Raw genomic sequence first — 57,671 nt, forward strand, 5'->3', positions numbered from 1 at the left:
GCAATTGAAGCGGCTACAGGTATAACATCACTATCCACAGAAGCTTAGAAATTCAAAAACCTAATAATAAATAATCTGAAACAAATTAAAATGCAAGTCATTGACACCTTTTTATATCCGTGATATGATAACGTTTGTAATTAACTGCTGCTTAAATCTATTAAATTATTAATTGAATAGAGAATGATGTTTCGCTCTTATCAAGAGAGGTGGAGGGATGTGCCCTATGAAACCCGGCAACCGTCACTGGCATTTATGCAGTGAAATGGTGCCAATTCACACAAAGCATCAGCTTTGAAAGATGAGAGAAAGGATAGATAATAATAATGCCTTTCTGCTCATTTTGCAGAAAGGCTTTTCATTTAATCCGAGCAGGGTGATCAGCGGAAATGATGAATGAATTGCCGCTTTCTGCTGAAATATAAAGAAACGCCAATAAGCAGCCTGAGATTACAAATTGATAACTATCTATGTGTTAACGCAGATATAAAGAAGGTGAATCATTTGATTTCAATAAAAAACGTGAAAAAGATTTATCCTTCCAAACACGGCCAAGTGAAAGCGGTTCAAAATGTCAGCCTGGAGATAAAAGAAGGAGAGATCTTTGGAGTCATTGGCTATAGCGGCGCCGGGAAAAGTACATTAATCCGGATGCTGAACGGCCTTGAAATTCCGACAGAAGGTTCCATCACAGTTGCTGGCAGGGAAGTTTCAAAAATCAGAGGAAGAGATCTGCGAAAAGCCCGCCATGAAATCGGTATGATTTTCCAACATTTCAACTTGCTTTGGTCTCGCACCGTTCGTGAAAATATCGCATTTCCTCTTGAAATTGCCGGAGTAAATCGAACAGAACGGCTTAAACGTGTGGATGAGCTAATCAAGCTTGTTGGTTTGGAAGGACGTGAAGATGCATATCCTTCTCAGCTAAGCGGCGGGCAAAAGCAAAGAGTTGGCATTGCCAGGGCACTTGCTAACAATCCAAAAGTCCTTTTGTGTGATGAAGCAACATCAGCATTGGATCCGCAAACAACTGATTCCATTCTTGATTTGCTTGTGGATATAAATAAACGGCTTGGATTGACCATCGTCCTGATAACGCATGAAATGTATGTCATCAGAAAAATATGCCACCGCGTTGCGGTAATGGAAGGCGGCAAAGTAGTCGAACTGGGATCTGTCCTGGAAGTATTTAAAAACCCACAGCAGCCGATTACAAAGAGGTTTGTTCAACAGGTTACAGAACCGGAGGAAACAAAAGAAACTGTTCAGCACTTGCTCGAAAGCTATCCGCATGGACAAGTAGTCAAGCTGACGTTTGTCGGGGATGCTGCGCAACAGCCTCTTATGACAAACCTTTTACGTAATTACCAGGTTACGGCGAATATTCTGCAAGGCAAAATTTCGCAAACCCAAAACGGGTCTTACGGCACTTTGTTTATTCACTTAGATGGTGAAAATGAAGAGATTACAAAAGCAGTTGATTATATCCGCTCACAGCAAGTTGGAGTGGAGGTGATCAATCATGCTTGAAACATTTATGCCTAACGTTAACTGGGAGAAAATGTGGGAAGCAACATTCGAAACGCTCTACATGACCGCTATTTCCGTTTTGGCAACTTTCGTATTTGGAGTCACTCTTGGGTTATTGCTTTTTCTTACTTCAAAAGGAAATTTATGGGAGAACAAAGCTATTAATACGGTCATTAGTGCGTTTGTCAATATTTTCCGTTCTATTCCATTCATCATTTTGATTGTTTTATTGATTCCGTTTACAAAATTGATTGTCGGAACGATGATTGGAGAAAATGCGGCACTGCCGGCGCTAATTATTGGTGCAGCCCCATTTTATGCACGAATGGTGGAAATAGGCCTTCGGGAAATTGACAAAGGCGTGATCGAAGCGGCGAAATCGATGGGAGCAAAAACAAGTACTATCATATGGAAAGTTCTGCTTCCTGAATCGATGCCTGCTCTTGTTTCCGGGATTACAGTTACGGCCATTGCGTTAGTCAGCTATACAGCAATGGCAGGCGTAATCGGCGCCGGTGGACTTGGAAACCTTGCATATTTGGAAGGATTCCAGCGCAATCGATTTGATGTAACTTTTATGGCAACAGTTATCATTTTAATTATCGTATTTATTATCCAATTTATTGGAGATTACTTTACATCAAAAATAGACAAACGTTAAAGGGGGAAAAATTATGAAAAAATGGTTAAGTGTCATTTTAGCACTTGCAGTTGCACTAGTAGTAGCTGCATGCGGAACTTCTGAAAAGGAGTCCACAGGAAGCGAAGGAGGCAAAGAGGGTAAAGAAGAAGGCAAAAAAGAATTAGTTGTAGGTGCATCTAACGTGCCGCACGCTGAAATTTTAGAAAAAGCTAAACCGTTGCTTGCTGAAAAAGGAATCGACATAAAAATTGAAACATTCCAAGACTATGTTTTACCGAATCAGGCACTGGATGAAGGAGAACTTGATGCCAACTACTTCCAGCACATTCCTTATTTAGAAACGCAAAAGAAAGAACATGGCTATGATTTTGTAAATGCAGGCGGAATCCATATCGAACCAATCGGAGTTTATTCTAAGAAATATAAAAGCCTTGATGAGCTTCCTGAAGGAGCGCACATCATCATAAGCAACTCTGTTGCTGACCATGGCCGTATTTTATCAATGCTTGAAAAAGAAGGCCTTATTACTTTAAAAGAAGGCGTAAATAAAACAGAGGCGACTATTGACGATATAGTCGATAACCCTAAAAAGTTAAAATTTGATGCAGAATATGAACCTTCTTTGCTTCCGCAAATTTTTAACAATGGCGAAGGCGATGCAGTCCTTATTAACTCAAACTTTGCAATTGATGCCGGATTGAATCCAATTGAAGACTCGATTGCAATCGAAGGTAAAGATTCCCCGTATGTGAACATCATTGCGGTTCGCAAAGGTGACGAGAATAAGGAAGAAATTAAAACTCTTGTAGAAGTTCTTCATTCGAAAGAAATTCAAGATTTCATCCTTGAAAAATATAAAGGAGCCGTTGTACCGGTTTCTGAATAATAATTGGCGGGAGGCTGTCTCAAAAGCCTAAGGGTCAGACCCTTATGAGACAGCCCCTTTTTCATATATATTCAAGCGTACTTAAATGAAAGAGCCAAACTTAAATCTTCGGGGGTTCCATTTGGCAGGATTCTCAAAAAATTCTGTGAAAATGGAAGCACAGCTACATTCAATCCTTTGCCATTCCAAAATAACGGCGTATTTACCGTTTTTTCGCTTTTGAACCGGATATTGAAAGAATGTTAACATTAAATTGTTCAACAATCGCCAACAAGCGAAAAAAAACGAAGGGAAGGATTCGTTATCAGTCATTTACAGTTGAACTATACAAGCGGAATGGAAAAAGCTATGCAAGCAGCCCATGGTGTTGGATACGAAGTTTACTGCCGGAAGCGTGATGTACGAATGCGGATAGAAAAGAAGCGTGAAAAAGAATATATAAAAAGCCAACGGATGGTTGCGGATTTAGTGCGAAAATTTCATTTTTAGAGATGCAACCTATATTAATAAGGAAGAAAGAAGGAAACCAGTGCAATTTGTGCACTGGTTTTCAACTTATATGCATACAAGCAAAACAAAGGGGAAAAAATTTTGTGGACATGCATATTGGTGCGAAAAAAGAATGGCTGCTTCGTACAAGGTCCCCATCAACAGTTAATAACTGAAAAAGTTGCTAACACTTTTCATTTGTTATAAGATTGTAATGAGAATAAAATGAGAATAGAGAGTATGCGGTCTTAAAAAGCCGACAGATACAAATCTTTCTTTTCGTAACGGAGGTATTATAATGGCAGGATCGACATTAACAATTAAAGACCTACATGTAGAAATTGATGGTAAAGAGATCTTAAAAGGTGTAAACATTGAAGTTAAAGGCGGAGAAATCCATGCGATAATGGGGCCTAATGGTACTGGTAAATCAACGTTATCTTCAGCTATCATGGGGCATCCAAAATATGAAGTAACAAAAGGCAGCATTACTCTTGACAGCCAGAACGTTTTAGAAATGGAAGTGGATGAACGTGCACGTGCCGGCCTGTTTCTTGCTATGCAATATCCTAGTGAAATCAGCGGCGTAACAAATGCTGATTTTCTGCGATCAGCGATTAACAGCCGTCTTGGTGAAGGAAATGAAATTTCATTAATGAAATTTATCCGTAAAATGGACAGCAAAATGGAATTATTAGAAATGGACTTGGATATGGCACAGCGATATGTAAATGAAGGGTTCTCAGGCGGGGAGAAAAAACGGAATGAAATTCTCCAGTTAATGATGCTTGAGCCGAAAATTGCCATTCTTGATGAAATTGACTCCGGACTTGACATTGACGCCTTAAAAATTGTGTCAAGAGGCATTAACGAAATGAGGGGCAAAGATTTCGGCTGCTTGATCATTACTCACTATCAGCGTCTTTTAAACTACATTACTCCTGATTTTGTGCATGTTATGATGCAAGGCCGTATTGTTAAATCAGGCGGGCCTGAGCTCGCACTGCGCTTAGAAGCGGAAGGATACGACTGGATCAAGAAAGAACTTGGCATTGAAGACGAAACAGTTGGGCAAGAAGCGTAAGCGTTAGGGGGATAACAATGACTACAGAAACAAAATTACCATTCGACCAGGAGTATGTAAGTTCGTTTTCAAAAGAAATGGGCGAACCGGCTTGGCTCACAGAATTGCGTTTACAGGCTCTTTCAATGGTTGACCAATTGCCGCTGCCAAAGCCTGATAAAACGAAAATCGATAATTGGAACTTCACACAGTTCAGCAAGCATGTCGTAAAAAGTGAAGATTTCCCATCATTAAATGAACTTACGGAAGAAGCAAGGTCATTAATTGATCTCGAAGCAAGCAATAAAAATTTATATATCCAGCGAAATAACCGCCCTGCTTATTTGTCATTATCGAACGAATTGCAAGAAAAAGGCGTTGTTTTCACAGATATTTTTACAGCAGTTCGCGAATATGGCGATCTTCTGGAAAAGCATTTAATGAAAACGGCCGTTAAACCGGATGAGCACCGTTTAACTGCCCTCCATGCAGCCCTTATTAACGGGGGAGCATTCCTGTATGTTCCGAAAAACGTGGAAGTTTCTGAACCAATTCAAGCTGTCTATATCCATGATGATGAAGAAGCAAACATGTTTAACCACGTTCTCGTTGTTGCTGATGACAACAGTTCGGTAACTTATGTTGAAAACTATGTCTCAACAATGGAAAGAGCGAACAGTGTTTTCAATATCGTTACAGAAGTGATTGCTAAAGCAAATGCAAAAGTACAATACGGGGCTGTCGATACTCTTGCCGATGGTGCGACGACATACGTTAATCGCCGCGGGGTAGCGGAAAGAGACGCGCGGATTGAATGGGCGCTTGGGTTAATGAATGATGGAAACACGATATCCGAAAATATAACGAACCTTGTTGGTGACGGATCACTTGGCGACACAAAAACAGTAGTTGTCAGTCGCGGCGATCAAATTCAAAATTTTACGACAAAGGTTATCCATTTCGGCAAGCATACTGAAGGTTATATCTTAAAGCATGGCGTTGTGAAAGACAGTGCCACTTCGGTCTTTAATGGAATCGGAAAAATTGAACACGGTGCATCAAAATCAAATGCTGAGCAGGAATCACGGGTGTTAATGCTGAGTGAAAAAGCACGCGGTGATGCAAACCCGATCCTTTTGATCGATGAAGATGATGTAACGGCAGGCCACGCAGCATCTGTCGGCCGCGTTGATCCGATGCAGCTCTACTATTTAATGAGCCGCGGAATTCCAAAAACAGAAGCTGAACGATTAATTATTCATGGCTTCCTGGCACCTGTTGTAAACGAACTTCCAATAGAAGGCGTAAAAAAACAGCTCATGAATGTCATTGAAAGGAAAGTAAAATAATGAATGTCCAGGATATTCGCAAAATGTTTCCGATCCTTGATCAAGAAGTCAATGGGAATCGGCTTGTTTATTTGGATAACGCAGCCACTTCACAAAAGCCCATTTCGGTTATTGAATCATTAGATAAATATTACCGCGAGTACAATTCAAATGTACACCGCGGGGTTCATACTCTCGGAACGCGGGCAACTGATGCTTATGAGGGAGCTCGGGAAAAAGTAAGGAAATTTATCAATGCAAAATCAACAGAAGAAGTTATTTTTACGAGAGGAACAACAACCGCTTTAAATACGGTTGCTGCAAGCTACGCGCGTGCCAACTTGACAAAAGGCGATGAGATACTGATCTCTTACATGGAGCACCACAGCAATATTATTCCATGGCAGCAAGCGGCGAAATATACTGGAGCAACATTAAAATATTTACCTCTTCAAGAAGATGGAACAATCAGTCTTGACGATGTGCGCGAGACAATTACTCCAAATACAAAAATCGTGTCGATCATGCATGTGTCAAATGTTCTAGGGACTATTAACCCTATTAAAGAAATTGCAAAAATCGCGCATGAAAATGGCGCAATTATGGTGGTAGACGGAGCACAAAGTGCACCCCATATGAAGATTGATGTTCAGGACCTTGATTGCGATTTCTTTGCTTTTTCAAGCCATAAGATGTGTGGTCCAACCGGAATAGGGGTATTATACGGGAGAAAGCACCTTCTCGAAAATATGGAGCCGGTTGAATTTGGCGGAGAAATGATCGACTTCGTCGGACTTTATGAGTCTACATGGAAAGAGCTTCCATGGAAATTTGAAGGCGGCACACCAATTATTGCGGGTGCAATCGGCTTAGGTGCTGCAATTGATATTCTTCAGGATATCGGTCTTGAAAATATTCTGGAACATGAACATAAGCTCGTTTCTTACGCGCTTAAGAAACTTTCCGAAATAGAAGGAATAACCATTTACGGGCCGAAAGATCCGGATAAGCGAGCAGGTCTTGTTACTTTCAACATTAAAGATGTTCATCCACATGATGTAGCTACTGTATTGGATGCAGAAGGAATTGCCGTTCGTGCAGGCCACCATTGCGCACAGCCTCTTATGAAATGGCTCGATGTTTCCGCAACTGCCCGTGCAAGCTTCTATTTATACAATACAGAAGACGACATTGATAAGCTTGTGAAAGGGCTTGTCAAGACAAAGGAGTATTTCAGCGATGTCTTTTAACAATTTAGATACCCTTTATCGCCAGGTAATAATGGATCATTATAAAAACCCTCGAAACAAAGGGGTTTTAGAGGATGGCAGCTTAACAGTCAATTTGAACAACCCTACTTGTGGCGACAGGATTCATTTGACGATGAAAGTGGAGGACGGAAAAGTCATTGACGCCAAATTCGAAGGCGAAGGCTGTTCCATCTCGTTGTCATCCGCTTCGATGATGACCCAGGCCATTAAGGGGAAAAAGATTGAAGAAGCTATAAAGCTTTCTAAAATTTTTTCGAATATGATGCAGGGGAAAGAGTATGATGAAGATCTGGATTTAGGGGATATTGAAGCATTGCAAGGTGTTTCAAAGTTCCCTTCCAGGATTAAATGTGCAACTTTAGCATGGAAAGCAATGGAGAAAGGCTTGATGGAACAGGAACAAAATAAATAGCAGAAAGGGTTGCTTACCCTTTTTTGCACAAAGGGAGGAAAACGATAATGGCTAAAAAAATGCCTGAAATCGGTGATTATAAATATGGCTTTGCCGATAAAGACGTTTCCGTATTCCGATCAAAGCGCGGATTAACGCGTGAAATTGTAGAGGAAATTTCTAAAATGAAGGGCGAGCCCCAATGGATGCTTGATTTCCGTTTGAAATCATTGGAGCATTTCTATAGCATGCCGATGCCGCAATGGGGCGGAGACTTATCTTCATTAAACTTTGATGAAATCACATACTATGTAAAACCTACAGAGCGTTCTGGACGTTCCTGGGATGAGGTTCCAGAAGAAATTAAACGAACATTTGATAAACTGGGCATACCGGAAGCCGAGCAAAAGTATTTGGCAGGGGTTTCTGCCCAATACGAATCCGAAGTTGTTTATCACAATATGAAAGAAGATCTTGAAGCGCAGGGAATTATTTTTAAAGATACTGACTCAGCGCTGAAAGAAAACGAGGATATTTTCCGTGAGCATTGGGCAAAGGTGGTTCCGCCTACCGATAATAAATTTGCCGCACTTAACTCTGCTGTATGGTCCGGTGGTTCATTCATCTACGTTCCAAAAGGCGTGAAAGTGGAAACTCCGCTTCAAGCTTATTTCCGAATTAACTCTGAAAATATGGGACAGTTTGAGCGGACGCTGATTATCGTTGATGAAGGCGCACATGTTCATTATGTTGAAGGATGTACTGCGCCTGTTTACACAACAAACTCTCTTCACAGTGCTGTCGTTGAAATCATCGTTAAGAAAGATGCGTACTGCCGTTATACAACTATTCAAAACTGGGCAAACAATGTTTATAACCTTGTAACAAAGAGAGCTGTTTGTGAAGAAAACGCTACAATGGAATGGATTGACGGCAATATCGGCTCTAAGCTTACAATGAAGTACCCGGCTGTTATCTTGAAAGGGGAAGGCGCCCGCGGGATGACATTATCGATTGCGCTTGCCGGTAAGGGGCAGCATCAGGATGCAGGGGCAAAAATGATTCACCTTGCACCAAACACTTCATCCACAATCGTTTCCAAATCGATTTCAAAACAGGGTGGAAAAGTGACGTACCGCGGAATCGTCCACTTCGGACGAAAGGCGGATGGAGCTCGTGCAAATATTGAATGTGATACACTCATTATGGATAATCAATCTACTTCAGACACAATCCCATACAATGAAATTTTAAATGACAATATTTCATTGGAGCATGAAGCAAAAGTTTCAAAAGTGTCCGAAGAGCAGTTATTCTATTTAATGAGCCGCGGTATTTCTGAAGAAGAAGCAACAGAAATGATTGTAATGGGCTTTATCGAGCCATTTACAAAAGAGCTTCCAATGGAATACGCAGTTGAAATGAACCGTCTGATCAAATTTGAAATGGAAGGTTCAATTGGATAATGTTTGATGACCGTCTGCCGGCCGGCAGGCGGTTTTTTCATGTGAGCTTTCGCCGAGATTTGTTCATAAATTAAATTGCAGCTCATAAACGAGAATAAAGGGACATAAATCAAATGAAAGACTTTAAATTAAATAAAGCTTATTAGACGTGATTGAATACTCATAACTCCAGCGATATGCTATCATGTTGTATGAGAGGTGTTTCCATGATTTTAATTGGCGTAACCGGGTGGGGAGATCATGATAGCTTATACTTGTCTCACACACCTCCAAGGGAAAAATTAAAAGAATATGCAGGACATTTCCCTGTTGTGGAAGTTGATTCTGCTTTTTATGCGATTCAGCCTGTGCGAAACGCTGCAAGATGGGTCGAGGAAACCCCTGATTCGTTTCAATTCATCGTGAAAGCTTATCAGGGAATGACCGGCCACCAGCGGGGAGACATTCCTTTTCTAAATAAAACAGAAATGTTTCAAGCTTTTCGCGACTCCATAGAGCCGTATATCGCAGCCGGGAAGCTGGCGATGGTTCTTTTTCAGTTTCCGCCATGGTTTGACTGCAAAAGGGATAATGTCAACTATTTACGATGGGCGAAAGAGCAGATGGGGGATATACCATGTGCATTGGAATTTCGTCATCAATCCTGGTTTACACCGGAAATGAAGGATAAGACAATCTCCTTTATGAAACGTGAAAACTGGATACACAGCATTTGCGATGAACCGCAGGCAGGGCAAGGATCGATTCCGGCGGTTCTTGAGACGACACGTTCTGACAAAGTGCTAGTTCGTTTTCATGGCAGAAATGTCCACGGCTGGATCAAGAAAAAAATCAAAATTGGCGCGAAGTCAGATACCTTTACCGCTACAATCGAGAAGAGCTGGAAGAATGGGCACTCCATGTAAAGGAGCTGGAGAAGGAGTGCCAAAATGTTTACGTGCTGTTTAATAACAACTCCGGCGGAGATGCAGCGGACAACGCCAAACAGTTTATAAATAGGCTGGCGCCAAGACAGCTTGATTTGTTTTAAGAATGTGGGGATCGAACTTTTCTTAAAATCTCGAATAAGACACCCATTTATTAGGCGGGAAATATTTTGTTCAATGAATATCAAAGGGAAATAAAACATCACAGTAAAAATTTGTACAGATATCATCAGTTAGAATGAGAGTTGGTAACATGGAAAATATCCATATTTATCATACAAATGATTTACATAGCCATTTTGAGCACTGGCCGCGTATTCATTATCTCCTTTCAACAAGAAAAAAATGGCACGAAGAAAATGGGGATGAAGTCTTAATTTTCGATATTGGTGACCATATGGACCGGTGGCACCCTTTTTCCGAGGCGACGAGGGGAAAAGGAAATACAAGGCTATTAAACCAAGCAGGATATACGGCAGTCACCATCGGCAACAATGAGGGAATTACTCTTTCATATGAAGATTTGGATACAATGTATAATCAATCACAATTTCAAGTACTTGCAGCTAACCTTTTTCAATCGGATGGAACACGACCGGACTGGGCGCGTCCGTATATGCTCTACACAACAAAAAGAGGCACACGGATTGGTGTTATAGGGCTAACTGCTTATTTCTCGCATTTTTACCATTTGCTTGGCTGGAATTTGTCTGATCCAATTAAAGAATTATCAATCCAATTAAAGGAATTAACGTCTAAAGCAGATATCATCATTTTGCTCTCCCATTTAGGTATTAATGAAGATGAACAAATTGCTGAACTTTTTCCGCAAATTGATGTGATATTAGGTGCACATACTCATCATATTTTCCATGAAGGAAAAGAAATCAATGATTGTATCTTGGGAGCTGCAGGAAAACATGGCCAGTATGTCGGACATATCATGCTTGAAGTCAATACAGGTGAAATGAAGATCGTACGCAAAAAAGCATTGCTTTATGATACAAACGAAATGGAGCCTGCCCCTGATGAAGAAAAGTTTATTAATGATTTATATCAGGCAGGAAAAGACATGCTGTGCGAAAAAGCAGTTGATTTGCCTGGTCCATTGAAAACGGACAATTTTAGAGAATCGGAGCTTCCTATGATTCTTTGTAAAGCACTCCGGGAATGGACGCAGGCTGATTGTGCTTTCATAAATTCAGGGCTTATTTTGAACGGATTGAATGAAGGTACTGTCACTAAATATGATTTATTGAATATTTGCCCTCACCCTATTAATCCTTGTGTTGTTAAACTTTCTGGACGTGAGCTGAAAGAAGTGCTTATTGATACACTTGATTCCAAATGGCCGGAACTGCAAGTAAAAGGGCTCGGATTCAGAGGGACTTTAATGGGGAAATTTGTGTACGATAAAATATTATTTTCAAATGATGGAATGAATAATTCCATATTCATAAATTATAAAGAGATTAATTTAGATGCTGTCTATAAACTTGCGATTCCAGATATGTTTACCTTTGGAAGGTTCTTTCCGGCAATTTTCCGCGCAGAACATAAAAAATATTACTTGCCCGAGTTTTTAAGGGATTTATTGGAGTGGAAGTTAAAAAGAATTTTTCGCTAATTATGAAGTCAAGGATCCCAACGCGTCATTAGTCATTAACGTGTGTGACGCTGCATTTTAATATGATTTTTCTTATTTTTGCGCTACTTCCCTCTTTTGCAGCATACATATAGCTTGTAAAGGGGGGATTTATGTTGGCTAAATTTCGCGGCCGGCTGCCGCGGAAAGGCCCGCTGCCTTTTCAATATGTTTTTTTGCTTACTTTTGTGTTTTTCGCGTTTTCAACTGCAGCCGGGTTATGGATCATCAATGATGGTATTGAACCAAACTTAAGGAGTTATGCGGAAACCCAAACAAGAAGAATAGCGACTCTTGTTATTAATAATGCGGTTAATAAAAAAATAGCTGTTGGAATGGGTAGTAATCCTGTTATCGTTCCTGATGAAGGTTCTGAATCACGTATCATTTTAAATAACGAGATAATTAACCGGGTTGCCGGTGAAACAGTTAATATGATTGAAAAAAATTTAAAGCAAGCAGAAAAAGGATATTTAGAAGATTTACAGACACTGGCAGATGTTGATATTGAGACCGATAATACAAAACAAGAAGGAATTGTCTATTATGTCCCGCTTGGGCAGGCTACCAATAATGCTTTGCTCGGAAACCTCGGTCCGCAAATTCCAATTAGGTTTCATGCGATTGGTAATGTTGGTTATGATATTAAGACAGAATTTGAAGAAGTTGGAATCAATAATACAGCAATTAAAGTTGTTCTGCATCTTGTTGTCGATGTTCAAATTATCCTCCCTTTTTCGACGAATGTAACAACTATTATTCAGGATATACCATTAGTAACTGTGTATGAAGAAGGAGATGTTCCGCAATTTTATAATGGTGGAGGAGGAAAATCATCTCCATCAATTGAGCTGCCAGGAAGCGAATGAAAAGCTGTGATGAAACATATAAATCAATTAGCTGCTGCCAAATAATAAAAGGCCAGACCCCTCCAATACAACATATAGACAAACACTAATATAAACATTCTATATGTCATTGTTGGAGGGAGCAGCCCCTTATGAGTCAGCACTGCTTTAAGATTGTCAAATTACGAATGGAACGAAGCAGATAGGCCTGATTCTTCCTAATGACCTCCCAAGTATGCCATTCGGACTTGATCGCTTTCGTTCAATTCTTTTGCCGAACCAGATAATACGACCCGCCCCGTTTCGATTACATATGCCCGATTGGCTATTGACAGTGCCATATGAGCATTTTGTTCAACAAGCAGTATCGTCGTACCATTTGAATTGATTTCTTCGATAATGCGAAAGATCGTTTTTACGAGCAGCGGTGCAAGGCCCATAGACGGCTCGTCTAAAAGAAGGAGCTTTGGCCGTGCCATTAAGGCGCGCCCCATTGCAAGCATTTGCTGTTCTCCGCCTGATAAAGTACCGGCCTGCTGCTTGCGGCGTTCATGCAAGCGGGGGAACAATTCATACACTTTTTTAAAATCTTCTTGAATGCCTTGTTTATCTTTACGCAAAAACGCACCTAATTCAAGATTTTCCTCAACACTCATATTGGAGAAAACCCTTCGGCCTTCAGGTACATGGGAAATTCCCAGCTTTACGATCGTTTGGGCAGGCTTTCCGGAAATGGATTGGCCTGCAAATAAGATATCTCCCTGTTTTGGTTTCAGCAAACCTGAAATTGCCTTTAACAAAGTGCTTTTTCCCGCACCGTTTGCTCCTATAAGAGTTACGATTTCTCCTTGATGAATTTCAAGGGACACTCCTTTTAGCGCCTGAATATTTCCATAATAAACATTTATTCCCTCAACTTTTAGCATTATGATACCTCCTCGCCTAGATACGCCTCAATTACTTTCGGGTTATTCTTAATTTCCTCCGGCGTTCCCTGGGCGATCAATTGACCGTGATCAAGTACATAAATGTGTTCACAAACTCCCATAACTAGCTGCATGTCATGCTCAATCAGTAAAACAGTCAAATCAAATCGTTCACGGATAAAAGCAATTAAATTCATGAGATCTTTTGTTTCCTGAGGATTCATTCCCGCTGCAGGTTCATCCAGAAGGAGTAATTTTGGATGTGCCGCAAGTGCCCGGGCAATTTCCAGACGTCTCTGCTGCCCATAAGGAAGATTTTTCGCTTTTTCATATTTGTAGTTTTCCAAATTAAAAATTTTTAAGAATTCTATTGCTTTCTTTTCCATCTCTTTTTCCCCCGAAAAGTGGGAAGGCAAACGAAAAATGGAACTTAAAATGGAATGCTTCGCAAGAGAATGATAAGCAATTTTAACATTATCTAAAACAGTGAGTTCAGAGAACAGGCGAATATTTTGAAACGTCCGGCTGATCCCTTTGCGGGTAATTTTATAAGGAGGCAATCCGTTCAACTTTTCTCCATTTAAAAAAATACTGCCTTCTGTCGGTACGTATACACCTGTCAAAAGGTTAAAAAAGGTCGTTTTACCCGCTCCATTCGGTCCGATCAAGCCGACAAGTTTTCCTTTTTCTATTTCAATATTAACGTCGGAAACAGCCTTTAAACCACCAAACTGAATCCCCGCGTTTTGAACTTTAAGCAACGGTGTGTTTGCTGCCATTCCCTGTTCCCCCTTCAACAGCTTTCTGTTTTTTGAAGAACGATGTCAATTCCTTATTCCCCATCAAACCTTGCGGGCGGTAAAGCATCGTTACCACAAGCACAAGACTGTAAATGATCATTCTCGTTTCCGGATAATCTTGAAGAAATGTAGATACAATTGTCAGTAAAATGGCCGCAATGACAGATCCTGACAAACTGCCCAATCCGCCGAGAACGACAAAAATCAAAATGTCAAATGATTTTAAAAATCCGAAATTTGTCGGCTGGATAATATAGAAATTATGGGCGTATAGACCGCCTGCAATGCCGGCAAAAAAGGAACCGATTACAAATGCGGCTACCTTATAATAAGTTGTGTTAATTCCCATTGCATCTGCAGCAATCTCATTCTCACGAATGGATAGGCATGCTCGTCCGTGCGTTGAATTTGTAAAGTTGGCAATTGCTAAAATGGTAAAAAGCATTCCTCCGAACACCCATGGCCATGTAGCAAGATGGGATACCTGCATTCCGCTTGCTCCGCCGACATAATTAATATTCAAGAGAGAAATTCGGACAATTTCACCAAAACCAAGTGTTGCAATTGCTAAGTAGTCTCCTTTCAAGCGGAGAGTTGGAATTCCGATAATAAGTCCCGCCAAGCCGGCAACGATCCCGCCACCTAATAAAGCAAGTCCAAATGGCAGTTGGAATTTCATTGTCATAATGGCTGAAGCGTAAGCTCCTACCGCAAGAAAGCCTGCATGGCCAATGGAAAACTGTCCGGTAATTCCGATGATAAGATGAAGACTGACTGCAAGAATAATGTTGATTGCAATTAAGAATAAAGTATTTTCATAAAAAGGATTTAAATACTGACCTGTGATTAAGAGCTGTACAGCTAAAAATAATGCAAGGGACAGTATAATCGAGAGCCAAAATCCTTTTGATTGCTTGATGATTGCCATTGTAACGTTTCCCCCTAAACTTTTTCTCTTATATTTTTTCCGAATATACCGGACGGACGGAAAATTAGAATAAGGATTAGAACGACAAAGGCCACTCCATCACGCCAGAGGGAATATCCAGATGCACTTACGAAGGCTTCAACAATCCCAAGTACAAGACCTCCGACCATGGCTCCCGGAATAATTCCGATCCCGCCTAATACCGCAGCAACGAAGGCTTTTAAACCAGGAATAATCCCCATTAGAGGTTCAATTTTTACATAGTACGTACCAAAAATGACACCTGCGGCTCCGGCGAGTGCAGAACCGATTGCGAAAGTTGCAGAAATCGTCTTATCTACGTTGATGCCCATTAATTTGGCAGCATCAGAATCGTGAGACACTGCACGCATCGCTTTTCCGATTTTCGTTTTATGAACAATAAATTGAAGCAAAATCATTAAAAAGACAGAAACGCCTAAAATGAATAATGATTGACTGTTAATGGATATTCCAAAAAAGTCAAGTTTTTTTGCAGGAAGAACATCTCCCGGATATGCTTCGGGCTGTGCACCCCGCAAATAAATCGTACCGTATTCCAAGAATAAGGAAACACCGATTGCAGTAATAAGCGCTGCGATCCTCGTCGCGTTTCTCAACGGTTTATATGCAATCCGTTCAATTAATACTCCAAAAATAGAGCATACAACCATTGATAAAATTAATGAGGGAAAAAAGCCGAGTTCCAGTATCGTAATCGAATAGAACCCAACGAATGCACCGATCATAAATATGTCACCATGAGCAAAGTTGATCAGTTTAACGATTCCGTAAACCATCGTATAACCGAGTGCAATAAGTGCATAAATACTGCCGAGTGATATGCCGTTTACCAATTGTTGAATGAATTCCATTTTCTCACTCTCCTGACAGATCTAATTGACGTACATTTTCTGGTTTTCTCTTGAAAATCTAGAGGCTGTCTCATAAGGGTCTGGCCCCATGTGTATTATCAATATATAGCACAATTATCCAACATTATGTCCTATATATTGTGTTATGGGGTCTGACCCTTAGGCTTTTGAGACAGCCTCGTTTTGAAACTTTATTTATGGATTTACTTTTGTTTCAAATTTCTGCTCTCCATTTTCATATTTTAGAATCGAAGCAGATTTTACCGGATCGTGGTTTTCATTAAGGGTAATTTTTCCTGATATAAGCTCAAGATCTTTTGTTTCTGCAAGAGCATCTTTTATTTTTTCAGGATCAGCGCTTCCGGCACGTTTGATGGCATCTGCAAGCAAGTATGCCGTGTCGTAGCCAAGAGCAGCAAAACCATCCGGCGATTTGTTATTAAATTTAGTTTTAAACGCTTTTACAAAATCCTGAATCTTTTTGTCAGGGTCACCGGAAGAATAGTGGTTTGTAATATAAGTATTTTTGAGTGCGTCCGGACCGGCGATTTCAACAAGCTTCGGTGAATCCCAGCCGTCGCCGCCCATAAACGGAACATCAAGGCCGATTTCGCGGGCTTGTTTTAAAATAAGGCCAACTTCTTCATAATAGCCTGGCAAATAGACAAATTCTGGATTTTTTGATTTGATGCGCGTTAATGTTGCACGGAAGTCAGTATCTTTCGCTACATATGCTTCTTCTGCAATGATTTCTCCGCCGTTTTTCTTAAATGATTTTTTAAATGAAGCAGCGAGTCCTTTTGAATAATCACTTGCACTGTCGATAAGGACAGCTGCATTTTTAACACCCAGTTCTTTAGTTGCAAAGTTTGCTGCCACTGTTCCTTGGAATGGATCTATAAAGCATGTTCTGAAGACATACTCGTTTACCTTTCCGTCTTTGGTTGTAATAGTCGGATTTGTTCCAGTCGGAGTTATAAGCGGTATTTTGTTATCTTGGGCAACTTGTACTTGTGCAAGTGTATTTGTACTTGTAGCAGCTCCGACAATTGCCGCTACTTTTTCCTGGCTGACAAGCTTAATTGCGGCGCTTGTTGCTTCAGCTGCATCTGATTTGTTATCAATTTTGACAATTTCAAGTTTTTTGCCGTCAATACCTTCTTTGTTAATTTCATCAAGAGCAAGCTCCATACCTTCCGCAATCGATTGTCCGTAAGAGGCAACACCTCCTGATAATTCAAGATTGGCACCAATTTTGATCGTTTCTCCTTCTTTGCCTCCTGATGTTTTTTCGCTTTTTCCGCCGCATCCTGCCATTACACTTGCAGCTAACATAAGCGACATAAAAATTCCTGTTAATTTTCTTTTTCTCATACTTTACCCCCTAAATAATTTTTTGTTGCTTATGATACTCCGTAAGTTCTAACTAAGCAGAAGAAGCTGATTCTTAGGAAAAGAATCAATTTTCTGACAACATTGTACATTATTTTTTCCATATCGTCTACGATAAAATTTCAAAAATTTTTTGAAACGAAAAAATAACATTGTTAGCGCTGTAGAATGACTAATTTAATATTTCGGTATATTAAAAAATTATTTCCCAATAAAAAAGGACTGTCCAAATTCTGAACAGTCCCTTTTTTCGGTATGAAATTTTTTATTTTTTTTGCCGGGCTTTCTGTCGTTCTTGCCGTTCCCACAATTTTAAATGCGGGTAAGGATCAAATGACCACTCGGTATAACCGTTGTCTTTATACATCCCATAATGCAAATGAGGCGGAAATTTGCCGGATGTACCCGGAGGGCCGTAACCGGAACTGCCCACACCGCCTATTAACGTTCCAGGTTCTACAATTTGTCCAACTTTCAAATCCTTTGCAAATCCGCTTAAATGCGCATAATAATGGTAAGTATTGTTAATGTCGCGGATTCCGATGCGCCATCCGCCATACCGATTCCAACCTTTCATTTCAACAATGCCGTAGGAAGTAGCCCGAACAGGAACACCATAATCTGCAAAAATATCTGTGCCTTCGTGGATCCGGCGGCCGCCCCAGCCCCGGGCGCTTCCCCAAGTGTTTTTATAGCTGTAGTTGCTCCGCAATGGGACGGGAAATAAATGTTCATCAAGATCAATGCGGCCAAAATGATGATAAATTCTTGCTTTTCCGATTATGATCCCGACAGTTTTATCCCTTTTATAATAATCCCATAGTCCAATTTTTATATTGTCATGATCTGTTCCATATGAGAGGAGGAAATTGGCGAATGCATACAAAACATCCTCCTCATCCGAAAGTCTAGCCTTTCCGTCACCGTTTCCGTCAACTCCGATTCCATCAAAAAATTGAATCGAAACCGGATTTTCATCAGCCGGATCCGGATTTAATATTCCTGCCCATTCTTCAGGCCTGAAATAAATTCCGATTGCCCCTTCAGCTTTTGGAAGATCCTTGCGCGCCTGACGCAGATTTCTTTCATATTGGTCAATCGCCGCCAGATAATACCATGGAATATTTGTTGTCGCTTCAACCCTTTTATATAATTCCATTCTTTTTGCATATATATCAGGCATATCAGCTGCCCTTGCGTTTACTGTGGGAAAGAAGACAGTAAGCATTAAAGGTAAAATAAGAAGAAACCTCACATGAATCCACCCTTTGTAATTAGTCTGCAGGAATAGTTTGCGAAACAATGGAAAATTAATAAATATTAATTAATGGTAATCACAAATCGCCTCGCTTGTCCTGTTATTTTTATTATGATATTGTGGCTTTAGAAGCTCTTTAATATGAATGCATATATCTGGCTTTTTTCAGATGAATGGAGTGGAAAATATGAGCAAGAAAGAAGACCTATTGCGTAAACCGGAATGGTTAAAAATAAAATTAAATACAAATGAAAATTATACGGGCCTGAAAAAGATGATGCGTGAAAAAAATCTTCACACAGTATGTGAAGAAGCGAAATGCCCTAACATTCATGAATGCTGGGCGGTAAGAAGAACCGCTACGTTTATGATTTTAGGCGATGTTTGTACCCGGGCATGCCGATTCTGTGCCGTTAAAACAGGGCTCCCGACAGAGCTTGACTGGAAAGAGCCGGAACGGGTAGCAGATTCAGTAAGCTTAATGAATTTGAAGCACGTAGTTGTCACAGCGGTAGCCCGTGATGACCTCAAAGATGGAGGCGCGGCTGTATTTGCGGAAACCGTCAGGGCGATTCGCAGAAAAAACCCGTTTACAACAATTGAAGTTCTCCCTTCTGATATGGGAGGAGTTTATGAAAATTTAAAAACGCTTTTGGATGCACGTCCAGATATTTTGAACCATAACATAGAAACAGTTCGAAGGCTCACACCAAGGGTTCGGGCAAGAGCTACATATGAACGCTCTCTCGAATTTTTGCGGAGGGCTAAAGAGTTGCAGCCTAATATTCCAACAAAATCAAGTATGATGATTGGATTAGGCGAAACTCGCGAAGAAATTTTGCAAACAATGGATGATCTAAGGGCTAACCATGTTGACATTTTAACCATTGGACAATATTTGCAGCCGACCCGAAATCACCTGCGTGTTGTGAAATATTACCGCCCTGATGAATTCAGGGAATTAAGAGATATTGCCCTTTCAAAAGGTTTCAGCCATTGTGAGGCAGGACCGCTTGTACGATCTTCCTACCATGCTGATGAGCAAGTAAATGCAGCGTCAAAAAAGAAACAGCTACTCGGTGAGCAAGAAGCAAAACAAGCACAGTAAATTTATTAGAAAGCGAAAAGGTTTTGTAAGGCCCGGCAAACGCCGGAGCCGGACAATAGAAAAGGCAAGCGCCTTGAAAATCAGGATAAGTGAAAGAGGCTGTCTCAAAGCCTAAGGGTCAGACCCCATAACACAATATATAGGACATAATGTTGGATAAATGTGCTATATATTGATAAATCACATGGGGTCAGACCTTTATGAGACAGCCTCTTCTTTTAAGAAATCCGATTTAAAGCTTGTAAATTCACTTTCCAGTCTTTGTTCTTTCTCTTATGTCGTCCCGATCTAAATTATCGTTCGTTTCACCTCGGGACTCGCCGTTGGCATTTTCACCCTCGTTCATTTCTCGTCCTTGAGGGGATTTTAACATCCGCTTCACGATTCCATCTATCATCGAATCTACATTCCTGCTGTCTGAATCAAGAGTGGCAAAGTTTTCAACATTTTTTCTTAATCTTTCATCATCGGTAACATAAACATGGTACCAGCGCGGCACTACAGACATAGCCATTTTCTTAACTTGATCAGCAGTTTCAAAACGGTCTTTAGAGTCAGTATTATAAACAATTAATACTTCTTCATCTGTTACGAGAGTTGATACATCATCGACATTCGGAACATCTGTACAATATTTGCCGATAATATCTGCAAGCTGTTCCCTGTCAATTGCTGCATAATGATCGTTTGAACCGCGATCTTCAAGAATTCCGCTTCGTTGGTGGCGAACATAGCCAAAATCTTCGCTTACGTTTCTTAAGCCGCGATTATCATCCCTGTTGTAAAGTTCGGCACGCTGGTCATTGACATTTATCGTATTTCCAGTGTCGTTAAATAAATCCCTGTCTGCAGCAGTATCATTATTGTTGCAGGCGGTTAATGCGGCAAGACCGCACATCCCTGCTATTATCATAACTCTTCTCATTTTAAACACCTCCTCAATACTAGAATGACCAGAGGTTTGCTTTTTTCTCTTAGTAATTGATGGTGAATCAGTTATAATTTTAAATAAGGAATTCTCAGCAAAAGAGGTGAAAATATGATTTGTATTAACAATGTTTGCTATGAAGTAATAGAAGATAATCGAAATGGTTTTAATGAGGAAGCTTTCCGTGCAAGATACACTGATATATTGACCAGATACGATTATATTGTAGGGGACTGGGGCTATGGCCAGCTCCGGTTAAAAGGGTTTTTCGATGATCAAAACCAAAAAGCTACTTTCGATACAAAAATCAGTACACTAACTGAGTATTTATATGAGTTTTGCAACTTTGGTTGTGCATATTTTGTGGTGAAAAAAGTAAAAAGATAAAGTGAAAGGGGCTTGTACAGGAAGACGGTTCTGAGCCAAGCCCCTTTTTGAAATCTCCGCCATATTTTTTCCGCTTCTGCATTATTTTTTATCGGGCGAACCGTTATTGGAAGTGTATGGAAGTTCTTCGTTTTTATCCGGATCGTCGTGTGGCGGGTGTGACCCTGCCATTTGTCTGGGCAAGTTCTGGTGAAGAGATTTGAATTCATAGTTGTAGGCACTATAGTAACGCTGACCTTCTTTCCACGGGGTGCTTTTGTTCTCAACAGGCCTATCTTTTCCGCGTGGTGAACCGTAAGCTCCTTCTGGCAGCGACTCCGGCACAAGATAATTTTTTTGTGTTTCTACATTGGAAAAATCGGTATACGCTTCCTTTTCCTTATCCATTTATATCACCTCACCATTATTATTTCACTGCCAGCAAAAATAATGATGAGAAAAAGATTAGACAATTTCATTAAGGAAAGATCGCAACTCTTCTGCATCTTCTTCTGAAAGTTGAAAAGCGTATTCTAAATAACCTTCCTCATCGAGATCATCAGGGCCAATAATGGCAAATCGGTTGCCCTGCATATCAAGTACAAGGTGTTTGCCGTAATGCCTTCCTGTTTGAATAATCGCCAAGTCAAAACGCTGATTTTCCCCCATAAAACTTACAAAACGCGTCTTCGTATCTTCGGTATCATCATATAAGAAAAAACGATTTGTCATCATTAATTCCTCCGATTTTTAGAACAAATTTAGCAAAATCCAATCGCAAACAAGCGATGCATAAACAGCTCTACATTCCTTCTCTGCCATTTTAACACAATAAGTGCCAGTCCCCGTACCAAAAAAACAGCTTATTATGGTAGAATGAAATAGTATTTCACGCTTGCTTCTGAGAGGAATGAAACAAATGCTCCGTCAATTCATTTGTAAAAAAGCGCTGATGTGGGGAAAATCATTCTTCCCTTTTAAAGAAAGAAGTCCTTTTTTCATTGCAGAACACGTCTGAAAGGGTGGCATGGAAATGTATTTTGTGGACAGGGAAAAAATCGGCGAAACTCTTCTTTTTCTTGAACGGCAGCTCTCTTTATTGGCTGACAAAAAAGATTGGGCGAATGATTATGAAAAAGCAGCCTTGGAACGGATCGCGCATATCATTATCGAAGCGATTTTAGATGTGGGAAATGCTATGATTGACGGCTTTATTATGCGCGACCCGGGAAGTTATGAAGATATCGTCGACATTTTAACTGATGAGAAAGTCATTACGGAAAAAATGAGTAAAAGTTTTAAAAAGATTATTACGTTCCGTAAAATGCTTGTCCAGCAATATACCAATATACGTCATGAGGAGATACATAAAGTGTTTACAGCGCAATTGCCGGAGTTGAAGCTTTTTGCTCCAAAGGTAAGAGAGTATTTGGAAAATGAACTGGGACCGGTGTCCGCTTTTAAAAATTAGCGGTTAATTATGAACGAGCATCAGTCTCTATGTTTAGAAGTGTTTATAGTATTTGCGAAAACATTAATCATACAAAAGTTCAGGTAGGAGTGATAATTTTGAAATCTTATAAAGGATATTTAATTGATCTTGACGGAACAATGTACCGAGGCACAGAACTCATTAAGGAAGCCGCCGATTTTGTGAAAAAATTGCGCGATAAAAAGATTCCCTATTTATTTGTTACAAATAACTCAACAAGAACACCTGCGCAAGTTGCGGAAAAACTGCGTGATTTTGGAATTCCGGCTGAAGAAAATCTTGTTTTTACAACCAGCCAGGCGACAGCAAATTATATTTATGAATTGAAAAACGATGCTTCCGTATACGTGATCGGGGAAGAAGGGATCCGAACGGCGATTGAGGAAAAAGGGATGCATTTTGGCGGTGAATACGCTGATTTTGTCGTAGTAGGACTTGACCGTTCGATCAGTTACGAAAAATTAGCGGTGGCTTGTTTGGCGGTAAGAAATGGAGCAACTTTCATTTCTACAAATGGAGACATAGCACTTGTGACTGAAAGAGGCTTGCTGCCAGGGAATGGAGCAATCACATCCGTCATAGCTGTTTCGACGCAAACACAGCCGATTTTTATCGGAAAGCCGGAGTCGATTATTGTGGAGCAGGCTTTAAGAGTTCTTGGAATAAATAAAGAGGATACTTTAATGGTCGGGGATAATTATGATACAGACATACTGGCCGGAATGAATGCAGGGATGGACACACTGCTTGTTCATACAGGTGTTACAACAAAAGAGCATTTAAAACGCTATGAAAAACAACCAACATATGCCGTTGATTCTCTTGACCAATGGGAGATTTTGTAAAAAAGGATGGAGACGAACTCCATCCTTTTTTTATTCCGCATTCGCTGCCCGATGCGCTAACCGGCTTGAAGCAGCGGCTGCGATTGCGCCTACAATGTCATCCAAGAAGGTGTTGCACTTCCCTGATGATTTATCATTTAATTCTTTTAAAATTCCCGGTTTTTGTTTATCGATATATCCGTAGTTAGTAAAGCCGATCGAACCGTAGACATTTACTATTGCAAATGCCAAAATCTCGTCAATGCCGTATAAGCCTTCGTCAGTTGCAATAATTGTTTGCAAAGGTTCCTCCATCATTCCTTTTTCTGCCATTATGTCAAGCTGTATACCGGTTAAAATCGCATTTTGCACTTCACGTTTGGATAAAACCCGCTCCACGTTTTGTATGCATTCTTCCATTTTTAAATTCTGGTGATATTTTTCTTGAAGAAAATAAACAAGTTCAGCAATATCCTTTACTTCGACTCCGCGTTCATGGAGCCATTGCCGTGCTGTTTTCTCTGTCATATTAATTACTTTCTTTTCATCCTTCATATGTTTCACCTTCTTCTGTATATTTTTCCCTATATTTATATTGCAATATCTTATAATTTGCTCAAATAATCAATATAAAAGCTTATGGGAATAGTTCTCTTTTTATGATATTTCGAAAGGTGTTCCCTGTTCATTTTAACAGAAAGTTCAAATAATTGTGTAACAAAATGCTTGATAACCAGAACCTGAATACAAGTTTTGATTTTTCCGTTCATATATATGAACAGAAACGGAAGCAGTTTGAAGAGAGGAGGAACATCGTGAAGCAGCTGCTCGAACAGCAATATGGTATTGTGGCTGAAGAAGAGGTCAATATGGGAAGCTATAAAGCTTTTAAAAGAAACGATGAAGTTTATATGATCATTCCTACCGGAAATATCGAAAACGAAGAGTTGTCAGAGCTTGAACAAATTGCTTTGCATCTTATGAATAAAGGCGACAGGCATGTGGCAGCGTTTGTTCGTACAAAGGAAGGAGCGTTAACGTCCAAATGGAACGAGATAAACATTTGTGTGCTGCTTGTGAGACACGTTCATCCTTCTAAAAGAATTAAACTAGGCAGAAAACTCGCAAAATTGCATTACCGGGGCAGGTCTATTCCATTTCAAGTGAAAAAAATCAGCAGAATCGGGCAGTGGAAGCAGCTATGGGAAAAAAGGCTCGAGCAAATGGAAAGGGTTTGGAAGGATAAGCTATTCCAGCAGCCGGAAAACGAATTTGAAAAAATGTTTTTAGAATCGTTTCCTTATTACATGGGACTAACGGAAAATGCCATTCAATATTTGGTTGATACCGAGATAGACTATGAGCCCATGGCTTCAGACGGCGGAACAGTCTGCCATGAAAGATTTTCAGAGTCCCTGTGGACGAGCCATTATTGTAATAATCCATTTGAGTGGGTTTTTGACCATTCAAGCAGGGACATAGCGGAATGGATTAGGGGACGGTATTTTGCCAATATAAAAACGTATGAACCGGACGTCAAACAATTTTTAAATGATTATCAATCAGTAAGTCCGTTATCTTCTTTTTCCTGGAGGCTTTTATTTTCAAGAATATTGTTCCCTCTTCATTTTTATGAGTGCGTTGAGAGTTATTATATTACGAATTCCGAACAGCAAAGACACATGCTGGAAGATCATTTTTTGAAATTTCTATCTCAGTCAAGCGAATACGAACGGTTCCTTGGGAATTTTTATCAGCTTGCGGAAGTTCCTGTTCAAAAATATAGGCTTCCACAGCCTGAATGGTTAGCGGGATCCTGACATTTGACGGCATCTCCTATTCTTTTTAAATAAAGTCGGAGGACTTTTTTGAAAAAATTTTTATTTGAAAAAACTTCGGAATAAACACATAGTAAGCGTTTTCGAAGAGAAAAACCTTCTTAATTTACCTATTGAAAAAAGTGGCAACTACAAATATAATGTCTACTATATACAAACAAATGTACACAATAGGAGAACAAAATGGAGGGAAAAAGAGTGGAAGCAATCCAAGTTGGCTTGTTAGGATTAGGCACCGTTGGATCGGGTGTAGTAAAAATCATTGAAAATCATCAGGACAAATTAATGCATCAAGTAGGCTGTCCTGTTAAAGTGAAAAAAATTCTTGTTCAGGATTTAAATAAAAAAAGGGATGTAGAAGTTGATTCTGTGCAGTTAACGACAAATGCGGATGATATTCTGCAAGATCCTGAAATTGATGTTGTAATCGAAGTGATGGGCGGAGTAGAAGAGACAAGGAACTATCTGCTTAAAGCCTTATCAGAAAAGAAGCATGTTGTGACAGCCAATAAGGATTTGATGGCCGTTCATGGATCAGAGCTTTTGACCTCAGCTTCCGCAAACGGATGTGATCTGTTTTATGAGGCTAGTGTAGCGGGCGGAATACCAATTTTAAGAAGTCTAGTAGACGGTCTTGCTTCTGACAGAATTACAAAAATGATGGGAATTGTGAACGGGACGACGAACTACATTTTAACGAAAATGAGCAAACATGGAAGTGCTTATGAAGAAGTGCTGAAGGAAGCACAGGAATTAGGATATGCAGAAGCCGATCCTGCTTCCGATGTAGAAGGCCTTGATGCTGCGAGAAAAATGGCAATACTTGCAACACTCGGATTTTCCATGAAAATTGACCTTGACGATGTAAAAGTAGAGGGAATTACAAAAATTACCGAAGAAGATATTCAATATGGGAAGCAATTAGGCTATACGATGAAATTGATCGGAATCGCCCACCGCGAGGGTGAAAAAGTAGAAGTAAGTGTCCAGCCGACTTTGCTTTCGGATTCTCATCCGCTTTCTTCAGTAAACGATGAATATAATGCGGTTTATGTCTACGGGGAAGCTGTCGGTGAAACGATGTTCTACGGTCCGGGGGCGGGAAGCCTTCCAACAGCCACTGCCGTTGTTTCCGACCTTGTAGGAGTTATGAAAAATATGCGTCTTGGCGTAAATGGAGCGAACGCTGTCACTCCGCAATATCAAAAGAAATTAAAAGGCCCGGACGAAATTTATTCCAAATTCTTTTTAAGGCTTCAAGTAAAAGACGAGGTAGGAGTTTTTGCAAATATTACTTCCATATTTTCAGAGCATTCGGTTAGTTTTGAGAAAATTCTTCAGATGCCTTTAAAGGAAAAGGGACTGGCAGAGATTGTGCTTGTTACACACCAGGCATCTCTTCAAGACTATGAAGATATTTTAGTGAAATTAAGAGATTTAGATGCAGTTCATGAAATAAAAAGTTCGTATCGGGTTGAAGGGAGTGCAAAAATATGAGATGGCCTGGCCTACTTGCAGCTTATAAAGAATATTTGCCGATTACTGAGAAAACGCCAGCTTTAACATTGAATGAAGGAAATACCCCGTTAATCAGGCTTGAAAATCTCTCAAAGGAATGGGGGGTTGAGCTGTACGTAAAAGTAGAAGGAGCAAATCCTACCGGTTCATTTAAAGACCGCGGAATGGTGATGGCTGTCGCCAAAGCAAAAGAAGCTGGAAGCAATACAGTGATTTGCGCTTCAACAGGAAATACATCCGCCTCTGCCGCAGCTTATGCAGCAAGGGCAGGAATGCGCTGTATTGTTGTTATTCCTGAAGGGAAAATTGCAATGGGAAAAGTAGCGCAAGCGGTTATGTACGGTGCTGAAATTCTTTCGATTCAAGGGAACTTTGATGATGCGCTTAAAATGGTGAGAAACATTAGCGAGAAAGAACCGGTGACACTTGTCAATTCAGTTAATCCTTACCGGCTTGAGGGGCAAAAAACAGCCGCATTTGAAGTATGCGACCAGCTGGGAGATGCACCTGACATATTAGCCATTCCTGTTGGAAATGCAGGTAACATCAGTGCATACTGGAAAGGATTTAAAGAATATAATGCAAAAAAAGGGAATAAGCTCCCTAAAATGCATGGTTTTGAAGCGGAAGGCGCCGCCGCTATCGTTCATAACCGCGTTTTTGAAAATCCGGAAACAATTGCTACAGCAATTCGAATTGGTAATCCTGCGAGCTGGCATCTTGCCGTCGATGCTGCCAAAGAATCAAACGGAAAAATCGATGAAGTCAGCGATGAAGAAATCTTGATTGCATACCGAAAATTGGCCTCAGCAGAAGGAATTTTTGCAGAACCGGCATCATGTGCTTCCTTGGCAGGGATTTATAAACAGCTTCGAAATGGTGAAATTGAGCAGGGAACAAAAATTGTCGCTGTCCTGACAGGAAATGGTTTAAAGGATCCGAATACAGCTATTGATTGCAGCCCGGTTAAGCCTGTTCTCCTCCCGAATGATGAAGAAGCTCTTAGCGATCATATCAAGGGAGTTGTCCATCAATGACCGAGGATGAAATGGTTCTTATCCAGGTCCCTGCCAGTACGGCCAACCTGGGACCCGGGTTTGACTCGGTTGGATTAGCTTTAAATCTTTATTTAACTATTGAAGCGGAGATAAGCAGCCAATGGGAGATCATTTTCCTTACCGAAGAACTGCAATCCCTTCCAACGGATGAGACAAATTTCATTAGCCAGACGGCGATTTATACAGCTTCTCTTTTTCAGCGCCAGATGCCTCCATGCCGGTTAAAAGTAAAAAGCGGAATTCCGCTTGCAAGAGGACTTGGATCCAGTGCGGCAGCGATTGTAGCCGCGATCGAGTTAGCTGATGCGGTGTGCCAATTATCGTTATCGAAACAGGAAAAGTTTGAAATTGCATCAAAAATTGAAGGGCACCCTGATAATGTAGGCGCATCTTTATTTGGCGGACTTGTCATTGGCCAGCAAACAGCGGAAGAAATAAATTGTGCTGTATTTTCCAATATTTCATTTGATGTTGTTGCGGTGATTCCGAAAGAAGAGCTTTTAACGAAGGATTCCCGCGGCGTTTTGCCGGAACAGCTGTCATTTCAGGAAGCTGTCCGGGCAGGAGCAACCGCGAATCTGCTCGTTGCTTCTCTAATAAGCGGCAACTGGGAATTGGCCGGAAAAATGATGAGAAATGACTTGTATCATCAGCCGTACCGCCGGAACCTTGTACCTCATCTTGGCTTGATTGAGAAGCATGCATTTGATTTTGGAGCATTTGGAGTTGCCTTAAGCGGAGCAGGCCCTGCTGTGATTTGCTGCACAGAAACCGATAAAGGAGAAAGAACAGCTTCATTACTAAAGGGCTTGCTGCCGGATATGGAAGTGCTGAATCTGAAAATTGACCAGGTTGGAAGCAAAGTAACAACGGAAAAGTTGTCTTGTTTATAAGCAGAAAAAAATAGGCTGACTCACAAAGGTCTGACTCCCTCCGACAAAGACAATATATAGAATGGTTTTATTAGTGTTTATCTATATATTGTATTGGAGGGGTCTGTCCCACTAGCCTTGCATAAAAGTAAATAAATTCAATATTTTACTTTATTTAACATAATCTTTTTTAATCTAGATGCAAAAAAGGCTAACTCCATTTAAGTTAGCCTTTTTTGTCCCATTTATTTGAATTTATGTATATTAATTGTAATTTATACTTCGTTTATTATTTTTCCTTTTTTGGCTTTATCATTGCTACTTTTTCTGCAAAAACTAAGTCTTCTTCCTTTTTTTTAGGTACTTTTTGTCGCCCTTTTGATGTCCTTGTACACCTTCGATTCAGTTCTTTTTCAAATTCCTGCCAAGATAAATGTAAATAGGTTCGGATTAACCGCAGTACTCCCCATATTGTTTTTTTCGTTTGTGTCTTTAGTTTTATTTGTAGTACTAGCCCATAGGCAATCAGCGAAAGAAACATCTGATTCCAGATTCCTTGGGGTTTTGTACTCCAAATTTTGGTTGAACGAAGATGTTGTTTAATCCATCTAAAGAAGATCTCAATCGCCCACCGATGACGGTAGATTTCCATTATTTGTTCAGGCGGTAAGTCAAAGCGTGTGGTAATAATTCGGTATAGATGTCCTTCTTCATCAAAAAATTCGACGAGACGTACCGGGTGCAATTTCTCGTTCGAGGTTACACCAATCTTTACTGTCGCATCCATACGAATCAACGGATGGTTTAAAATTTTTCTATCGAGATAGATTACCTTGTGCTGCTCTTTAATTCTTACAATGAAAGAAATACCACGTTCCGCCCAGTTATTGATTTTTTTATGAGAAGCATATCCACGATCCATGACGTAAGTTGAATCAGATTCAACCACAAGGAAGTCGGAACCTTCAAAATCACTGACATTTCCAGTTGATGGAATAATTTGGTCTGGAAAAGCAATGTCTGGAGAAGCTACCACTAAACGGGTGTGCATTTTTACCTGAGTAGAATTTTTTGATACATAAGCCCAGTTAGCTAACTGTTCAGGCAGCTTAAAGGAAGAAGAGTCAATTATGGCTAATCTCCCAATTCCCTTTGGTAGACCAGATAAATTTCTAGTTTGAATTTCAATATCTTTGACCACTCGAAAAAAAAGATCTTGTACCCATTCAGTTGGTAATTCATTTATCCTACGGCTTAGTTGTGAACCACTTATGCTTTCTAAATTTAGGCTTTTCATGAGGTCTTTATCAGCCCGTAATTTCTCCTCTATATCAGTATATGAGCTCCAATTACCCAGCTGAGCAGCAACAAAAATTTTTACAAGGGCATCAGCTCTTAATTTTTTTTGATCATAGTTTAAAAGAGGACAGGAAAGCTTTTCCGTAGATAAAAGGGAAAAACATTGACGAACAACAGATGGTTGAGCTATATTTACATTGCTCATGATAAAAACTCCTTTGTAGAAAACTTGTTGATGGGACAACAAGCTAACAATTCTACAATAGGAGTTTTTTTCTTTTTAGTAAACCTTTTTTTATTTTCCTGAATTTGTAACCTTTGCAAGGCTAGTGGGTCTGTCCCTTTCTATGAGTCAGCCTTTTTAAACATGTTCTAAAAGAATATCAAATTAAAATACTTGTTCTACTTCAACTACTCCAGGAACTTCTTCAAGAAGTGCACGTTCGATTCCGGCTTTTAGAGTGATTGTTGAACTTGGGCAGCTTCCGCAAGCACCTAGTAATCGAAGCTTGACAATGCCATCTTCAACATCCACTAGTTCGCAGTCTCCACCGTCACGAAGAAGGAATGGACGCAATTTATCCAGTATCTCCTGAACTTGCTCTTTCATTTCCAGATCTGACATTTCAAATCGACTCCTTTCCTAATTTTATTATAATCACATTCAAAGAAAAAATCTATTCATTAGAAATGGAAATCAATCCATAATGAACAAAGTGGGATTGAAGCGCCGTACAGGAGTTTTTAATAAATTATTATGCGGTTCGGTGAATCCCGGCAACAATGTACATCACTCCGAGTGTTGCAAGCAATTAAAATAGTATAATAAAATAATAACTACATTGTAAGGGGAGTGGGATGTGTGGAAAATAAAGAAGTGGAAATCGTCGTATACGGGGCAGAACAGCTTTGTGCCAGCTGTGTGAATCTTCCTTCTTCAAAAGAAACGTTCGAGTGGCTGGAAGCTGCAGTGGCAAGAAAGTTTCCTGATCAGCCGTTTAAAATTTCATTTGTCGACATATTTAACCCTCCGAAAGATGAAAATAAGAAAAACTTTGCCCGAAAAGTAATTGACCAGGATATGTTTTATCCAGTTGTGTTGATTGGAGATAAAATAGTTGGCGAAGGAAACCCAAGATTGAAAACAATTTTTGCAGAAATGGAGAAATACGGATACCGGGCGGAATAAATTTGACGTAATATTGATTACTGGATGGAATCTTGGAAAAAGTTAAGATAATTTCAGGGAAATCAGAGTGAAATTTCCTGAAAACTTGGTAAAAAAGAGGCAGGGTCAGCCCCCTAATAATATTGTTGACACTAATGACTCAGCCTCTTTTGAATTACGCAGTGAATTCAAGCGTACATTTTAATATGTTTGTGGGTTGCAGTGTATTATCTAACTGCATCAAATGCATTTATTTGCCATTTATTTCTTACTTTAACGAATGTAACTTTTCTTTTTTCATACTTTACCGGATTTCCGTATGGAACAGTAAATTCATATAAGCGAATGTCTTTTCTTTGATAAATTAATTTTGCTTTTGCTTTATCCCATTCAAGTAAACTTCCGCTGTCTGCATTAGGCAATGCAAGTTTACCATTGTATTCAATAAATTTGTACTTTTTAATTGCTTTGTCAATTGCGTTTAGGGTAAAAACTTCATTCAAATATTTAACAAGCTCCTCTTTAGTATCAAGTTCACTGCAGAAGTATCGATACTCAGTTCCTTTATAGATGAATGTTTTTGAAGGGCACTTTGAATTTTTTGCTTTTTGAATGTGGCCGTTCATTGTGTCCCAATAGTGTTGACGAGCGCTCAAAGCAAGTTTTAATGCTTGACCGCTTGTTAGATCACCTGTTGTTTTAGCTGAAGCTCCAATATTAAAAGTCAACAAAACTACAGCAACCATTAGAAGTGAAAAAATTTTTTTCATTGTTTCTACCTCCCGATTTTTATTCACAAAAAAAGACGAAAGATCTTCATAAATGTTACAAATATTTTAAATTTTTTTTGCGAAAAATTTGTAATCATAACGAAATAGCAATTCATTTATTGAACAAAATAAAGAGGCTGACTCATAAAAATGGTCAAACCCCTCCAATACAATAAATAGATAGATACTAATAAAACCGGCCTTTATATTGTCATTATTGGAGGGAGTCAGACCTTTAGTGAGTCAGCCTCAGTGTTTTTAATTTGTCATCCATTATGATACTTATACATCCACAGCACCCCTGATTTAAGCAGGCGGGGTACACGGCCTGTAATGGGGCGCTCTGCGACTAGGCCAAAACCGTGTTTTCTGCCAAGGGACCCGAGAATACCTTTTAGTTTGATTGGCGGAAAACTTTCCGGCGGCTGTTCGCCGTTCCAACGTTTTAACAGAACTTGGACAATCTGTTCAGCCTGGGCTTCTGCAAGCTGGGCGCTCGGAGCATGAGGAAGGCTTGCACAATCGCCTACTACATAAACATTCTCGTCATTTGGCAGATTATGCTGAGGAGTTAGAACTACTCTGCCCTGTTTATCCTTTTCGACATCTAAATCCCTGACAACCTTATTCGGCTGAATGCCTGCAGTCCATACGATCGCATCACAATGAATAGGCTCGCCATGATTAAATAACACGTTTTCTTCAATTCTCGTAATGTTTGCGTTATTGACAATTTCTACATTGTGATTGTCAAACCAGTTTTCCACATAAGTACTTAACCGTTTCGGGAAGGCTGACAATATATGGCTTCCCCTGTCAAATAAAATAATGTGAAGATCTTCGCGGCTTTCGCTTAACTCGCTCGCCAACTCCACACCGCTTAATCCTGCCCCGACAATTGCGACAGTTGATCCTGGTTCAAGGTTATTAAGGGCCTGATATGTGCATCTCGATTTTTCAATGGATTGAATACTATAAGTATAAAGTTCGGCTCCAGGTACATTATGATATTTATCTTCACAGCCAAGTCCAATCACGAGGTCATCATATTGAACCGATTCTTGATCTTTCAAAAATACCTTTTTTTCCTTAAGGTCAATTCCTGTAATTTCACCGAACTTAACATTTAACCGCGGATGTTCCGGAAATGGGACCCGGATGTGATGATCTGAAATGGTTCCCGCAGCAAGAGCATAATACTCAGTTTTTAAACAATGGTATGGAACACGATCGATAAGTGTAATAGAAACATCCTCAGGCAAATGATTCGGCAACAGACGGTGAAGTATTCTCATTCCTCCGTAGCCGCCGCCTAGTAAAACTAAATTTTTCATGCAAATAACCCCTTTTTTCTGTGATGGAAGCATATAAGTATCTTCCAAATCCCCTTGTTCTTGAAATGCAAAACGTGTTTATAGCGGAAAGCAGATTAATAGAAAAATGGAAAAGAAAAATGTTAACGTTTACAGAGTCTCATTTGATAGAGAATCGCTTATTTTCTATAAACTTTGCATTAAAACTAATAAACTGAATTTTTTTGTAAAATTCAATTCCACCATGAGTATAACGAAATTGTCACAAAATCACAACATCTATAAATGAAAAACTTGACAAGAACAAACAATTAGTGGTATTTGTTTTCTTTCATTTTGTTCAAAGCTCTTTCAGTGTATTTCTTCCTGTCATAGATAGAAAAAATTACAACTTGATCTGCCTCTCAAGAATTCTTTGGCAACTCAAGCGAGGTGCTTGCGATTTTTCAGAAAAAATTGTAGCATTAACTTTTGTAGAGAGGTGAAGGAGATGATAAAACCGATCATTGAGTTTTGCATCAGCAATTTGGCAAACGGCTCTCAAGCTGCTCTTGAACAGTTGGAAAGAGACCCGAACCTGGACATTATTGAATATGGTTGTCTCGGTTATTGCGGGAAATGTGCAGAACATTTATTTGCGCTTGTAAATGGTGAAATTGTTACCGGAGAAACTCCCGATGAGTTGGTAGAAAATATCTATCAATTCTTGGAGGAAAACCCGATGTACTGATAGAAAAAAGGATGGCCAACTATGGAGCCATCCTTTTATGCATTTCTTTGAAGCTCTCTTATTTCATGCCATCTTTCTCTAGCCATTTCAACAATTTTTGTTTCAACAGTCCGGCTCTGCTTTTCGATGACTTTTGAAAAAAATTGAGTTGCTTGTTCGATATTATGAATTCTTCTTGAAAGCTCCCCGATTAAATAGAGAATCTTAATTTCCGATACTTGAGTTCCCTGAAAATCACCAGTAGAGTACGATTCCATGTATTCACTAATCGCAAGTTTCATAAAACGCTGTTCTTGAATATCATCATTTATAGAACGATACAGCCATGCAAGCCGTATATACATTCCGGCAATAAAAATGTGTTTTTCTTTTTTTAGAATAGCACAGTATGCAGCGAGCTTATACGTTTTAATCGAATCAATCACTGTTCTCTTTTGGCCAAAATTTTGCGGCATCCACTGTTTGCAAATTTTCTCTGAAATATCTTCTTTCGTACCAGGAGGAAAATACGGTGAAGAATCATCAGAAAACGAGAAGCCGCAATGAGGGCAAACATTAATAAAGTAAAGGATGGGATTGTTTTCATCTGATTCATAAACAGGACGGAAGTCAGAATCGTAGTCTTTTACTTTGACAAACCGGGAACGGACTTTTTTCGTGGAGAACGTGTTTTGGCACATTCCGCATTGGTAAGTTTTGTTGTAAAGAGGTGTAAGCTCGGCCATTATATCACCTACTTGAAATGTAAATAGTTCTAGATGCTTATGTTATTACTATGATTATACAGTATATTTATGAAAAAAGAACTAGAATTTCGAGAAAAGTGTGCCAGAATTGGTAATACATATGCAGTTTCTTCAAGTTAACATAGTTGAGTACTAAAACCTTTCTGTATATACTATAAATAATAGGAGTTACTTTTTAGAAAGGTGGGAAAACAGATGCAAGACGTTCTTGTGATTACGGAAGCAGCAGCGTTTCAAATAAAGGATATGATGAAGCAAAATGAAGAGGAAGGCGCTTTTTTAAGGGTTGCAGTTAAGGGCGGAGGCTGCAGCGGCCTCTCTTATGGAATGGGCTTTGAGCACGAGCCGGCAAATGAGGATATCCAATTTGAACAGCACGGCATTAAAATTGTTGTTGACAAAGAAAGCGCCATGATTTTAAATGGAACAAAAATTGATTACAAGCAGTCGTTAATGGGCGGCGGTTTTACCATTGATAATCCAAATGCAATTGCATCATGCGGATGCGGCTCATCATTCCGCACAGCAACAGTTGCCGGAACTCCGGAAGAGTGTTAAACGAGTATACAAAAAATGGGCTGACTCAAAAGAAAATAGTCAGACCCCCCAATATAATATATAGACAATCACTAATATAACCTTTCTATATATTGTTATTGCTGGTGGGAGTCAGACCTTTATGAGTCAGCCCCTTTTATGTCTGCCTTCAGATTCTGTTCTCCGGGGCTTCCGCTTTATTAGTTAAACATCGAAGTACTGTGCATTGGCTGTACTCTTGCTTTCGGATCGATATAGGCTTTTGCGTTATTTACTGCAGTTGGAGCTTCTCCAAATCCGCAAGCAATCAGCTTAACTTTTCCATCATAAGTGCAAATGTCCCCTGCTGCATAAATCCCGGGGATATTTGTTTCCATCTTGGAGTTAACTACTATTGAATTCTTCTCGATTGTTAATCCCCATTCCTTGATAGGGCCGAGGGATGATACGAAACCAAAATTAACGATTACGGCATCAACATCAATGACTTCTTTTTCTTCCCCGTTTGCTGCTTGGATAACGACTTGCTTAATTTGGTCCTTGTCACCGATTAACTCTGCAGGGACATACGGAGTCTTAATTTCAACTTTTGAATTTTTCAAGTTTTCAACACTGTGCTCATGAGCACGGAATTTATCTCGGCGGTGAACAATTGCAACCTTTTCCGCGATTGGTTCTAACATTAATGCCCAGTCAACGGCAGAGTCTCCCCCTCCAAATACAACCACCTTTTGACCGGCAAATTGATTTAAATCATCAATGAAGTAATGAAGATTTTTTCCTTCATATTGCGCAGCGTTGTCAAGTTCCAAGCGACGAGGCTGGAATGCTCCGTTTCCGGCAGTAATGATAATTGTTTTGGAATAATGGACCTCCTTGTTGGTCGTTAATTTAAAAATTCCATCAGGCTGTTTTTCCAGCTTGTCTACCGATTGTTCAAGAACGACAGTAGGATTAAACTTTGCCATTTGCTCTTTTAAGTTGTTTATGAGCTCTTGGGCACGGATTTTGGGAAAACCGGCAACATCGTATATGAATTTTTCAGGATACAGGGCAGATAATTGCCCGCCGAGCTGCGGTAAACTTTCAATAATTTTTACGGTTGCTTGCCGCATGCCGCCATAAAAAGCAGTAAATAAACCTGTGGGACCGCCGCCAATAATCGTAATATCATATACTTTTTGATCTTCTTGCACTCCATATCCCCCAATCTATGTAGTAAACATTTTGTTTTTTATTTATACCACAAATGAAAAAAATCCTCAATTGATAATTTAGTAAATATAAAGTAATAATAATGTAGAAAGAACTATGAAACCCAATTTATTTTCACAATATTCTTAATATTTAAAAAATATAAAAATTGCTTGAAAATCGTCGATAAAACTAATATTATGTTGTTATGGAATTATGTTAATATTTTTTGACAATTTTGTAACGTTTTTTTGAATTTCTTCGTGAAGCCATTCACAAACTTTTTCTTTGTTCTCAAAAATAAATAGATTTGAGGAAGATAAGAAAAAGTCTCGACCATCGAAAATTTTAAAAAAGGGGAAGTGATACACTTTGAGAAAGCCAAAAATCGTAATTTTAGGTGCCGGATATGGTGGATTAGTTACAACGACTCGACTTCAAAAACTTGTCGGGGTCAATGAAGCAGAAATCATCCTTGTCAACAAAAATGCTTACCATTATGAAACTACATGGCTGCATGAAGCATCTGCTGGTACTTTGCATCATGATCGTGTTCGCTACGATGTTAAGGATGTAATCGACCGTAATAAGGTTAATTTCATCAAAGGAACTGCTGTGGAAATTAAGACTGCTGAAAATAAAGTGCTTCTTGAGGACCGCGAACTAGATTACGATTATTTAGTCGTTGCTGTTGGCGGTGAATCTGAAACTTTCGGCATTAAAGGGATGAAAGAATTTGCGTTCTCAATTTCTAATGTGAATGCTGCGAGACGAATCCGCGAGCATATTGAATATCAGTTTGCAACTTATAACAACGAAGTGGAAAAGAAAGATGAACGTTTAACAATTGTTGTAGGTGGAGCAGGTTTTACAGGAATTGAGTTTTTAGGCGAATTAGTAAACCGTGTTCCTGAACTATGCCGTGAATACGATGTTGACATTAATAAAGTAAAAATAATCTGTGTTGAAGCAGCTCCATCAGCTCTTCCTGGCTTTGATCCTGAGCTGGTTAAGTACGCAATGTCAAGATTAGAAAGCAAAGGTGTCGAGTTCCGAATTGGTACCCCTATCAAAGAATGTACACCTGAAGGAATTCTTGTTGCAAAAGGTGAAGATGAACTAGAGGAAATTAAAGCAGGCACAGTTGTCTGGGCAGCTGGTGTAAGAGGAAGCGCTATTATTGAAAAATCCGGATTTGAAGCGATGCGCGCCCGTGTAAAAGTGGAGCCTGACCTAAGAGCCCCTGGACATGACAATGTGTTTATCATTGGTGACTGCGCTTTAATCATTAATGAAGAAATTAATCGACCATATCCTCCTACTGCTCAAATTGCGATGCAGCAAGGTGAAGTTTGTGCAAGAAATCTTGTTGCTCTGATTCGTAATAAAGAGCTTGAGGCATTTAAACCTGATATTAAAGGAACAGTATGTTCATTAGGCGATGATGATGCAATTGGTATTGTATTTGGCAAGAAAATGGTTGGCAGCAGAGCTGCATTTATGAAGAAAATGATCGATAATCGTGCGCTTTACAAGATTGGCGGTACATCACTCGTATTGAAAAAAGGAAAATTTAACGTATTTTAATTTATTCGGTTATGGCAGACTTAAAGGTTTAGGTCTGCTCTTTTTTTGTTAAAAAATATGACAATCACTTAAAGAGGTGTCCATATGGGTGAAAGTAAAAGGGGCAATGTTTGGCTTGGAGTATCCGGCTTGGTAAAGAACAAAACCGGAGAATGGCTCGTCGTTAAAAAAAAGTACGGCGGGCTTAAAGGGAAATGGTCCCTGCCTGCAGGTTTTGTAGATGCCAATGAAACGGCCGATGAAGCAGCCATTCGTGAAGTATTTGAAGAGACGGGGATAAAGTCTGAATTAATCGGGATGATTGGCTTGCGCACAGGGGTAATTAGAGGAGAAATAAGCGATACTATGATCCTTTTTTTACTGGAGAAGAAAGGTGAACAGACGATCAAAATACAGGAAAATGAACTGCTCGATGCAAAGTTTATGAATCCCGAGAAACTGCTTAACCAAACGGAAGAAACCTCTGTTCTCCTTCAATACCTTCTGAATTTAACAGAAACTTCCGCAAAACCTTTAATCGATGGGATTAATCCCGGAGATCAATTTGAGTATACATCTTATAAATTATTTTTATAATTTCTGAAAATTTAAGAATAATAAAGAATAAATTTGACTCCCTAAAGCTCCGTTTAGTACACTAAAAATTGATGGCTTGAGGGAGGAGTAACCGTTGGAACTGACAATTGTCACATTGATTATATCAATGCTTTTATTTTTTGTCTTATTTTTTGGAATCGGTTTTTTGTTAAATATGCTTCTGAGAATGTCCTGGATTATGGCGATAATTTATCCGATCGTTGCAATTTTTATTATTGATAATGTCCGTTTTATCGAGTATTTTACAAACTTCAAGGAGACGATCGCTGAATTAGGAAGGCGGGTTGTAAATCTTGCGGTCGCTGATATATTAATCTTAAGCAGCGGCTTTGCAGGTGCTATTATGGCTGGGATTACAATCAAACTGCTTAGAAAAAAAGGATATCGAATGTTCTAGAAAGAGGCTGTCTCATAAGGGTCTGACCCTTAGGCTTTGAGACAGCCTTTTTTTCATTTTGCTGCTATTTTGACTCAAAATTAATTATAAACAAGAAATAACTAAAATATGAGTCTGCCGACTCGTATTGTTTGTTTTTTCCTCCTGAGATGAATATTTGTTGAAATTATTGGAGATGAATAGTCTTGGGAGGAGTGAAAATATTTTTATGAATGGCATAAAAAAATGGACGAGACGTTTCATAATGACAATGTTATTTTCAGCAGCGTTATTAACGACATTCCAATCATTTTCCGGTGTGAAAGCAATGTCGATTGTTTCATTTATGTTTCCTGGCAAAGGACAACATGAGGAAGCTGAAAAAATTTTTCATGATCATGAAAGAAAACCTATTGGACTCGCGTTAAAATTTATTAATAGGATCGCCCAGCCTAAGCTGCAAATATCATCCAGTGAAGCGGTAGCGGGAACTCCGCCGAAACTGGAAGAAGCGTTTGACTGGTCGAAATATCCAAAGAAAACCGTTGTTGCTACAGGGTATACAGCCGGGTATGAATCCACCGGGAAAAACCCCGATCACCCTGGGTATGGGATTACTTATTCAGGTGTAAAGGTAAAACGGGATTTATTCTCGACAGTTGCTGCAGACCTAAATGTATTCCCAATTGGAACGATCCTTTTTGTCCCGGGATACGGTTACGGAGTAGTAGCAGATAAAGGCGGGGCCATTAAAGGGAACAGAGTCGATCTTTATTATGAAACCGTGGATGATGTTTATAACCAATGGGGAAAGCAAACTCTTGATGTTTATATCGTAAAGCTTGGCGATGGAACACTGACCGAGCAGGAATTATCAAAACTGAACGAAAATAAATCTATGCAAGTTTTTCGCCAGCAATATATTAAAACGGAAAGAAAGTAATATGGTATTCTTAAATATAAGTACATAGCAAAAAAATATCCAAAAGCAAACAGGCATTCCAATTGTGGCAGTGCCTGTTTGTTATTTAGCTTGTTTGTTTTTCAGTTAGAAGAGACAGCAGTTTTTCTGCTCCTTTCAAAAGACGTGGAGAAGGTCTGCAAAACAGTTCTTCCTCTAAAACGAATACATTACCTTCTTTTATCGCTTTTAAATCCTTCCATCCTGGACGCTTTAACAAAATTTCCGGCTTCACTTTTTCCTTCCGGACTCCTACCAAGGCAAGGCATATATAATCCGGGTTTCGTTCATAAACGTCTTGCCAATCCGTTTGTACGCTGGCTAATTTGATATCTTTAAATAGATTCTCTGCGCCGACTAATTCGCTGATTTCTGTCAGCCAGTTCAACTTACCTGGAGTGAAAACAGGCTTCGGCCACCATTCCCAGTAAAGGGTAGGGCGCTTTTTGTGAACGGTTCCTGCTTTCTTTTTTAAATCCTCGATGTTGGATTGAAATTTTTTTGCGGCCTCTAATCCTCTCTCATACTCATTTAAAGCTTTCCGGTTGCCACCAGATCATTTTGAATGTCAGTAAGGCTCTGAGGATTTAAAATAATATGAGGGATTTTCCGCTTTTTAAGCTCTTCCACGTTTTTTTCCATTCCGGGAACACTTAATGACGCAATGACAAGGTCTGGGTTCAGCTCCTCAACCATATCCATATTGATGGATAAATCAGGTCCGAGTCTCGGCAGATGATGAACCTGCTCAGGCCAGTCAGAATAATCATCAACTCCAATTAGCTGGCCAGCCAGACCCAAGTATCCAAGAACTTCAGTGTTGCTTGGACATAATGAAATAACTTTCATTCATATCACCTATTTTAATTAATAAGATAAAGTGCAAAGACAGTGTTAAAAGGATGCCTGTCAGCCCGCCAAAAAGACTTCGATAGGTATATTTGCCTTATCAAAGCAATTGAGGCCCAAAACGGAAAATTTAAATAATTTCCATTTAGAAACCACCTTTTGCTATTTCATTTTTTACTTGTTTGAGATACGAAAAAATGAAAGCTAGATACAAAGTTTGATAAGATGATATTAATACATTCGATGCTTCTTGTTAATATACCATAATAGAACATATTATTTAGGGGTGAAAAAGATGTTTCAAGTGAAAAAAGAAATTGATTTTGCAAACGAGCATGAGAGCCTCGTCATTGGTATATTTGATAAGCCAACAATATTTGATGGAAGATTGGCTGATTTAGACAAGATATTTGAAGGCCAATTAATCGGACTAGTAAAAAGCGGGGATATTTCAGCAAAGAAAAAAGTTATTTCAGTCATACATACTTTTGGAAAATCCGGAGCAAAAAGATTAATTTTTGTCGGGTTAGGAAATGAAATGAAATTCAGCTTTGAATTTCTTAAAGAAGCACTTGGAAGAACCTTTAAGAAAATTAAGGAAGCGAAGCTGTGTGAAACGGCGATTTTTCTTGATTCATTTACGGCAGGGTCAGTTGACGTACAAGATGCCGCACACGCTGTAAGTGAGTCATTTGCCCTTGCAACGTATCAATTTAAAGGTTATAAACAAAAATCCAATGAACCTGCAATCAAGCTTGAAACCATTAATGTATATGCCGGGGGAGCGGTTGAGAATGAAATCAGGGCTTCACTGACGGTTGGATTTGCGTACGGTAGAGGAACAAATTCAGCTCGCACGCTTGTGAATATGCCTGGCAACAAACTTACCGCAACAGAAATGGCAAACTATGCAAAAGAACTTGCTGAAAAATATGATTTTAAAGTGGAAATTTTAGAGAAAGAAGACATGATCAAACTTGGAATGGGCGCGCTTCTAGCTGTCAATCAAGGATCGGCTGAACCTCCGAAAATGATCGTTTTGAAATATCAGGGCAAGGATGAATGGAAAGATGTGATTGGACTCGTCGGCAAAGGAATTACCTTTGATACAGGAGGCTACTCGCTAAAACCGAAAGATGGAATTGTCGGCATGAAAACCGATATGGGCGGAGCAGCTGCTGTTCTTGGAGCAATGGAAATCATCGGAGAGTTGAAGCCGGAACAAAACGTGGTAGCGGTGATTCCATCGACTGACAACATGATAAGTGGTTCAGCGTTTAAACCTGATGATGTGATTACCTCTATGAGTGGAAAAACGATTGAAGTATTAAATACCGATGCTGAAGGGCGCCTTGCTTTGGCTGACGCAGTGACGTATGCGAAGCATCAAGGTGCAGATTATTTAGTGGATGTAGCCACCCTTACCGGCGGGGTCATTATTGCCCTTGGTACAGAAACTACGGGTGCGTTGACGAACAACGAAGCATTTTTTGAGCAAGTTCTGGAAGCATCTCACGAAGCAGGTGAACCTATTTGGCGGCTTCCACTCTTTGAGAGGGATAAAGAAAGAGTACGAAGCAGCAAGATTGCAGATTTAAATAACTCTCCAGGGAGAGAAGGCCATGCCATCATGGGAGGCGCCTTCGTCGGCGAATTTGCTGAAGACACCCCATGGGTGCATTTAGATATTGCTGGAACAGCAACGACAAATAAGGAACATGATCTTGGGCCTTCCGGCGCTACAGGTGTCATGACCCGTACATTGGCATTGCTTGTTGAGCGGTTTGAAACATTATAAGACCAATGAATCGGAAAAGCGGCGGAAATTGAAATTCTTGCTATTTCGCAGTTTGATACTTATAGGATGAAATGAAACCCCGGAGTTTAAATGATTCGGGGTTTTTCTATGCGTTATCAAGTTAACAAAGGAAATAGCGGTCAGTTGGAGTCTCAAGCTAGTTCATATTGTGATATACTGAGAACTCATACCTCCAGAACCTCAATCCTGTTGATTGTCGTGATATAACCTTGATTTTGTCGAACCGGAAGTACATAGATTCATGGAAGATAACAAATAATTAGCGGTATTTATGGAATGGAGATGGAGGAAGTCGCGAAACTGTTTGTTTGTAATGGAAGAATCGATAAGAAGGAAATAGTCTTGCAAAGCTTGTACATGAGCTGTTTTGGAACGTGTTTGGCAAAGCGGGCACTCCCATGTACCGTGTTTTCGAATCATTGGCATTGTAAAGCACGAAGGACATTGGACACCGGTGGAGATTTCTTTTTTTGATATTCCATATATTTGAGTAATATCATATGAAGGCTCTGAGTGATTTTTTAATAGAAACTGTGATATTCTTCGGATCTCTTTTTGAGTAATAATTATTGATTTGTAAATTTTTGAAATTTCATTTATCCTTCTTAATAGATCTCCAACAGGACAAATTTTTCGATAAATGTTCGAGTTCCCTGAAATTTTTATTATAGATGAAGAGTTACTTATGACAACGAGATATTCGATTGGCAATTCTGGAATTTTTCTTTTCTCCATCCAATTTTTAAATTGATAATGCTGATTGTACACTTGTGATAAAGGATCAGGAAAACTTTCCTCCTTATCGCCGGTGATGCGGATCAATTGGTTAAAGGTTCGATCAAAAATTAATGTTCCTGAAATGTTTTTGACCTCGAGAATGAGCGCAAATGTAGAGGAGAGGAGAAGGGTATCAATTTGAAAGTGGGAATTTCCATAGGGAAGACGAAGATCATGGAAGATAGTATAGTCTTTTTCAGGAAGTAAGTTCAAATAGAAGTCCAGCGCCTGTTCTCCCTTATATCCAGCCTGTCTTTTTAGAGCATCCTCTTCTATTTCAGGCCGTTTTGGATGATTTTTTGGAAGGCGCCTGAGCAGTGCCTCGTAAATTTGGATCCGGATAGGAATTTTTCGCTGTTTGGCAATCAATTGAATCACTCCTTATTCATTTTATATATTAATTCTATTGATGTTGAAAAAATCCTGCCAGCTGGAAGAAGCTAATTTTGTAAAAACTTTAAATAATTTTGGAAAATGATCAAATATTCTTGGAAAAATTGGAGTTAATTTTGGAAAAATCACTAATAATTTTGGAAAAAAATCAATAATTTTGTAAATTACCAAAAAGGGGCTCTCGTTTACTGAGGAATGGATCGAGGACACATTTGATTTCCAATTGTATCCCGAGCTTAATAATAAAAGCGTTCGATATGAGATGACTTTAACTTCATCGCCAGCAATTTACTGGAAGCCTATCCGGAGAACTCTTCATTTGATGAATAGTTCATTTTTGATGAATTAAGATACTTTTTACGCATTTTAAAAACCGTGTATGAGAGGTTAGATGAATCCTGTACATTTGCCCACTCCAAAATTGGTACAAATGCATATGTAGTAATGTAGGGCAGAATGAAAAGGAGGTTACCCGGATGCATGATTATAGAATTCCGTATGGACCTGTCAGAAGAGGATTTTTCTTTGGAGCGCCGTTCCTTGGAGGGCTCTTAGGAGGACTTGCGGCAGGAGCGCTTTTTTATCCTCGGCCATACTTCTATCCGCCATATCCTTTTTTCCCGCCATATCCTTACTATCCACCATATTATGGATATGTAGGCGGATATCCATACTAATGCTCATAAATGGAGAAAAAGAGGCCGTCTCATAAGGGTCTGACCCCATGCGCATTTATCAATATATAGCACATTTATCCAATATTATGTCCTATATATTGTGTTATGGGGTCTGACCCCACTAGCCTTGCATAAAAGTAAATAAATTCAATATTTTACTTTATTTAACATAATCTTTTTTAATCTAGATGCAAAAAAGGCTAACTCCATTTAAGTTAGCCTTTTTTGTCCCATTTATTTGAATTTATGTATATTAATTGTAATTTATACTTCGTTTATTATTTTTCCTTTTTTGGCTTTATCATTGCTACTTTTTCTGCAAAAACTAAGTCTTCTTCCTTTTTTTTAGGTACTTTTTGTCGCCCTTTTGATGTCCTTGTACACCTTCGATTCAGTTCTTTTTCAAATTCCTGCCAAGATAAATGTAAATAGGTTCGGATTAACCGCAGTACTCCCCATATTGTTTTTTTCGTTTGTGTCTTTAGTTTTATTTGTAGTACTAGCCCATAGGCAATCAGCGAAAGAAACATCTGATTCCAGATTCCTTGGGGTTTTGTACTCCAAATTTTGGTTGAACGAAGATGTTGTTTAATCCATCTAAAGAAGATCTCAATCGCCCACCGATGACGGTAGATTTCCATTATTTGTTCAGGCGGTAAGTCAAAGCGTGTGGTAATAATTCGGTATAGATGTCCTTCTTCATCAAAAAATTCGACGAGACGTACCGGGTGCAATTTCTCGTTCGAGGTTACACCAATCTTTACTGTCGCATCCATACGAATCAACGGATGGTTTAAAATTTTTCTATCGAGATAGATTACCTTGTGCTGCTCTTTAATTCTTACAATGAAAGAAATACCACGTTCCGCCCAGTTATTGATTTTTTTATGAGAAGCATATCCACGATCCATGACGTAAGTTGAATCAGATTCAACCACAAGGAAGTCGGAACCTTCAAAATCACTGACATTTCCAGTTGATGGAATAATTTGGTCTGGAAAAGCAATGTCTGGAGAAGCTACCACTAAACGGGTGTGCATTTTTACCTGAGTAGAATTTTTTGATACATAAGCCCAGTTAGCTAACTGTTCAGGCAGCTTAAAGGAAGAAGAGTCAATTATGGCTAATCTCCCAATTCCCTTTGGTAGACCAGATAAATTTCTAGTTTGAATTTCAATATCTTTGACCACTCGAAAAAAAAGATCTTGTACCCATTCAGTTGGTAATTCATTTATCCTACGGCTTAGTTGTGAACCACTTATGCTTTCTAAATTTAGGCTTTTCATGAGGTCTTTATCAGCCCGTAATTTCTCCTCTATATCAGTATATGAGCTCCAATTACCCAGCTGAGCAGCAACAAAAATTTTTACAAGGGCATCAGCTCTTAATTTTTTTTGATCATAGTTTAAAAGAGGACAGGAAAGCTTTTCCGTAGATAAAAGGGAAAAACATTGACGAACAACAGATGGTTGAGCTATATTTACATTGCTCATGATAAAAACTCCTTTGTAGAAAACTTGTTGATGGGACAACAAGCTAACAATTCTACAATAGGAGTTTTTTTCTTTTTAGTAAACCTTTTTTTATTTTCCTGAATTTGTAACCTTTGCAAGGCTAGTGGTCTGACCCTTGGGCTTATGAGACAGCCTTTTTTTAAATAGTTGATCGATCGGAAATTACTATATTCAACTTTAAAGCGCTAGCACGCCTACATCCATCTTAATTGTAAAATTAAATGGCAACAGTCAACATTATCCACTTTTCCTTCGAAAAGCAAATGAAGGCCGTCGGGATTGAATTTAAAGGATGGCATTCCATTTACACCAGTTGATTGAATCAAACTTTTTACGACTTCAGTTTTGGATTCTTGGGCTGCATTCATTAAATCATAAGAGAATTTTTTCGAGTTGGAGATCTTATCAACTACACGTAGCGCATCGCTCATTATGAACTTCATTTGTTTCGCGGAATCCATCAACAATTTTGGATCTACAGGAGGGTTTGTTCGGTATGGATAAAACCGGTCATAATTTGCGGGATATTGGTTATATGGAAATACGTAAGGATTAAAGTGAAAATTTGAATGGAAATTTTTTTTGTTGTCATAGGGGTACATGACCATCCCCCTTTCATTTTTTCTTATCATTACACCTTTATCAATATATTCAATCGAACTTATCCACATTCTTTGCGATCTTTTGAATAATTGACCTGTATTAAGTTTTTAATAAAGGAAAATGGGAAATAAAAATAGAAATTATAGGAACAATTTTTTTGAAATTGACAGTGCCGTAAAGAGGAGGAACACTGCATGGATCTAGATTTTATTTTAAGTATCATTGAAGAAGGCGGATATGCCGGGCTATTTTTCTGGCTTTGGCTGGGTATATTTGGAATGCCCGTCCCGAATGAAGTCATTATTATGACAGTCGGCTTCGCATCTTTCAGGAAGATTCTTAATCCATTATTAACTTTCATAGCTTCATATGCGGGAATTTTGTTAGCGTTAACGACGATCTATTTATTAGGGCGTTTTTTAGGCAGACCGCTGCTTCGCTTCTTAGAAAAAAGGAAGAGGTTTGCCCATTCCATTTCTGTTTCTTTGCACCTAATAGAAAAATATCATTCTTACTCTCTTTTATTCAGTTATTTTTTGCCGGGAATTCGGAATTTTGTTCCATTTATATATGGTTCCAGCAGGCTGCCATATAAATCGTTTGCTTTTTTTGCCTATATTGGGGCTTTACTATGGTTGTCAGTCGTTTTCACTTTAGGTTATTTATTTGGAGATCATATCGATACAATCATGCACTATGGAAAAGAATTGCTAATCCTTGTTGCGGTTATTTTTACGTTTTTTGTGATAGTAAAAATAAATAAGAAAAGAAAGCAGAAAATGCATGGCCAGTCTTTTTAAAGAAATTTTGATTGTTGGTAGTTATACTGAATTTGATAATTTTCGAATAACAGGAGGGGTATTGGAGTGGAGATTAAAAATACTCTGATTAATGCATTAGGAATTGAGATTACAGAGCTTGAAAAAGGCAAAGTAACAGCAACGATGCCCGTTGACGAACGGACGAAGCAGCCATTTGGATTACTTCATGGAGGAGCCTCTGTTGCTCTTGCGGAAACAGTTGCCAGTCTCGGAGCTTATGAACTTGTTGATAAGGAAACAGAGGCAGTTGCCGGACTTGAAATTAACGCCAATCATGTGTGTCCGAAAACAGACGGGATCGTTACTGCGCATGGAGAGGTTTTACATAGAGGCAGAACAACAATGGTTTGGGATATCAAAATCGTTGATGAACAGGAAAAGCTTATTTGCATCTCGAGGTGTACAGTAGCAGTAATCAAGAAAAAATAAACGGATAGGGCTTCCGAAGCCATTTGTATTGTCTTCGGCGCCCTCAAACACAAAGTTCAACAATAATTTTTTTGTACCATACCGCAGTTTTTTCTTTTGGCGCCAATATTAAATTAATGAGCTGTCACCAATTATTTAATATAATCTTTTTCCAAAGACTCAATATTTTCTAAGCTTCTCTGTGCCCATGCAGAACCGTCTGCAAGAATTTAAGAAAGGAAACTGTCCGAGTTTTATAAGATAAAATCAGGTTAAGATTGGAGGGAAGAAATATGATGATGCGTTTAGTTGCTTATTTGCTAAAAGTTGTGCTATCATTGGCCGCATGCAGGACAGTTTAAAAGGGATTAAATTCTGCTTAAAATCTAGCAAGTGAGTCAAAACAGAAGAACAAAAAACAAACTATAAGCTGAAAAGAAAGAAGGGAATGGAACAGTGGTCTATCCTCAGTTGAAAACAGAAGTATTGGAAAATGAAAGATTAGTGGAAATGGAAACTTCCATGGGGACAATTAAGATTAAGCTTTTTCCTGAATATGCTCCAAAAACAGTAGAAAATTTTATCACTCACAGTGAAAGCGGCTATTATAACGGCTTGATTTTCCATCGCGTCATTAAAGATTTTATGATTCAGGGCGGGGATCCAAAAGGAAATGGAACCGGAGGAGAAAGTATTTACGGCCATCCTTTTGAAGATGAATTTTCAGACCGGTTATTCAATATCCGCGGAGCATTATCGATGGCAAATGCAGGACCAAATACGAACGGAAGCCAATTCTTTATTGTTCAAAACAACTTTGTTGATCCGGGTTTGAAGAGCCAGATGGTACAAGCTGGCTACCCGGAGGAAATTATTGAAGCTTATGAAAATGGCGGAACACCATGGCTTGATTTTCGCCATACTGTTTTTGGGCAGGTTATAGAAGGTATGGATGTTGTGGATAAAATCGCAAACACTCCGACGGGGCTTCACGATAAACCGAAAGAAGATGTTGTCATTAATAAGATTACCGTTTTAAAATAGCTGAAAATTTGGATCGCACGCAGGGGAAGTGATTTGGAGTTTACTCTTTACAGTTGGTGAAGACAAAAATAATTGTTATAATATTTCATTGAATCACTGCTAAAATGGCAGAAAGGAAGAAGCATTATGATTCAATGGTACGTTTTATCACTGTTTTTATATTTCCCGGAAGACAAGTCAGAGTATATACCGGCTGCGATTTCTTTCATGATCTTTTTTATTGCTTGTATTATTACATTTCGCTTTATCGTCATCTATTCCAGGAAGGAAGAAGAAAAAAGCAAAGAACTGGAAAAACGAATTTTAGAACAGAAGGATCAAAATGGAACAGCCAAATAAGCTGTTCTTTTTTTGTGGAAAAGGGAGGAGCTGCGCTAACAAAGATAGAAATGCCAACCTGCTTGAGCAAAATACATGTTTAGATTAGTAAATATTTAAAACCTGGCAACTCTCACACCGGTTTATTATGTTTTAATATGAAGGTTATTTCCATGTTAGGGTTGGGAGAATAAAGCTCATGTACGTTTTTTATCCTTAGAAAGACATGTGTCTGTTCGTTTAAGTATTTATTAAAAAGGCAAGAATAGAGACAAATTGTCTTGATGGAGGAAAATTCCCATGAAAAAAGGATGGATGATCATTCTAATGATTCTTTTGGCGGGGTGTGCAGAGGATAATCCTAAAAGTGTTGATGTAGAAATGTTTAACACTGTAGGCGATTCGCTTGGAAAAATAAAAATAACGGAGCAGGCTTCAGGTGTTAAGCTGGAGGTCAATCTTGAGGGGCTGCCACCTGGTGAGCACGCAATGCACATTCATGAAACAGGCAAATGTGAACCGCCGGATTTTCAATCGGCCGGAAATCATTTTGATCCTGATAATAAACAGCATGGCCTGCTGCACCCTAAAGGAGCTCATGCCGGAGATCTTCCAAATTTGATTGTTGAAGATGACGGAAAGGCTAAGGCCGAAATTATGGCTCCACAAGTTACATTGCAAAATGGAAAAACTTCCTTGTTTACGAAAGAGGGAACATCCATTGTTATACACGAAGAAAAAGATGATGGAATGACTCAGCCTGCCGGAGATTCCGGATCAAGGATTGCGTGTGGAAAAATTTCAAATGACAAAGGACAAACAGAGCAGAAAAAAGCACAGGATGACAAACAAGGCGAACAGTAAATAAAAAAGCGCCTTGATTAAATCTGAGAAAGTAGTGTAAATAAAATTCTTTACATTATTGGAATTTCATTGTATATTGAAATTAAATAAATATTTCTTTTTAAAGGGGAGTAGCTGTACAATAAAGTCGTCATTTCGAGATACGCATCTCCGGCTTTATTGGCAACACTTATGTTGCAGGCAAGACCTTTACTTCATGGTAAAGGTCTTTTTATATTTTTGAGGCCTTTACCGGATTCAGGTAAGGGCCTTTTTATGTTATTTGAAAAGGCATAAAGGAATTAAAAAATTAATGATTTATGGAGGAGGATTTTTACTTGGATTTATCACTTTTAATGGAGTATGGTTGGGTTTTGATAGTGCTCGTGTTATTAGAAGGGCTTTTGGCAGCCGATAATGCATTGGTGCTGGCGATTATGGTAAAGCATTTGCCGGAAAAGGATCGGAAAAAAGCGTTATTTTATGGGCTTGCAGGTGCATTCGTATTCCGATTCGCATCGCTGTTTGCCATATCGTATCTTGTTGATGTATGGCAGGTTCAGGCTATCGGTGCAACTTATTTATTATTTATGGCGATTAATCATATTTTCCGAAAGATTGTTAATGGGAGAATCAATCAGAAAGATCAGAAAGAAGTTAAAAAAGGTTCAAGTTTTTGGACGACCGTTATTAAGGTCGAGTTAGCAGATATCGCATTTGCAGTAGATTCCATATTAGCTGCGGTTGCCCTTGCCGTAACTTTGCCAGACACCCCGCTGCCAAATATCGGAGGATTGGACGGAGGAAAATTCCTTGTCGTCTTTGCAGGAGGAATGATTGGTTTAATAATAATAAGATTCGCGGCAAATGTCTTCGTCAATTTGCTGCAAAAGCGTCCCGGTTTGGAGATTGCTGCGTTTATTATTGTCGGATGGGTGGGCGTTAAGCTTGCTGTCTATACGTTGTCGCATCATGCTCTTAATGTGCTGCCTGAAAGTTTTGCAACATCGCATGAATGGAAAATTACGTTCTATGCCGTTTTAATCTTAATTGCTGTTTGCGGGTGGTTGTTTTCAAAAGAAAAGCTGTCTATTGCAGGGGAAAATGAATCAAAAGTATCATAACCAAAAAGAGGCTGAATTAAAACAAAGGGTTAGACTCCGCCAATAAAACATAAAGACAAACATAAATCACTGTTGGAAGGAGCCAGACCCTTATGAGTCAGCCTCTTTTATTTATGTTCCAAAATTCTAACTATATATAAATTCCTTAATATGCCGATACACTTCATCCGGTCGTTCCTCCGGCAATAGGTGCCCTGTATTTTTTAAGATAATAAGCTTAGAATTATTCAATTCGTTTGTTAATCTTTTTCCTACAGAAAGTGGGACAACTTTATCATGCTCACCCCAAATTAATAAGCACGGGGTTTCAATCTGCTTCAGGGCATTTGAATGCAGATCGCCTTCCCTGTCTCTGATCATCCTTGCTATCGCTTTGAAAATATCTTCCTCTAAAAAGGGCTTCATGTAACCGTACATCATTTCCTCATCAATTAACGAGTGATCATACACTACATTCTGCAAGTTATTTCGTACTCCTGACTTTATGAGCCACATTTTTACATATAAATGAAAATATGGAATATAACTTGATAAAATCAACGGCAATTTAGATCGTTTTAAGTAAGCAGAGCTGCAAAGCAGTACTGCTTTTTTTACTAAATCCGGACGGAGGGAGGCGATTTTTAAGGAAATTTGCCCTCCCATTGAATGGCCGGTCACAGATATTTTCCTAATATCAAGCGATTCTAAAAGGCTGATAACTGTTCGTGCAATATTTTCATAAGAATAGATAAAATTGTAAGATTTTCCGCTTTTTCCGAAAGGGGGAAGATCAATTGAAATCACATTAAAGTCTTCGTTCAACAGCGGAATCAGTCTGCGAAAACTGAAAGTAGACGAAAGAAAACCGTGCAGCAATACGATCGTTTCGTTTGATTGTTCATTGAGGTAATATTCATAATATACATCAATTCCATTAATGTTTCTGCTGTCGTTAAAAACGGATCTATACACTCTAGCCTTCACTCCTGCAAACAATCTTTCCAAATTGAACTCTTCTTTATTTTCCCCGCTATTTTTAACTTCACTCATATACAATAATTATTTTGAAAAAATAAACTTAAGGTAATGCTTTTCTAAACTGAATTTTTGCTATAATGTAATTATTTCAACGAATATATGGTAGTGTCAAAAGTTCTATGAAAACTCAGTATTGGAAGGATGTGTTCTACCGAAAATAGAGAAAATGCCGCCGCAATCGCTCTTGACAAACACGTCAATGGTTTAATTTTGAACCAACAAGGGCGAAGGGAACAAAAAGAAGGCACACCAAAGAAGCCCTTGCCAATTCCCATTTTAAACCATTGACTGGTTCGGTTTGTCAAGAGTTCGCTTCGCCGATGCTGGTAAGGGCTCTGCTAAACAAAAAGTTAGGCAGTTTGCTCTACTAGCCATTGTTGAGCTAAACCAATCAGTTTTGTCCAACGTGCAGGCATATTCGGCAGTTCTTTTAGTTCTGGAATAACTACAGGCACTTTGCCTTCTAGGGCTGAATGTGGCCGCAAGAAGTTAAAGTAAGCTACAAACAAGGTCACATAAGAAACGGATCCGTGATCGGATCCAAATCCGTGTGTCGATCTGTAATTGCCCTTAAATGTTCGATTCAGTCTTTCAATGATTTGTTTTAGCGGTCTGTATTCCGTGGAAACCAGGTCTTCGTTGGTTAGTCCAATGACCTGCTTCACATCAAATGTAATACCGTGTTGGGCAAAAAAGTGTTGTGCTAAAAGGTAAATTGGATTGCCATCTACGACAAAGGTGAGGTCTTCCGGGATCTCTTTCATCTTCCATAAGACCTCATCAATCGCACGGATGGCAGACACCGTATCACGATTTGGAGAAACAGGGTAGGACAGAATAATCTTCTTTACCGCATCAAAAAAGAAAAAAAGATAATGCCAACGGCCATTCACCTTTATGTATGTTTCGTCTCCGCAGAATTGATCAGAGAGCTCATAAGGATAATGATCCACATAAGGTTTGAGCATCAGTGCTACGCTGTTTTCGTAATTCAATATACTCTGGTGAGAGATGTTTACACCGTGAACATCCTTCATCAGTGCAGCTGTTTTCCGAGCTGATAGGCCATAGTTAACATGGTAAGTTAAAATGAGTCCTAATGTATGCGGTGACACATGAAGCCTGGACAAATCCACTTTTGGCTTCTTAGGTGAATGTTTAGCTAACGGCTGATAATCAATTTGAAACTGACGGAATATGTATCGAACTTTAAAAGACTGAGGATCCTTTTCGAACTGCTTTTTCTCTTTTTTAGACATTCCTTGCAGTTTCTTTTTGTAATACGGACAGTCATTGTTTTTGCACTTAAATACGAGAAAATCTTTTCTTTCCTTGATCTTCTCGAGTGTTTTAGAACAGTGTGGGCATTTGAGTACAGCCTCTTTGGCATATTGGTTCTTTTTATTAAACAGACACGCACACACCTTACATTGATACTGTCCTTTGCCTCCGTTATTGGCATAAAGATAATCGGACGGAGCACCACACCTTGGACATTTCATGGATGAAGGTACCTTACCTTTTGAATGGGAACGCCTCTGAACAGGTTTGAGAGGTTTCCCGTTCTTCTCCAAATATTCTGTGAGAAGAATTTGATAATCAAGCTTTTGTAGAGTTTCAATAATCGGTAGCTCATCCACCTGAAGTTTTTGATAAGGCTTATTTACAGGCTTTTCTGTTGGCTTATCAAACATGTTTTTTCCAATTAGAAGAGTAAGTAATGTTCGAATCATTTGATCTTGGTGCTTGATATATTCAAGCAAATAGGTTAATAATTGAGGTAACAACTTGTCACTTCCTTGTTTTAGGATTGGTGTGTGTGTGGTTACCTCACTAATACCCTAAAACAATGGGGGTGGCAAGTTTTTTGTTTATAAAACCTTAAATATCAATAAATTATCCAAATTTTATCTAAAAATTTTTGACAATACGGAATATATTGAGAGGGGTTTCCTATGAAATTAAATGAAAAAGAGCTGGAAATTGTCGAGATTTTGGAAAAGAATGCGCGCATTTCGATCGAAGATTTATCAAAAATGGCGGGTCTTGACTGTGAAGAAACAATTAAGATTATCGGAAAATTGGAAGACTTAAAGATAATTGTCAGCTATCCAACCGTCATTGACTGGTCAAAAATTGATGGTCATGAAGGGGTCACTGCCATGATCGATGTGAAGGTTACTCCGAAGCGGGGTGTTGGTTTCGATGAAGTTGCTGAGCGAATTTACCGATTTAAAGAGGTAAAGTCCGTTTATTTAATGTCAGGCGCCTATGATCTTTCTGTTGTTATTGAAGGCCGCTCGATGAATGAAGTGGCCCGTTTTGTATCGGAGAAGCTGTCGACTTTGGATTCTGTCATTTCCACAACAACTCATTTTATTTTGAAAAAATATAAGCATGATGGAACGATTTTTGAACAGACAGATGATGATAAAAGAATAGTGGTGTCGCCATAATGGAACAAACGAAAACATATTTGTCAAAAACAGTTGATCAAATTAAGCCTTCCGGAATCCGCCGTTTTTTTGATCTGGCTGCGGGAATGGAAGGCGTCATATCCCTTGGAGTAGGTGAGCCTGATTTTGTAACTTCATGGTCAGTAAGGGAAGCAGCAATACTTTCGCTTGAACAAGGGTACACATCTTACACAGCTAACGCAGGGCTCCTGGAGCTTCGTGAAGAAATCAGCCAATATATATATAAGTATTTTGGAGTTGAATATTGTCCGAAGACAGAAATTATTGTAACTGTCGGGGGAAGCCAGGCGTTAGACATCGCATTAAGAGCGATTATCAATTCCGGGGATGAAGTGATTGTTGTCGAACCGAGCTTTGTCTCCTATGCACCGCTCGTTACCCTTGCCGGCGGAACCCCGATCCATGTTCAATCTTTAAAGGAAAACGACTTTAAGATTATGCCTTTCCAAATAGAGGCTGCGATCACTGGCCGAACGAAGGCAATAATGATTTGTTCTCCGAATAACCCGACAGGTACAATGCTTTCGAGAAGTGATCTGGAAGAAATTGGGCGCATTGCGGAAAAATACGATTTATTGATCATCACTGACGAAATTTATGCTGAACTTTCATATGATGAAGAATTTACAAGCATGGCAGCCATACCTGAAATGAGAAAAAGAACGCTTCTAATCTCAGGTTTTTCTAAAGGCTTTGCAATGACCGGGTGGAGGCTTGGGTATGTGTGCGCTCCTGAAGAATTATCGGCTGCAATGCTTAAAATTCATCAATATGCCATGATGTGTGCGCCAACGATGGCGCAATTTGCAGCCATTGAAGCTTTAAGAAATGGCAGAAATGATGTAGAAGAAATGAAAAAGAGCTACCGCAGACGCCGCAACTATTTTGTTCAATCCCTTAATGAGATGGGGTTGGATTGCCATATCCCGGGAGGCGCCTTTTATGCCTTTCCATCCATTGAAAGTACCGGATTAACATCAGAACAGTTTGCTCAGCAATTATTGCTAAAGGAAAAGGTAGCCGTTGTTCCAGGGAATGTTTTCGGTGAAAGCGGTGAGGGCCATGTGCGCTGCTCGTATGCGTCTTCGATGGAACAGCTTCAAGAGGCCATTAAGCGAATAAAGCGGTTTCTGAATAGTCTTTGATCGACTGTAAGGCAATTGATAAAAAAAAGACAACCGAAACCGGTCGTCCGCATCAAAAAGGGGGGAATACTAGAAAGCCTTATAATACAAGGATACCCAATCCTTCTTTTTTTATACATGGTTAGGAAAAATATTTTCAAAAAAAAGCGAGGCTTCTGCCTCGCTTTAATTTTACCCAATGATAAAAAGTGGAAAAACTCTTTCATTTTTGATAAGAATCCCTATTTGTGATAAAATATTATATTGCGTATAAATGGGATGAGTAAATAACAAAATTTAGGAGTGTTTATATGTCAGAGAAAATTGAAGTAGGAAGTATAATAACCGGTAAGGTTACCGGAATTCAACCTTACGGTGCCTTTATTTCGTTGGATGAAAATACACAAGGATTAGTCCATATTTCAGAAATTACGCACGGTTATGTGAAAGATGTAAACGAGCATTTGAAGGTCGGAGACGAAGTGAAAGTAAAGGTGCTTTCAGTGGATGAAGAAGCAGGAAAAATCGGGCTTTCGATTCGGGCAACTGAAGAGGCTTTTGCCCATGCAGCTGCAAAAACAAGAAAACCGCGCAAGCGCCAAGCAGCGATTCATCAGTATACCAAGAGCGACTCGCAAGGATTTAATACATTAAAAGAAAAGCTTGAAGAGTGGATTGAACAATCTCAGCGCGAAGATTTAATAAAAAGGTAAGAAAGCCGGAATTTCCGGTTTTTTTCATTAATAAAGGGTTTGAAACCTTCAAACAATGACAATTGTCGGGGGGGTCTGGCCCTCTTTATTCAAAGAAGTTTCTTCGTTAGAATGGAAATGTAACCGCTATTTTCACATGAAATGAGGGAATTAAAGTGACGGCAAAAACGGAACTAATAATTGAACAGACTGAAAAATATGGCGCCAATAACTACCATCCGCTCCCAATTGTAATTACAAAAGCAGAAGGCGTTTGGGTGGAAGATCCCGAAGGCAACAAATATATGGACATGCTTAGTGCTTATTCAGCGGTGAATCAAGGGCACCGCCATCCAAAAATTATTCAAGCATTGAAAGACCAGGCTGACAAAGTAACGCTTACATCCCGTGCTTTCCATAATGACCAGCTTGGACCATGGTATGAAAAGGTTTGTAAATTAACACATAAAGAAATGGCTCTTCCGATGAATACTGGTGCGGAAGCTGTAGAAACTGCCATTAAAGCTGCGCGACGCTGGGCATATGATGTAAAAGGGGTTGCTGATAATCAGGCTGAAATAATCGTGTGCGCCGGAAACTTCCATGGCCGTACGATGGCTGCTGTCTCACTTTCATCAGAAGAAGAATACAAACGGGGCTTTGGACCAATGCTTCCGGGAATTAAATTAATCCCCTACGGCGATATTGAAGCATTGAAAAATGCGATTACGCACAATACAGCGGCTTTCTTAGTCGAACCCATTCAAGGAGAAGCAGGGATAATTATTCCGCCGAATGGCTTCTTAAAACAAGCTTATGAAGTGTGTAAAGATAATAAAGTATTATTTATTGCTGACGAAATTCAAACAGGTCTCGGCCGTACAGGGAAAATGTTTGCTTGTGAATGGGAAGAAGTTGAGCCTGACATGTATATTCTTGGCAAGGCATTAGGAGGAGGAGTATTTCCAATTTCTTGCGTGGTTGCCAACAAAGAGGTGCTCGGAGTATTTAATCCTGGCTCCCACGGATCAACATTCGGCGGAAATCCGATGGCTTGTGCTGTTTCAATAGCTTCACTTGATGTTTTAGTGGATGAAAAACTTGCAGAGCGTTCATTAAAGCTTGGAAAGCATTTTATCGATAAGCTGCAGGAAATTAAAAATTCTGTAATTAAAGAAATTCGCGGCCGCGGCTTATTTATTG

At 39.3% G+C, this 57,671-nt stretch carries 59 protein-coding genes, 3 pseudogenes and 1 riboswitch (2 of these 63 cut by a window edge); of the genes and pseudogenes, 40 read left to right on the forward strand and 22 right to left on the reverse strand.

Annotation, left to right across the window (positions count from 1 at the left end; all coding sequences use genetic code 11):
- From PB1_RS09460 to yunB, 13 genes and pseudogenes are all read left to right on the forward strand, one after another.
- Positions 1–48 carry the end of an O-acetylhomoserine aminocarboxypropyltransferase/cysteine synthase family protein gene (locus tag PB1_RS09460; RefSeq protein WP_003352152.1) on the forward strand. 1,269 nt of this gene lie to the left of the window's left edge, so 48 of the gene's 1,317 nt are visible here — the last part of the coding sequence; its start codon lies beyond the left edge, outside the window; the stop codon is at positions 46–48.
- 146 nt (positions 49–194) lie between these two features.
- A riboswitch (SAM riboswitch) is annotated at positions 195–308 on the forward strand.
- Between the two features lie 196 nt (positions 309–504).
- On the forward strand, positions 505–1,530 hold the full coding sequence (locus PB1_RS09465) for a methionine ABC transporter ATP-binding protein (protein WP_003352153.1): 1,026 nt from the start codon (positions 505–507) through the stop codon (positions 1,528–1,530).
- Positions 1,523–2,191, forward strand: a complete 669-nt coding sequence (locus PB1_RS09470; protein WP_003352154.1) for a methionine ABC transporter permease — start codon at positions 1,523–1,525, stop codon at positions 2,189–2,191. Before PB1_RS09465 ends, PB1_RS09470 begins: the two co-directional genes overlap by 8 nt.
- Positions 2,192–2,204: 13 nt before the next feature.
- Positions 2,205–3,059: a MetQ/NlpA family ABC transporter substrate-binding protein gene (locus PB1_RS09475; RefSeq protein ID WP_003352155.1), complete on the forward strand. Its 855-nt coding sequence runs from the start codon at positions 2,205–2,207 to the stop codon at positions 3,057–3,059.
- Positions 3,060–3,395: 336 nt separating this feature from the next.
- Entirely contained in the window at positions 3,396–3,548 is a 153-nt protein-coding gene (locus PB1_RS17715) for a YuzK family famiily protein (RefSeq protein WP_420796298.1), read from the forward strand.
- A 298-nt stretch (positions 3,549–3,846) separates the two neighbouring features.
- Positions 3,847–4,632: a Fe-S cluster assembly ATPase SufC gene (gene sufC / locus PB1_RS09480; RefSeq protein WP_003352157.1), complete on the forward strand. Its 786-nt coding sequence runs from the start codon at positions 3,847–3,849 to the stop codon at positions 4,630–4,632.
- 17 nt (positions 4,633–4,649) lie between these two features.
- A complete protein-coding gene (gene sufD, locus PB1_RS09485) occupies positions 4,650–5,960 on the forward strand; it encodes a Fe-S cluster assembly protein SufD (RefSeq protein WP_003352158.1) in 1,311 nt (436 codons plus the stop codon).
- Positions 5,960–7,189 (forward strand): cysteine desulfurase, encoded by a 1,230-nt coding sequence (locus PB1_RS09490; protein ID WP_003352160.1) that lies wholly within the window; start codon positions 5,960–5,962, stop codon positions 7,187–7,189. The genes sufD and PB1_RS09490 overlap by 1 nt, the downstream gene beginning before the upstream one ends.
- Entirely contained in the window at positions 7,179–7,622 is a 444-nt protein-coding gene (sufU, locus tag PB1_RS09495) for a Fe-S cluster assembly sulfur transfer protein SufU (RefSeq protein WP_003352162.1), read from the forward strand. The genes PB1_RS09490 and sufU overlap by 11 nt, the downstream gene beginning before the upstream one ends.
- A gap of 47 nt (positions 7,623–7,669) precedes the next feature.
- Positions 7,670–9,067 (forward strand): Fe-S cluster assembly protein SufB, encoded by a 1,398-nt coding sequence (sufB, locus tag PB1_RS09500; protein WP_003352163.1) that lies wholly within the window; start codon positions 7,670–7,672, stop codon positions 9,065–9,067.
- Between the two features lie 206 nt (positions 9,068–9,273).
- Positions 9,274–10,097: pseudogene (locus PB1_RS09505) on the forward strand (DUF72 domain-containing protein).
- Positions 10,098–10,246: 149 nt separating this feature from the next.
- Positions 10,247–11,620, forward strand: coding sequence for a bifunctional metallophosphatase/5'-nucleotidase (locus PB1_RS09510; RefSeq protein ID WP_003352165.1), 1,374 nt, complete (start codon positions 10,247–10,249; stop codon positions 11,618–11,620).
- A gap of 131 nt (positions 11,621–11,751) precedes the next feature.
- A complete protein-coding gene (gene yunB / locus PB1_RS09515; RefSeq protein WP_003352166.1) occupies positions 11,752–12,507 on the forward strand; it encodes a sporulation protein YunB in 756 nt (251 codons plus the stop codon).
- Between the two features lie 197 nt (positions 12,508–12,704).
- Here yunB and PB1_RS09520 read toward each other — a convergent pair whose 3' ends face one another.
- From PB1_RS09520 to PB1_RS09545, 6 genes are all read right to left on the reverse strand, one after another.
- Positions 12,705–13,412, reverse strand: a complete 708-nt coding sequence (locus PB1_RS09520) for an ABC transporter ATP-binding protein (RefSeq protein ID WP_003352167.1) — start codon at positions 13,410–13,412, stop codon at positions 12,705–12,707.
- A complete protein-coding gene (locus tag PB1_RS09525; RefSeq protein ID WP_003352168.1) occupies positions 13,412–14,191 on the reverse strand; it encodes an ABC transporter ATP-binding protein in 780 nt (259 codons plus the stop codon). Before PB1_RS09525 ends, PB1_RS09520 begins: the two co-directional genes overlap by 1 nt.
- Positions 14,166–15,140, reverse strand: coding sequence for a branched-chain amino acid ABC transporter permease (locus tag PB1_RS09530; protein WP_003352169.1), 975 nt, complete (start codon positions 15,138–15,140; stop codon positions 14,166–14,168). Before PB1_RS09530 ends, PB1_RS09525 begins: the two co-directional genes overlap by 26 nt.
- Before the next feature lie 14 nt (positions 15,141–15,154).
- On the reverse strand, positions 15,155–16,033 hold the full coding sequence (locus tag PB1_RS09535) for a branched-chain amino acid ABC transporter permease (RefSeq protein ID WP_003352170.1): 879 nt from the start codon (positions 16,031–16,033) through the stop codon (positions 15,155–15,157).
- Between the two features lie 195 nt (positions 16,034–16,228).
- Entirely contained in the window at positions 16,229–17,407 is a 1,179-nt protein-coding gene (locus tag PB1_RS09540; protein ID WP_003352172.1) for an ABC transporter substrate-binding protein, read from the reverse strand.
- Positions 17,408–17,690: 283 nt separating this feature from the next.
- Entirely contained in the window at positions 17,691–18,653 is a 963-nt protein-coding gene (locus PB1_RS09545) for a M23 family metallopeptidase (RefSeq protein ID WP_034645170.1), read from the reverse strand.
- A 217-nt stretch (positions 18,654–18,870) separates the two neighbouring features.
- Between PB1_RS09545 and lipA the strand changes: the two genes are divergently transcribed.
- Positions 18,871–19,791, forward strand: coding sequence for a lipoyl synthase (gene lipA, locus PB1_RS09550; RefSeq protein WP_003352174.1), 921 nt, complete (start codon positions 18,871–18,873; stop codon positions 19,789–19,791).
- Positions 19,792–20,038: 247 nt separating this feature from the next.
- Here lipA and PB1_RS09555 read toward each other — a convergent pair whose 3' ends face one another.
- Positions 20,039–20,716, reverse strand: coding sequence for a YhcN/YlaJ family sporulation lipoprotein (locus tag PB1_RS09555; RefSeq protein ID WP_003352175.1), 678 nt, complete (start codon positions 20,714–20,716; stop codon positions 20,039–20,041).
- 114 nt (positions 20,717–20,830) lie between these two features.
- Between PB1_RS09555 and PB1_RS09560 the strand changes: the two genes are divergently transcribed.
- On the forward strand, positions 20,831–21,106 hold the full coding sequence (locus PB1_RS09560) for a YutD family protein (RefSeq protein WP_003352176.1): 276 nt from the start codon (positions 20,831–20,833) through the stop codon (positions 21,104–21,106).
- An 81-nt stretch (positions 21,107–21,187) separates the two neighbouring features.
- Here the strand turns inward: PB1_RS09560 and PB1_RS09565 are convergent, their stop codons facing one another.
- Together PB1_RS09565 and PB1_RS09570 are read right to left on the reverse strand one after the other, a co-directional pair.
- On the reverse strand, positions 21,188–21,493 hold the full coding sequence (locus tag PB1_RS09565) for a hypothetical protein (protein ID WP_003352177.1): 306 nt from the start codon (positions 21,491–21,493) through the stop codon (positions 21,188–21,190).
- Positions 21,494–21,550: 57 nt separating this feature from the next.
- The gene (locus PB1_RS09570; protein WP_003352178.1) at positions 21,551–21,817 is read right to left on the reverse strand and encodes a DUF3055 domain-containing protein; all 267 of its coding nucleotides are present in this window, start codon (positions 21,815–21,817) and stop codon (positions 21,551–21,553) included.
- Positions 21,818–22,118: 301 nt separating this feature from the next.
- On the opposite strand from PB1_RS09570, the gene hepT reads away from it, so the two are divergent.
- Positions 22,119–22,556: a type VII toxin-antitoxin system HepT family RNase toxin gene (gene hepT / locus PB1_RS09575; protein WP_003352179.1), complete on the forward strand. Its 438-nt coding sequence runs from the start codon at positions 22,119–22,121 to the stop codon at positions 22,554–22,556.
- A gap of 98 nt (positions 22,557–22,654) precedes the next feature.
- Positions 22,655–23,422 carry a TIGR01457 family HAD-type hydrolase gene (locus tag PB1_RS09580; RefSeq protein WP_003352180.1) on the forward strand — a complete coding sequence of 256 codons (768 nt, stop codon included), beginning with the start codon at positions 22,655–22,657 and terminating at the stop codon, positions 23,420–23,422.
- A 30-nt stretch (positions 23,423–23,452) separates the two neighbouring features.
- Here the strand turns inward: PB1_RS09580 and PB1_RS09585 are convergent, their stop codons facing one another.
- Positions 23,453–23,956, reverse strand: a complete 504-nt coding sequence (locus tag PB1_RS09585; RefSeq protein ID WP_003352181.1) for a phosphatidylglycerophosphatase A family protein — start codon at positions 23,954–23,956, stop codon at positions 23,453–23,455.
- A 257-nt stretch (positions 23,957–24,213) separates the two neighbouring features.
- Here PB1_RS09585 and yutH point away from each other — a divergent pair, with 257 nt between their 5' ends.
- The 4 genes from yutH (at position 24,214) to thrB (ending at position 28,708) form a co-directional block, all read left to right on the forward strand.
- A complete protein-coding gene (gene yutH, locus PB1_RS09590; protein ID WP_034645173.1) occupies positions 24,214–25,221 on the forward strand; it encodes a spore coat putative kinase YutH in 1,008 nt (335 codons plus the stop codon).
- Positions 25,222–25,422: 201 nt separating this feature from the next.
- Positions 25,423–26,736, forward strand: coding sequence for a homoserine dehydrogenase (locus tag PB1_RS09595; protein WP_003352184.1), 1,314 nt, complete (start codon positions 25,423–25,425; stop codon positions 26,734–26,736).
- Complete coding sequence (thrC, locus tag PB1_RS09600; RefSeq protein ID WP_003352185.1) at positions 26,733–27,794, forward strand: threonine synthase; 1,062 nt, start codon at positions 26,733–26,735, stop codon at positions 27,792–27,794. The genes PB1_RS09595 and thrC overlap by 4 nt, the downstream gene beginning before the upstream one ends.
- Positions 27,791–28,708 carry a homoserine kinase gene (thrB, locus tag PB1_RS09605; protein WP_003352186.1) on the forward strand — a complete coding sequence of 306 codons (918 nt, stop codon included), beginning with the start codon at positions 27,791–27,793 and terminating at the stop codon, positions 28,706–28,708. Before thrC ends, thrB begins: the two co-directional genes overlap by 4 nt.
- A gap of 268 nt (positions 28,709–28,976) precedes the next feature.
- Here the strand turns inward: thrB and PB1_RS09610 are convergent, their stop codons facing one another.
- A complete protein-coding gene (locus PB1_RS09610; protein ID WP_003350293.1) occupies positions 28,977–30,191 on the reverse strand; it encodes an IS4 family transposase in 1,215 nt (404 codons plus the stop codon).
- A gap of 183 nt (positions 30,192–30,374) precedes the next feature.
- Positions 30,375–30,667: pseudogene (locus tag PB1_RS09615) on the reverse strand (NifU family protein).
- 181 nt (positions 30,668–30,848) lie between these two features.
- Here PB1_RS09615 and PB1_RS09620 point away from each other — a divergent pair.
- The gene (locus PB1_RS09620) at positions 30,849–31,175 is read left to right on the forward strand and encodes a YuzD family protein (RefSeq protein ID WP_003352187.1); all 327 of its coding nucleotides are present in this window, start codon (positions 30,849–30,851) and stop codon (positions 31,173–31,175) included.
- Between the two features lie 206 nt (positions 31,176–31,381).
- Here the strand turns inward: PB1_RS09620 and PB1_RS09625 are convergent, their stop codons facing one another.
- Together PB1_RS09625 and PB1_RS09630 are read right to left on the reverse strand one after the other, a co-directional pair.
- The gene (locus tag PB1_RS09625) at positions 31,382–31,924 is read right to left on the reverse strand and encodes an IseA DL-endopeptidase inhibitor family protein (RefSeq protein ID WP_003352188.1); all 543 of its coding nucleotides are present in this window, start codon (positions 31,922–31,924) and stop codon (positions 31,382–31,384) included.
- Between the two features lie 266 nt (positions 31,925–32,190).
- A complete protein-coding gene (locus PB1_RS09630; RefSeq protein ID WP_003352189.1) occupies positions 32,191–33,258 on the reverse strand; it encodes an NAD(P)/FAD-dependent oxidoreductase in 1,068 nt (355 codons plus the stop codon).
- Between the two features lie 469 nt (positions 33,259–33,727).
- On the opposite strand from PB1_RS09630, the gene PB1_RS09635 reads away from it, so the two are divergent.
- Positions 33,728–33,967, forward strand: coding sequence for a YuzB family protein (locus PB1_RS09635; protein WP_003352190.1), 240 nt, complete (start codon positions 33,728–33,730; stop codon positions 33,965–33,967).
- Positions 33,968–34,002: 35 nt separating this feature from the next.
- Here PB1_RS09635 and PB1_RS09640 read toward each other — a convergent pair whose 3' ends face one another.
- Positions 34,003–34,692 (reverse strand): DUF2225 domain-containing protein, encoded by a 690-nt coding sequence (locus PB1_RS09640; protein WP_003352191.1) that lies wholly within the window; start codon positions 34,690–34,692, stop codon positions 34,003–34,005.
- A gap of 216 nt (positions 34,693–34,908) precedes the next feature.
- Here PB1_RS09640 and PB1_RS09645 point away from each other — a divergent pair, with 216 nt between their 5' ends.
- Positions 34,909–35,271 carry a HesB/IscA family protein gene (locus PB1_RS09645; protein WP_003352192.1) on the forward strand — a complete coding sequence of 121 codons (363 nt, stop codon included), beginning with the start codon at positions 34,909–34,911 and terminating at the stop codon, positions 35,269–35,271.
- A gap of 179 nt (positions 35,272–35,450) precedes the next feature.
- On the opposite strand, the gene PB1_RS09650 is transcribed toward PB1_RS09645, so the two are convergent.
- Entirely contained in the window at positions 35,451–36,446 is a 996-nt protein-coding gene (locus tag PB1_RS09650; protein ID WP_003352193.1) for an NAD(P)/FAD-dependent oxidoreductase, read from the reverse strand.
- 370 nt (positions 36,447–36,816) lie between these two features.
- Here PB1_RS09650 and PB1_RS09655 point away from each other — a divergent pair, with 370 nt between their 5' ends.
- From PB1_RS09655 to PB1_RS09670, 4 genes are all read left to right on the forward strand, one after another.
- Positions 36,817–38,031: an NAD(P)/FAD-dependent oxidoreductase gene (locus PB1_RS09655; protein WP_003352195.1), complete on the forward strand. Its 1,215-nt coding sequence runs from the start codon at positions 36,817–36,819 to the stop codon at positions 38,029–38,031.
- 84 nt (positions 38,032–38,115) lie between these two features.
- Positions 38,116–38,607, forward strand: coding sequence for an NUDIX domain-containing protein (locus tag PB1_RS09660; protein WP_003352196.1), 492 nt, complete (start codon positions 38,116–38,118; stop codon positions 38,605–38,607).
- A gap of 94 nt (positions 38,608–38,701) precedes the next feature.
- Positions 38,702–39,025: a YuiB family protein gene (locus PB1_RS09665; RefSeq protein ID WP_003352197.1), complete on the forward strand. Its 324-nt coding sequence runs from the start codon at positions 38,702–38,704 to the stop codon at positions 39,023–39,025.
- A gap of 208 nt (positions 39,026–39,233) precedes the next feature.
- Positions 39,234–39,947: a 3D domain-containing protein gene (locus PB1_RS09670; protein WP_003352198.1), complete on the forward strand. Its 714-nt coding sequence runs from the start codon at positions 39,234–39,236 to the stop codon at positions 39,945–39,947.
- A gap of 85 nt (positions 39,948–40,032) precedes the next feature.
- On the opposite strand, the pseudogene PB1_RS09675 reads toward PB1_RS09670, so the two are convergent.
- Positions 40,033–40,814 (reverse strand): annotated as a pseudogene (locus PB1_RS09675) (cobalamin-binding protein).
- 295 nt (positions 40,815–41,109) lie between these two features.
- On the opposite strand from PB1_RS09675, the gene PB1_RS09680 reads away from it, so the two are divergent.
- The gene (locus PB1_RS09680) at positions 41,110–42,612 is read left to right on the forward strand and encodes a leucyl aminopeptidase (RefSeq protein ID WP_003352199.1); all 1,503 of its coding nucleotides are present in this window, start codon (positions 41,110–41,112) and stop codon (positions 42,610–42,612) included.
- Between the two features lie 201 nt (positions 42,613–42,813).
- Here the strand turns inward: PB1_RS09680 and PB1_RS09685 are convergent, their stop codons facing one another.
- Entirely contained in the window at positions 42,814–43,788 is a 975-nt protein-coding gene (locus tag PB1_RS09685; RefSeq protein ID WP_420796293.1) for a nuclease-related domain-containing protein, read from the reverse strand.
- Between the two features lie 491 nt (positions 43,789–44,279).
- Here PB1_RS09685 and PB1_RS09690 point away from each other — a divergent pair, with 491 nt between their 5' ends.
- Positions 44,280–44,480: a hypothetical protein gene (locus PB1_RS09690; RefSeq protein ID WP_003352202.1), complete on the forward strand. Its 201-nt coding sequence runs from the start codon at positions 44,280–44,282 to the stop codon at positions 44,478–44,480.
- Positions 44,481–44,758: 278 nt separating this feature from the next.
- Here PB1_RS09690 and PB1_RS09695 read toward each other — a convergent pair whose 3' ends face one another.
- A complete protein-coding gene (locus PB1_RS09695) occupies positions 44,759–45,973 on the reverse strand; it encodes an IS4 family transposase (protein ID WP_003350293.1) in 1,215 nt (404 codons plus the stop codon).
- A gap of 215 nt (positions 45,974–46,188) precedes the next feature.
- Positions 46,189–46,596 (reverse strand): YuzC family spore coat inner layer protein, encoded by a 408-nt coding sequence (locus PB1_RS09700; protein ID WP_003352203.1) that lies wholly within the window; start codon positions 46,594–46,596, stop codon positions 46,189–46,191.
- A gap of 195 nt (positions 46,597–46,791) precedes the next feature.
- Between PB1_RS09700 and PB1_RS09705 the strand changes: the two genes are divergently transcribed.
- The 6 genes from PB1_RS09705 to PB1_RS09730 all read left to right on the forward strand — a co-directional run bounded on the left by PB1_RS09705 (position 46,792) and on the right by PB1_RS09730 (position 51,155).
- A complete protein-coding gene (locus PB1_RS09705) occupies positions 46,792–47,397 on the forward strand; it encodes a DedA family protein (protein WP_003352204.1) in 606 nt (201 codons plus the stop codon).
- Between the two features lie 66 nt (positions 47,398–47,463).
- Positions 47,464–47,847 carry a hotdog fold thioesterase gene (locus PB1_RS09710; RefSeq protein ID WP_003352206.1) on the forward strand — a complete coding sequence of 128 codons (384 nt, stop codon included), beginning with the start codon at positions 47,464–47,466 and terminating at the stop codon, positions 47,845–47,847.
- 435 nt (positions 47,848–48,282) lie between these two features.
- Positions 48,283–48,870 (forward strand): peptidylprolyl isomerase, encoded by a 588-nt coding sequence (locus PB1_RS09715; protein WP_003352207.1) that lies wholly within the window; start codon positions 48,283–48,285, stop codon positions 48,868–48,870.
- A gap of 126 nt (positions 48,871–48,996) precedes the next feature.
- Entirely contained in the window at positions 48,997–49,209 is a 213-nt protein-coding gene (locus tag PB1_RS09720) for a hypothetical protein (RefSeq protein ID WP_003352208.1), read from the forward strand.
- Positions 49,210–49,488: 279 nt separating this feature from the next.
- Positions 49,489–50,052, forward strand: coding sequence for a superoxide dismutase family protein (locus tag PB1_RS09725; protein WP_003352209.1), 564 nt, complete (start codon positions 49,489–49,491; stop codon positions 50,050–50,052).
- A gap of 317 nt (positions 50,053–50,369) precedes the next feature.
- A complete protein-coding gene (locus PB1_RS09730) occupies positions 50,370–51,155 on the forward strand; it encodes a TerC family protein (RefSeq protein ID WP_003352210.1) in 786 nt (261 codons plus the stop codon).
- A gap of 126 nt (positions 51,156–51,281) precedes the next feature.
- On the opposite strand, the gene PB1_RS09735 is transcribed toward PB1_RS09730, so the two are convergent.
- Both PB1_RS09735 and PB1_RS09740 read right to left on the reverse strand, forming a co-directional pair.
- A complete protein-coding gene (locus PB1_RS09735; protein WP_003352211.1) occupies positions 51,282–52,109 on the reverse strand; it encodes an alpha/beta fold hydrolase in 828 nt (275 codons plus the stop codon).
- Between the two features lie 416 nt (positions 52,110–52,525).
- Entirely contained in the window at positions 52,526–53,962 is a 1,437-nt protein-coding gene (locus PB1_RS09740) for a DDE-type integrase/transposase/recombinase (protein ID WP_003350502.1), read from the reverse strand.
- A gap of 168 nt (positions 53,963–54,130) precedes the next feature.
- On the opposite strand from PB1_RS09740, the gene PB1_RS09745 reads away from it, so the two are divergent.
- The 4 genes from PB1_RS09745 to PB1_RS09760 form a co-directional block, all read left to right on the forward strand.
- Positions 54,131–54,631 (forward strand): Lrp/AsnC family transcriptional regulator, encoded by a 501-nt coding sequence (locus PB1_RS09745; protein ID WP_003352212.1) that lies wholly within the window; start codon positions 54,131–54,133, stop codon positions 54,629–54,631.
- Positions 54,631–55,797 carry an aminotransferase gene (locus PB1_RS09750; protein WP_003352213.1) on the forward strand — a complete coding sequence of 389 codons (1,167 nt, stop codon included), beginning with the start codon at positions 54,631–54,633 and terminating at the stop codon, positions 55,795–55,797. The genes PB1_RS09745 and PB1_RS09750 overlap by 1 nt, the downstream gene beginning before the upstream one ends.
- Before the next feature lie 290 nt (positions 55,798–56,087).
- On the forward strand, positions 56,088–56,489 hold the full coding sequence (yugI, locus tag PB1_RS09755; protein WP_003352214.1) for a S1 domain-containing post-transcriptional regulator GSP13: 402 nt from the start codon (positions 56,088–56,090) through the stop codon (positions 56,487–56,489).
- Between the two features lie 149 nt (positions 56,490–56,638).
- A protein-coding gene (locus tag PB1_RS09760; RefSeq protein ID WP_155816409.1) for an ornithine--oxo-acid transaminase crosses the window boundary here: on the forward strand, positions 56,639–57,671 show its 5' portion. 167 nt of this gene lie beyond the right edge of the window; only the first 1,033 of its 1,200 coding nucleotides appear in the window; its start codon is at positions 56,639–56,641; the stop codon falls past the right edge of the window.

The sequence above is a fragment of the Bacillus methanolicus PB1 genome (assembly GCF_000262755.1).
In the GTDB taxonomy this organism is placed as follows: domain Bacteria; phylum Bacillota; class Bacilli; order Bacillales; family Cytobacillaceae; genus Bacillus_Z; species Bacillus_Z methanolicus.

Excerpts from the sequence above, each read along its gene's own strand:
- sufU (WP_003352162.1), top strand. The coding sequence starts at position 7,179 with ATGTCTTTTAACAATTTAGATACCCTTTATCGCCAGGTAATAATGGAT.
- PB1_RS09490 (WP_003352160.1), top strand. The coding sequence starts at position 5,960 with ATGAATGTCCAGGATATTCGCAAAATGTTTCCGATCCTTGATCAAGAA.
- PB1_RS09725 (WP_003352209.1), top strand. The coding sequence starts at position 49,489 with ATGAAAAAAGGATGGATGATCATTCTAATGATTCTTTTGGCGGGGTGT.
- PB1_RS09625 (WP_003352188.1), bottom strand. The coding sequence starts at position 31,924 with ATGAAAAAAATTTTTTCACTTCTAATGGTTGCTGTAGTTTTGTTGACT.
- sufC (WP_003352157.1), top strand. The coding sequence starts at position 3,847 with ATGGCAGGATCGACATTAACAATTAAAGACCTACATGTAGAAATTGAT.
- PB1_RS09525 (WP_003352168.1), bottom strand. The coding sequence starts at position 14,191 with ATGGCAGCAAACACACCGTTGCTTAAAGTTCAAAACGCGGGGATTCAG.
- yunB (WP_003352166.1), top strand. The coding sequence starts at position 11,752 with ATGTTGGCTAAATTTCGCGGCCGGCTGCCGCGGAAAGGCCCGCTGCCT.
- PB1_RS09545 (WP_034645170.1), bottom strand. The coding sequence starts at position 18,653 with ATGCTTACTGTCTTCTTTCCCACAGTAAACGCAAGGGCAGCTGATATG.
- PB1_RS09540 (WP_003352172.1), bottom strand. The coding sequence starts at position 17,407 with ATGAGAAAAAGAAAATTAACAGGAATTTTTATGTCGCTTATGTTAGCT.
- PB1_RS09645 (WP_003352192.1), top strand. The coding sequence starts at position 34,909 with ATGCAAGACGTTCTTGTGATTACGGAAGCAGCAGCGTTTCAAATAAAG.
- yugI (WP_003352214.1), top strand. The coding sequence starts at position 56,088 with ATGTCAGAGAAAATTGAAGTAGGAAGTATAATAACCGGTAAGGTTACC.
- PB1_RS09640 (WP_003352191.1), bottom strand. The coding sequence starts at position 34,692 with ATGGCCGAGCTTACACCTCTTTACAACAAAACTTACCAATGCGGAATG.
- PB1_RS09570 (WP_003352178.1), bottom strand. The coding sequence starts at position 21,817 with ATGACAAATCGTTTTTTCTTATATGATGATACCGAAGATACGAAGACG.
- PB1_RS09670 (WP_003352198.1), top strand. The coding sequence starts at position 39,234 with ATGAATGGCATAAAAAAATGGACGAGACGTTTCATAATGACAATGTTA.
- sufD (WP_003352158.1), top strand. The coding sequence starts at position 4,650 with ATGACTACAGAAACAAAATTACCATTCGACCAGGAGTATGTAAGTTCG.
- PB1_RS09700 (WP_003352203.1), bottom strand. The coding sequence starts at position 46,596 with ATGTACCCCTATGACAACAAAAAAAATTTCCATTCAAATTTTCACTTT.
- PB1_RS09610 (WP_003350293.1), bottom strand. The coding sequence starts at position 30,191 with ATGAGCAATGTAAATATAGCTCAACCATCTGTTGTTCGTCAATGTTTT.
- PB1_RS09470 (WP_003352154.1), top strand. The coding sequence starts at position 1,523 with ATGCTTGAAACATTTATGCCTAACGTTAACTGGGAGAAAATGTGGGAA.
- PB1_RS09475 (WP_003352155.1), top strand. The coding sequence starts at position 2,205 with ATGAAAAAATGGTTAAGTGTCATTTTAGCACTTGCAGTTGCACTAGTA.
- PB1_RS09585 (WP_003352181.1), bottom strand. The coding sequence starts at position 23,956 with ATGAAGGATGAAAAGAAAGTAATTAATATGACAGAGAAAACAGCACGG.
- PB1_RS09680 (WP_003352199.1), top strand. The coding sequence starts at position 41,110 with ATGTTTCAAGTGAAAAAAGAAATTGATTTTGCAAACGAGCATGAGAGC.
- hepT (WP_003352179.1), top strand. The coding sequence starts at position 22,119 with ATGTATTTTGTGGACAGGGAAAAAATCGGCGAAACTCTTCTTTTTCTT.
- PB1_RS09535 (WP_003352170.1), bottom strand. The coding sequence starts at position 16,033 with ATGGAATTCATTCAACAATTGGTAAACGGCATATCACTCGGCAGTATT.
- PB1_RS09745 (WP_003352212.1), top strand. The coding sequence starts at position 54,131 with ATGAAATTAAATGAAAAAGAGCTGGAAATTGTCGAGATTTTGGAAAAG.
- PB1_RS09560 (WP_003352176.1), top strand. The coding sequence starts at position 20,831 with ATGATTTGTATTAACAATGTTTGCTATGAAGTAATAGAAGATAATCGA.
- PB1_RS09555 (WP_003352175.1), bottom strand. The coding sequence starts at position 20,716 with ATGAGAAGAGTTATGATAATAGCAGGGATGTGCGGTCTTGCCGCATTA.
- sufB (WP_003352163.1), top strand. The coding sequence starts at position 7,670 with ATGGCTAAAAAAATGCCTGAAATCGGTGATTATAAATATGGCTTTGCC.
- PB1_RS09520 (WP_003352167.1), bottom strand. The coding sequence starts at position 13,412 with ATGCTAAAAGTTGAGGGAATAAATGTTTATTATGGAAATATTCAGGCG.
- PB1_RS09750 (WP_003352213.1), top strand. The coding sequence starts at position 54,631 with ATGGAACAAACGAAAACATATTTGTCAAAAACAGTTGATCAAATTAAG.
- PB1_RS09630 (WP_003352189.1), bottom strand. The coding sequence starts at position 33,258 with ATGAAAAATTTAGTTTTACTAGGCGGCGGCTACGGAGGAATGAGAATA.
- thrB (WP_003352186.1), top strand. The coding sequence starts at position 27,791 with ATGACCGAGGATGAAATGGTTCTTATCCAGGTCCCTGCCAGTACGGCC.
- lipA (WP_003352174.1), top strand. The coding sequence starts at position 18,871 with ATGAGCAAGAAAGAAGACCTATTGCGTAAACCGGAATGGTTAAAAATA.
- thrC (WP_003352185.1), top strand. The coding sequence starts at position 26,733 with ATGAGATGGCCTGGCCTACTTGCAGCTTATAAAGAATATTTGCCGATT.
- PB1_RS09720 (WP_003352208.1), top strand. The coding sequence starts at position 48,997 with ATGATTCAATGGTACGTTTTATCACTGTTTTTATATTTCCCGGAAGAC.
- PB1_RS09565 (WP_003352177.1), bottom strand. The coding sequence starts at position 21,493 with ATGGATAAGGAAAAGGAAGCGTATACCGATTTTTCCAATGTAGAAACA.
- PB1_RS09635 (WP_003352190.1), top strand. The coding sequence starts at position 33,728 with ATGATAAAACCGATCATTGAGTTTTGCATCAGCAATTTGGCAAACGGC.
- PB1_RS09695 (WP_003350293.1), bottom strand. The coding sequence starts at position 45,973 with ATGAGCAATGTAAATATAGCTCAACCATCTGTTGTTCGTCAATGTTTT.
- PB1_RS09510 (WP_003352165.1), top strand. The coding sequence starts at position 10,247 with ATGGAAAATATCCATATTTATCATACAAATGATTTACATAGCCATTTT.
- PB1_RS09595 (WP_003352184.1), top strand. The coding sequence starts at position 25,423 with ATGGAGGGAAAAAGAGTGGAAGCAATCCAAGTTGGCTTGTTAGGATTA.
- PB1_RS09660 (WP_003352196.1), top strand. The coding sequence starts at position 38,116 with ATGGGTGAAAGTAAAAGGGGCAATGTTTGGCTTGGAGTATCCGGCTTG.
- PB1_RS17715 (WP_420796298.1), top strand. The coding sequence starts at position 3,396 with ATGGAAAAAGCTATGCAAGCAGCCCATGGTGTTGGATACGAAGTTTAC.
- PB1_RS09690 (WP_003352202.1), top strand. The coding sequence starts at position 44,280 with ATGCATGATTATAGAATTCCGTATGGACCTGTCAGAAGAGGATTTTTC.
- PB1_RS09530 (WP_003352169.1), bottom strand. The coding sequence starts at position 15,140 with ATGGCAATCATCAAGCAATCAAAAGGATTTTGGCTCTCGATTATACTG.
- PB1_RS09705 (WP_003352204.1), top strand. The coding sequence starts at position 46,792 with ATGGATCTAGATTTTATTTTAAGTATCATTGAAGAAGGCGGATATGCC.